This window comes from Salicibibacter cibi, from assembly GCF_016495865.1.
Lineage (GTDB): Bacteria > Bacillota > Bacilli > Bacillales > Marinococcaceae > Salicibibacter > Salicibibacter cibi.
This window is the reverse complement of the sequence record NZ_CP054706.1, coordinates 57,672-115,342: the sequence shown is the minus strand read 5'-3', so window position 1 is coordinate 115,342 and position 57,671 is coordinate 57,672. Positions and strand designations below refer to the sequence as shown.

Sequence of the window (57,671 nt, the reverse complement as noted above, 5' to 3'; positions counted from 1 at the left end):
TCTTCTTCTTGTGAGCCAATGTTAACCTTCACGTTTTCATCATCTACAGGATCAACATCTCCCGAATTCTTAAGCGCATCTTCTTGTGTCTGATTGGAATGATGACCCTCAGGCAACTTTCCTTCTTCGACAAGAGAATAAATTTGCTCGGCATCCAATGTCTCTAATTCAAGCAAATTTTGCGCAACGAGTTCAAGTTTATCTTTGTTCTCTGTCAAGATTTGACGACAACGTTCGTAACTGTCTTTAATAATCTTTTGCACTTCTTTATCAATCTCGTGGGCGATTGCATCGGAATAATTTTGCTCATTTTGAATATCGCGGCCGAGGAATACTTGCCCTCCACCGGTAGATCCAAATTGCAACGGCCCTAATTTTTCGCTCATGCCGTACTCCATGACCATTTTTCGCGCGATTGCGGTAGCGCGTTGGAAGTCATTGTGTGCACCTGTGCTTGCTTCTCCAAAAATGATATCTTCCGATACGCGTCCGCCTAGCAAACCGACGATTTTATCAAGCAACTCCGGTTTTGTCATAAAGTAGCGATCTTCTTTCGGGAGCATCATGGCATAGCCGCCCGCTTGCCCGCGCGGAACGATCGTCACTTTATGCACGGCATCCGCATTCTGCAGCTTCACACCAACGACCGTATGGCCAGCTTCGTGGTGAGCTACAATATTTTTCTCTTTCTCGGAGATCACTCTCGTTTTCTTCGCAGGACCCGCAATAACACGGTCAATCGCTTCTTCAATATGCACCATTTTAATCTTGACGCTATTGGATCTCGCGGCAACTAACGCAGCTTCATTAAGAAGGTTTTCCAATTCGGCACCTGAGAAGCCGGGTGTTCGTTGCGCGATGGCACCAAGCTCAACGTCATCATCGATTGGCTTTTCGCGAACGTGAACTTTCAGTACGTCTTCACGGCCCCTTACATCCGGCAATCCGACAGTGATTTGACGGTCAAAACGTCCCGGGCGCAATAGTGCCGGGTCAAGAACGTCAGAGCGGTTGGTTGCGGCAATGATAATAATGCCTTCATTTCCTTCAAATCCATCCATCTCAACGAGCAACTGGTTTAATGTTTGTTCACGCTCATCGTGGCCACCGCCGACGCCTGCGCCACGTTGACGGCCAACAGCATCCAATTCGTCGATGAAAATAATACAAGGAGCGTTGTTTTTTGCATTGTTAAACAGGTCACGCACCCTGGATGCACCGACACCAACGAACATTTCCACGAAATCGGAACCGCTGATGGAGAAGAAAGGAACGCCTGCTTCACCGGCAACTGCCCGACCGAGCAATGTTTTACCCGTTCCCGGAGGCCCAACAAGGAGCACCCCTTTTGGAATACGCGCGCCAATGTTTGCAAACTTGCGCGGATCCTTCAAAAAGTCCACGATTTCCACAAGTTCCTGCTTTTCTTCTTCAGCACCGGCGACGTCTTTAAAACGGGCTTTTTTCTTGTCTGATTCCTGCTGCATTTTCGCTTTGCTTTTCCCGAAATTCATCATCTTGTTTCCGCCGCCTTGCATCTGGCTCAGCAAGAAGAAGAAAAGGATGAAAATGATGATGAACGGAATCACCGCTACGAGAAATTGCAACCAGCCTCCCGGTTCCTCGCCGGGTTCTGTATCAACAGCCGTTAATGACTCATTGGTTTCCATTGCATCCAGCAACATGTCCGTAACTTCCGGAGAGCGTAAAATATGCGCGGTAAATTCATTCGCTTCGTCTTCTTCGCCCCCATTCACCATTTCACCCTCAATGAGGTAAACTTCCATCTCAGGCTGAACGGTCATCGAGGCAATCTCATCTTGTTCAAGCGCTTGCATAAATTCATCCGTATTCATCATTTCATCTTCAACCGGATCATCTGTAAACAGTTGAACAATCCCGATAAGTATTAGAAGAACAAATAACCAAAAAAATGTATATCTCACTGTTCGATTCATTCCTGACCTCCTCCCGCGGGTAACACAACAAAAGTAATCTTATCACATTTGCGCTTTCTATCCAATCAAGAACCTCGGTAAATCTCCGGCTTTAAAATGCCGATGTACGGGAGGTTTCGGTACCGTTCCGCATAGTCAAGCCCGTAGCCGACAACAAACTCATCCGGCACTGTAAAACCGACAATATCCGGTACAATGTCAGCTTTTCGCCCTTCCGGTTTATCTAATAACGTTACAATCTTTACGGAGTTCGCTTGGCGATGATGGAATAAGCTGACGAGATAGCTTAATGTCAAACCGCTATCAATGATATCCTCCACGATAATAATATCTCTGTCCTTCACGGAAGCGTCCAGGTCTTTCTCAATTTTAACTTCTCCGGAAGAGACCATTTTGTTTCCATAGCTGGAAACATCCATAAAATCAATTTCAAGATGGGCGTGAATCGCCCGGGTCAGATCCGCCATAAAAGGCATGGCACCTTTCAGCACCCCGATAACGAGCGGAAAACTGTCTTTATATTCGTGTGTCATACGTTTGCCGATCGCTTTCGTTTTCTCCTTGATTTCATCTTCTTTGATCAAAATTTTTTCAATATCTTCCTTCATTCTTTTTCGGCACCCTCATTTTACATCTTATTTATGAATTTGACTTCATCCCTGTAAATATCTACGTATGTGCTTCCTTTTTGACAAGTTGCATCCGAACATAATTATCTTGTTCACCGGCACGGCCTGCAACTTCACTTTTTTTCAATAAAGGTGCCCAGAGCACCACCCCTGTTGCATCGGTAATGACCGGCCACCATTCACGTTCCGGGCGAGGAACCTTGGCATCAATCATTACTTGTTTTAATTTTTGGGTGCCGTCAAGACCAAGCGGCCGGATCGCATCTCCAGGATGCCTCGCACGCACCGAAAGCGGCAAATGCAGCTTCGATAACGGGCAATAAAACGACGTATCATCATGGGAAGGAACCGTCCCTTTGAAAGGTTCAAATACAAGCGTCCCAAGCCCGGTTTCAACCTTTGCCGGAAGATCGGACACTACCTGCATGGGTCTCTGTCCATCATCATAAGAGGCGCGCTCAGCATCCGTGAAACATAATTGTTCATAATTGCGATATACCTTTATACGATTCGGCAATGATCGTTGTGCTGACGGATGCGTACCCGAGATTAATTCAAAACATTCCTCAATATGTATGCGAGAAAACTGTCCATGCTTTTGATGGTAAAGATAAGTCAATAGTAAGTGAATCGTGCGCCGTTGTAAAGCAATAGGGGCTTTACGAAATCGAGGCAATTGTAAAACATAACCACCTTCCGTTTGCACGACTGTCTCCGAAAGCACTTTTTCCGCCTGTTGTGTTAAATAGGCCGCATCGCCCCTGAAATCCTCGGCTAATTTTTGAAAATGCGCATGGACTTCATGGTTTTCTTGTTTCAATGTCGGAAGCAGTTGCTTACGCACGCGGTTTCTCGTATAGTCATCCTTTCGATTGCTTTCATCTTCCCCCCAGGGGACTGCGTGCGTTTGTGCATACGCCATGATTTCTTGCTTCGTCACCGGTAAAAACGGACGAAGAAGCTTCCCTCGCGAAAACGAACGTTCAACAGGGATGCCCATCTGCCCCCCATAATAGTCAAAACCTCGCATCTGTTGCATGAGAATCGTTTCGATTTGGTCATCCCCATGGTGCGCAGTCGCTAGTATGTCCGATTTTTCCCTTTTCATGATTACGGAAAAAAAATCGTAGCGCATCTCTCGGCTGATCGATTGGATCGATTTGCCCTCGTCTTTCGGCAAATCAAGGTATTTTGTAAAAAAAGGAATGTCGCGTTCTGCACAAAAACGTTTTACAAGTTTTTCATCTTCTTCAGCTTCTTTGCGCAGTCCATGATTACAATGGACCGCCATCAGCGTAATGCCGTATTCATCCCTTCTTGAAAAGAGATAGTGGAGCAATGCCATGGAGTCAACACCTCCGGATACGGCAACCAATACAGAAGACCCTTGCGGGAACATCCCATGACGAGCAGCAAACGCCTCGATTTTACGTTTCATATCTTTGATCAACTCCTCTGCCAATGGAAAATATCGACAGCGCAAACACGAGGCCGCCCGCGATGGCCCCGGCATGCAATAGTGTTGCCGCTCCTTGCGTCAGTCCTTCTATGTAATTCTCGTCGACAAACGCCAGCATCGTTTCATATGCTTTCCCACCGGGCACGAGCGGGATAATCCCGGGAATCGCAAATGTGGTCACGGGAACACGATGGCGCCGCGATAACCCGTAACTCATGAGGGTTGCAGAAAAAGCAGCCAACGCGGCAGCGGCAATGAAGGAAACGTTAATGTCTTGAATGGAACTATAAATGGTCCAGGCAAGGCCACCAATCAAACCGATCCTCCATAACAACCGGGCGGGAGTGTTAAAGATAATCGCAAATGCTACCGTCGCCATAAAGCAAATCAAAAGTTCCCACATCTTGTGGCCTCCTACGGCAAAAACAATGATACAGCTGTAGCAACGCCAGCCGCAATCGAGAGCGCGGTTAATGCAGCTTCTGCCCCGCGGGCGAGTCCGGAAATCAAATCCCCGTTCATAAGATCCCTAACTGAATTTGTTAGCGGAATGCCGGGCACAAGCGGGATGATCGTTCCGATGATCACTTGATCGACACTCGTTCCGTACCCACTGTGCACCAACGTTAACGCTGTAATACTGCCAAAAAATGAAGCGAGATATTCCGAGAAAAATTTTGCGTGTAAATAATGTTGAAACAAAACGAGGAATAACGTGGACATTAACCCGCCCATGGCTGCCGGGATCATATCAAACTTCGTATTGCCGACTAAATAGGAAAATGCCCCGCCCGCTACACCGGAGGCAATATAAATGAGCCAAAGCGGATAATTCATCCGTGCCGCCGATATTTTTAACAGTTGTTGATTGGCCTCTTGTTCGTCGATGCGACCTATCACAAAATCCAGGGAAAGTTGGTTCACTTCCGCCACTTTATTTAAATCTTGAAAACGATCCACGATCCGGATCATCTGCATTAAATTATCGCCATCTTCTTGAACCCCCGATAAAAAAATACCGGTCGTTGTCACGAAACTGTGGACATTCTTCAAGCCCCCCGCAACCGCCATGCGATTCATGATATCTTCTGCCCGGTAGGTTTCCGCCCCGTAAGTAACCATCAATTCCCCGGCAAAAAGACATAAATCCACCAAGCGTCCCTTTTCTGCCATGATTTCTGTCCCCTATAAGGGAATCACTTACAGATTGCGCGTTTTTCTGCTTTAAATCACTTGTCCTATCCAGTATAAAGCAGATGCAAGCAATAGAAAAGAAATGACTAAAACGACGTCCACGGTTTCGAACCTGCGTTTTTTTCTGCTTCTGTTTTGTTTTTTTCTTTTCCTGTGGTGATTCCCGATTTTTTGCTCCTGTCGAGGCGAAGCATTCTTATTTACAGTTTTTTCTTCTTTGGAAATAATATTCATCAGCCCTTGCCGCATTTTTTCCGCATCAGAATATTGACCAAACAATGCCTTTTTCAGCCATTGCCGGTAGGGGGCAAGCACGCGGGAACGCTCAATATAAGCCATTAATGTTTCCTTACCATCGCGTCCTTTTTCAAATCGCCGTTTATACGTTATATTCAATAAAACCATCCCGGCAGCAAACAAATCATAGGTGGGTTCAGCCTTACGGTCGCCCAGCCCCCAATAGCCGCGATCGAAAAATTCCGTATACTCTTTTACTGCTCGTCCAAGTACTGTCGTTCCTCCGACATCGAGCCACCGGATTCGATAGGGGGGACCGCCGACAACGATTAAGTTTTCCGGTTTCAGGTCACCAAAAACCCAGCCGGCGCGATGCAAACGATTCAAATCCCCCAAGAGTTGCACAAGAAGAACCGGCCCCCACTCTTTCCCGTGACGGTCGATATGCTGAAATAGTGTCTCCCCTTCTAAATATTCCATTACATAAAAAGGATACTTATCCCCTCCAACCATGACATCGTCGGCATCGATGAAAGAAGGTCCAAGTATTTGGCCTTGGACCTTGGCAAAATGCTTTAATACATTTACCTCGGAAGTGATCGACACATTATTATGCCCGACTTTAAGTGCGACAGGTCCGGTACGCGCATCCGCCAAATATACGATACCCGTTGCACCTCTTCCTAATGTTTTTCGAATGTCGTAAGGATTGCGGTGCCACTTTCCGAGGATCCTCGTACCGGCTGGGAGATCAGGAGCCTCGTTCTTCAAGATAGGATTCTTCTTCTCCACGGGAGATCAAGCTCCTTTTTTTCTTCCTGTCAAATTGGTTAAGTGCGGTTTTTAATGCCGGGGCGGTTGGGGTTATTCCACCGGTCGTTATTTTTTGGAACATGCCGGTTAATTGATCCATCCCGCGCGTCCATTCCCGTACAACGTCTGCATCGTGTTTCTTGCCCGGAAAAGCAAGTACTTTAAATTCATTGTCTCCACCCCGTGAGGCCATGCTAATCGATAAATCTTCCAATGCTTCTCGGACTGTTGGCAATTTGGTACGCATGCTGGCACTCGTATCCACAAGAATCACCACTTCCAAATGAACGATCTCTCCTATCTCATCGACAACTTCCATCACTTCGCCTCGTTTATCCGGCGGTAGTTCGTCCCATTCCCGATCTTTTCCCAAAATTTGTGACAACTCTTGATTGACCACCCCTTGCAGCGTTTGCGTCATTGCCTGCGTTGTCACCATTTGTACCGTTTGCGCCAATTGTTTCTTATAAACAATTTGATGGATACCGGCGCCGGCTAAAGCAATATTTTCAATTTCTATTTGTGCCTGTTGATTCATCGCTCCTTCTTCAAGCACACCAATGACGTTAACGGTTACCTGTTGCTCTCTTGCCAGCGCCGCAACTGCCGAAGGATCCCCACCTTCATTGGAATATCCGTCCGTGATGAGCAGTATTTGCCTTAATGTTCCTGTCCCCATACGTCATATCCTCCCTCGTTAGAACACTTGGCTTTTCGCCAAGGCTTTATGGAGAAAAGCCTTACCTGCCAAGTCAATTTGGTTATCACCATCATTGACGAATACGAGGGGAGTTATACTACGCTACGCATTTTTTGCAAACGGTTGTGCCCACCTCCCCATTGGAATCGTTGCCCATTTCGGGGTGTTACGACGTACCTTTGCAACGACAACGGTCATATCATCCGCGATGCTCCCTTCACTCATGCGCATCACCTCTTCGAGCAACACGTCCGCAATGATTTGCGGATCAACTGATTCAATTTCACGAATTAACCGTTTCATCCACCATTCTTTATTTTCAATCCAACGCGCACCATCGAATAAGCCGTCACTCATCATAACAAGAATATCTTCATCTTGAAGGCGTTCTTGTTTCATTTCAAAATTTGCTTCCGAAACGATTCCCATCGGTAGATTTCCGGCTTCAATCGAAAAGACCCGCTCTTTTCGTTTAACAAAACTCGGCATTGAACCAATTTTAAGAAAGTTGCTATCCGCCGTCTGCAAATCAATGATCGTTAGATCAAGGGTGGAGAACATTTCATCATCTGCCCGTAAAGATAATAAGGAATTCATGGATTGGATCGCCACCCCTTCGTCAATGCCCGATTTCAATATATTTTGCAACAACTGCAACGTTTCCGAACTTTCCCGATGCGCACGGCGGCCGTTTCCCATGCCGTCACTGATAGCTACTGCAAATTTTCCAAATCCCAGTTGCATGGCGGCATAATTATCTCCGGATATCCAAGCACCCCCCTGCGCTACCGTTGCCGATCCTGTATCAACCACGTAGGTCTTCGCTGACGCGAATGTAACCCGATTTTCAAATGCTGTTTCATCTATAACCTCCACAATAATATGGTCAGACAAGATTCCCGAAAGCATCGGAGCAATTAGCTTCTCCGCTTCTTCATGATTCATCCCATTCCCAAGTTCAATTTCAATATGAACATCCCTGGGGCTGAGATTAAAAATATCAACTTGTTCAATATTAAGCCCGGCATCAAACAGCGCAGCATAAATTTGTTCCTCCTGATAATGATGAGTTTCTTTTTCCTTTTGGATCTCCTTGGCAAATGCACCCATGACTTTAGAGACGCCTTGAAGTTGGTCAGCCACGAGGTTTCTGCTTTCTTCCATTTGCCGCGTATATAGCCGCCTTATTTCATGTGGCTCCCATTGCTCTTTCATCGTCCGAACAATGCGATCCGGATAAATGCAATGCCGTTTTAGCCGTTCATACGTCCGCGTCTCTACCTTGTCGGTCTGTTCAATGTCGGTCATAATGTTGCCCATGACATCATAAGTTGCATCAAAACGCTCCACCCAGCACTTTTCTTTCCGAAAGCATTTCTGGCAAGTATTCGCAGTAATATCAGCCAAAAAGCGATCTCCCTCCTCCTCCTCGTCATCCATCTGTTGATTTCGATCGCCCGGCGATGAAAAACTGGCGGATAACGTTTGAAATAAATCCGAGAATTTCTCCACACGCGAAGCAGTGACATCGCGAATTTTTCGGAGATATCGTTGTTGCTCGTTGGAATGTTCCATCGTTCCGGGGATATATTTCCCCATATAATCTGTTAGCCCTTTCGGTGTAAGTAAAAACAGCAAGACAGCGAGTCCGGACTCCATCACCGTAATGGCCGGATTGTTCATGCCGTTTCCGTACAAAGCAATTAAAGCTGTTCCAATCAGGATCCCCATGCTTACGCCAAGTTTCTTCCCTTCTTTTAACAACCCGCCGAGCAAACCGGCAAACGCGAGTAAACTCATATAGTACAAATTGGCTACCGCCGCCAAACTAAGCACAAGTCCCGTAACAACCCCAACGGTTGAACCAATGGCCGCCCCGCCGACAAGGGCAAACAGCAACACGAGGTAACGGGCGAGCACATGCTCTGCGCCAAGGCCGTAAACGACCCATCCGATCGCTCCGGTCATCACGGAAGCCAACAAGATGATAAAACAAATGATTTCCTCATTCTTTAACGCACGCTGTTTCTTGCGGACACCTAATAACGGCAAACTTTGCAAAAATATCATCGTCAACATGAGTGCAAGTCCCGCCTCAATCGTGGCCATAAACCAATGATATTGTGTCATGGACGCCTCTCCTACGCCTGTGACGGTAACCCTTGATGTTAGTGAAGCGAGGAAAACAGCCGCGGGTAGTGTCCATTTTCGATTTGCGCCTATATATTGTGCCACACGGTAGAAAAGAAGAAATAGCAATAAGCCGGCAAGAACATATGGAATGTTAAAGGTGAGCCCCCAGGCTGTTCCGGCAATCACCGCCACTGCTGCCAATACGGCTCTTTCTTTCTTCCAGGCAAAAATCGCGGCAAAAAAAGGAAGCGCAAAAGGGTAAAGATCCGATAAAATAGCGGCTCGTCCCAACATCACGCCCACCAGGAACAACAGCATGCCCCATTTTAGAAACACGACTGCCGAGCCTTTTCTTAAGGACTCTACTCCTTTTTTCCAAAGACTTTTTATGCGAGCCATCCAATCAGCCGCCCCCAGGGTTTTTCCTAGCTGATCTTGCACCGTTTCTTTTTGCAACATCTGCACCACCACCGTTTTTGTTTTCTTGGTAGTCGAGTATAGAGGCTTGATAGCGCAACGTTTGTCACAATACAGTTTTTATGATGAAAATCGTTCGACGACTTTCACAGATTGAGAAATTGGCTGTTCCTATCGGCGTTTTTGGATTGAAAATTAGCTTGGAGGAATTGGTTTTAGAACACGCGAGGCTGCGAACGAGGAAAGAATTCGCACATATTGTATCGATAAAACATGGATAAATGGAACTTCCGACAACGAAAATTTGGAATGCTGAAGCGTTCGACATTTCGATGGGGTCGTCCGAAATTAAATATTTTCCATAAGGCGGATGAAATGGGTACGGACCATCCTATTTTGGCTTCACACATATGCCCTCGGTCGATTTTGCATTTTGCATTAAAAAAAAGAGACCATCACATCGGGTCTCTGTACAATTCGCATTTATTCATTTGATGGTAGCGGCGGAGGGAATCGAACCCCCGACCTTACGGGTATGAACCGTACGCTCTAGCCAGCTGAGCTACACCGCCATAAAGCCAAGACCAATTATAACCATTGTTTTTTTTTAAGTCAATGGGATCCGCATAGTTTTTACGTTTTTTGCGCTGGACCGATTTTTTCGCCTTCGGCACAAAAACGTGACCGGGTTCACGCTGTGTTTTTTGCTCCTCCTCAACATTCCCCTTCACGAACCAACATCGCTTCTATCCGCAAATCATTCGTTTTTATGTCAAACAACCATTACGCGTTGCGCCCCCACGGAAAGAGGAAAAAGATGGTGAACTTATCGTGTTTTATTGCATTTGCGAATTCATTTGGCGCTCGTGCAGGGCTTTGAGTCCACCAAACCAAGTACTGAGGACTCATTTGGCTCCCCGGCAACGATTTGAGTCCGCCAAAATCAATCTCAAGGGCTAACCTGATATTGAATATCGGTGTTCCCTTTTCAAAGCGGAAGGCTTTTGAACAGTTCATGATACCACTAAAAGGAAAAATAAACCAATCACTGGTAGGCCGGCATCGATGTTGTGTCGGCCGCCGCTAAATCTGCGCGTGTGTCGTAAACAGGATCAATTCTGACAGTTAGAAAAACTTATCTTTTATCCTTTCCTAGAGGTAAACATGAATAAAATGCAAAAAGAGAGGCGGCCCTCTCTTTTCCATCTTTCTATACAGTTGAACACTTCTAGCGCCGCATTCTCCTTCAAAATCTACGATTTAGTGGGCGTTAGGCGCGCTTTTTATTTTTTATTCGTAATAAAAAATATTTCTAAAAGGACTAGTATCAGGAACAAATGTTTGCTATAATGTATCTATCGTATAAAGTACCGCCCAATGAAGAGGTACGGACTTTATATTCGTTCATTGATAATTGGATATATGGGGTTGTGTCGAAAAAGCGTTCGACACGTAAAATATCCGGCGTTTAAAACCCTTGTTAGAAATAATAAGGTTCGCATTGTAGACAAAAGTTTCTATGCTGCGAATAAGAACATTCCGGAACTTGTCTTCATTCATTAGCCTAAATCTGGCGCAAAACTTCCCGAAGGGAATGACAATGCGAGATAATGAGCTGTATTTAAGACAAGGGAGGCTCCATCAAAATCTTTGATTTAGGTGGAGAGGTTCACACAGTGTAAGTTATCGTCTCGACCCGCCTTTTTTGTCGGATTGTTTTCGGAGGGTTGCCAGATTCTCTTCGCTATCTTTAAGAAAACGGTTCATCTTATCTTCAAACGACACCTTTGGCTCCCGTTTTCTTCCTTGCTTGCTTTCTTGTGCCTTGCGGATCGATAGGCCGATTTTCCCGTCATCCCCGACTTTAAGCACCTTTACCGTAACATCATCCCCAACCTTTATGAATTCATTGATGTCCTTCACATATTGATCGGCGACTTCACTTATATGCACTAATCCCGTTTTTCCCTCCGGTAAATCTACAAACGCACCAAAGTGGGTGATGCCAGATACCTTACCCTGATACTTACTGCCTGTTTCAATCGACATTTTGCGAAATGCTCCTCCTTCATTATTTTTAAGCTTAAGGGTTCTTTTCCCCTAAAGTAGTTTAAGCATACACGATGATTATGTGACGGGTTGGAAAATCAGGGGCCGGTTAGTCATCGTCGCCTTCATCTTCATCCTCATCCTCAGGTAACTGGAAAAGCGTTTCCCCCGGTTTGGACATATAATAATCCTTGCGAGCGACTTCGGTAATGTATTCCTCATCGTTATAGTTCATGATTTCCCGTTCCAGATCGTTTTCATTCGCCTCGAGCTCTTCCAATTGCTCTTGCAGTTCGATTTTTTCGGCATTATTCGCTTGGATCATCCCGTATTGCGAAATAAGCCCGACGCCAGCGAAAACAACAACCATACTGGCCACAATCCCAATGACGATTAGTCGCCGTCTTAAACCGCGTTTGCGTCTTTGTTCTCTCATCGCAAGCCGTTCTCGTTCTTTGTCGCTCATTTTTTCCCTTTTTAATGGTGTAACCTTGCGGTTTGGGGGTGTCCCGGACATTTGCCTTACCTCCTCCTACGATTGCAAGCAAAACGATTGCTCATCTCCCGGAAAACCAATTCCTCAGACGCTTCCACCAACGAGTCACCAGCGAAACAACGCGGGGACCACCCACAAGTCGATACAAAGGCTGTAATAGCCAAAGGCCGGGTTGATAGAGAAGCCATCTTATGCTGCGGTAGACAATAATAAGCAATTGTTTCATTCCTTTGTATAACCATACCACAGGAGTCCATAAGAACAAATAGAAGATTTTCAAAATCATCGAATAAATTGTCTCTACGATTCTAATCAACACTTCCAGCACGCGTAAAAACAATGGACGGACAGTCTGCCAATATATTAAAAAACCTAGCAAGATTGATAGAAAAACATAGATTCGCAAATCTCCAAGATTCATTTGAAACAAAACATAGAAAACGAGGATAGCCTGTACGACCCAAAAGAGAAGATCGAATAACGCTTGTGGCCATTTTTTTTTGGCTTTACGCGGCAAACAGCGGTGATAAACATCAAGTTGGGCAGCAATAACAGCACCGGTCATCATCATGGCGAAAAACGTTTGGAACTGAACGTCAAGGGTCACTTGAACAACTTCCCGATGAAGCCTTTTGGTTTCCCTTGGCTCTGTTCATCGACGTAGATCAGGTCATCGATTCTGCCTTCGATCGAAACAAGACCTTCCTCCACGTTCAAGTTTTTCATATACAAGTCGTTCCCCCGCACCGATAAATAACCCATGACGGTTTCAAGTAAGAATTCCCGGCTGTCAAAGCTCTCCACTTCTTTGACACCGCTGATTTCCAACGTCTTTCGCCCTTTTATTACGATATCATGTTCAGGATTTGTGTTTTTATAGCGTTGGCTCGGCACATATTCGCTCATGATAATCCCCCCAAGATGGCATTCATTGCCGTTAGTTTATGCACCACGAAGGGAAAAAAGAACAAGCGTGAAAAAGCGCTTGTTCAGAGCGTTAAGAGCAGTCCCGGTTAATCATCTACTTTCGTTTCTTCCAGCGTCGTGTACAGGGATTCGGCTTTTCCTTTTTGCGCCGCGTTTTCCAGGCTTTCCACCCGTACTTTCACCGTTTTTCTTCCATAGCGAATCGTCACTTCATCGCCGGGTTTTACCTCCGTACCGGCCTTGACAACTTGTCCGTTCACTTGCAGGCGCCCTGCACCGGCCACTTCTTTTGCGACCGTCCGCCTTTTTATCAGGCGCGAGACTTTTAAAAATTTATCAATCCGCATGTCATCACCTTAGATTCCTTTCTTTTTTGCTTCGTCCCAATAGCGGTCCATTTCCGTTAAGTCCGAGGTTTCCGGTTTTTTGCCGTTTGCTTTTAATTGCGTTTCGATGTATTGAAAACGCCGGATGAACTTTCGATTTGTCATCAGCAATGCTTCCTCAGGTTGAATCTTGAAGAAACGGGCAAGGTTAGCGAGAACGAAAAGGACGTCGCCAAATTCTTTTTTCGCTTCTTCATCATTGTGTTCCGTCAAAGCTTCCTTCCACTCCGCGAGCTCTTCTTCGAGTTTTTCCCACATCGGCGCTTCTTCGTGCCATTGAAATCCAGCCTTTGCCGCTTTTTTCTGGAGTTCAAATGCTGACATCAGCGCCGGCATTGAACGGGGAATGTTATCAAGAAGCGAAGCCGGCGTTTGGTCTTTTTTCTCCATTTCCTTTATTTTGTCCCAACGTAATTCAACATCTTCGGCGCGATCTCCTTCTATCTTTTCATGAAAAACATGTGGATGGCGACGGATCATTTTTTCCGTTAAACCGGCAACGACATCTGCAATGTTAAAATAGCCTTCATCCTCACCAATTTGCGCATGCAGGAGCACTTGCAAAAGCACATCGCCGAGCTCTTCAATCAGATGGTCGTCATCTTCCTCATCAATCGCATCAAGTACCTCGTACGCTTCTTCAAGCAAAAATCGTTTCAATGTAAAATGTGTCTGTTTACGATCCCAGGGGCAGCCGTCAGGGCTTCGCAAAATACGAATGACTTCCCGAAGCCGCTTGAACGTATGGCTCAAATAGCTTTCATCCGGCACCGGCGGGACGTAAAGCACCGTAAGATTGCTAACGTTCATCTCCCGATCAAGCGCATAAAGCGGGAGTCTCGTCACTTCCTCCCCGGGGCTTCCCGCTGCTTCCACCAGTATCACCTCGTAGTCATCGGGAAAGTGCTCCATTAACGTCAGCTTCACTTCCGAAGCAATGAAGCCATCGTACAGTTGCGACAAAAACAAGTGCTGGGTTAACGAGAGATCATCCGCTGTAAAATTAGTCGCGTCAAGCAGTTGAAATCCATCATTCGGATCGATGCGAAGGGCGGAGAAGACAGGGTCCAAAAAACTGGCCCCACCGATAATGTTCACGCTCACCCTGCCCTCGGCTTCAGCAGCCAGCAAAAGCTGAACTGTCTCTTCCGCGACGAGCGGATGGCCGGGGACGACGTAACGGACGCCTTCCCCGGAGGACCCCGCGGCCGCGCCGAGCAACGTCTCCGCGATTTCCTCGTAAATCGGCGAAAATGATTCATGCGCCTCGTAGATGCCATCAAAAGCCTCAAATTCCAACCCCTCGGATTGCAATTGAGCAATTACAGGATGGTGAGTTGTGCGTGCGTATACCATTCCCCCGTCTTTTAAACGATTGTACACATCCAACGTCAGTTGTCCAAGGCTTCCCGGACCCAATCCAATAATTTCAATTTCAGGTTTTATCGTATCATTCACGAAGTAACGCCCCTCTTTCAATCTCTAACTTCCTGACGAACAGTATAGCACATCCGGAAACAGCGGTTAAAAAATAGCGCAACATCGGGAAGCTCGATGGTGACAAACAATACGGCCGGAATAAGCAGTCACGCTCAAGGGGAATGCAATGCTTTCTGAGCATAAAAAACCCCGATAGAAACGCAACAGCAATCCTATCGGGGGGCACGAAAGTTGCCGATATGGGTTATTTTTCGTTTTGTTTATCTTTATTTCTCGCCTCTCCGACCGCATTTTGCGCATCGCCCTTCATTTTATCTTTCTTTCCTTCCGCTTGCATTTTTGTATTATCCATCGCGTTCCCTATTTGATCTTTTGTTTCACCTTTGGCTTTACTGACAACGCTTTTCATCTTTTCACTAATACTCATCGTGGATCCCTCCTTATTTATGCCATAACACATGCTGATATTTTTTAAACAGACATTTTTGACATTAGGAAGCCTTTAGCGACATTATGAAGGAAGGAGCATATCTGAGGAGGCAAAAAATGAGCATTTATACAAGAACCGGCGATGATGGGGGTACGGGCATTGTCGGGGGACGTACCTCAAAATCAAGTGTACAAGTCGAGGCTTACGGAACCATCGAGGAAGCCAACAGCTTCATCGGAGTGGCGGCCGCATTATTAACGGAAAAAGAAGCCGATATCAAAACAGCACTCGTAAAAATACAACATGAACTTTTTGATTGCGGAAGCGATTTAAGTTTTAAGGATGACATTAAAAAAACGATCGCTTACAAAGTAAAAGAAGACACTGTAAAGGCCCTCGAGGAACACATTGATTTCTATAATGAAGGAGCGCCCGCGTTGGAACGTTTTATTTTACCCGGGGGCACACCGGCTGCGGCCTATCTTCACACGGCACGTACGGTTATCCGACGGGCGGAACGACGGGTGGTTCAGCTAGCAAATGAAGCGTACATTAACCCGTGTGTACGCCAATATCTAAACCGTTTATCCGACTATTTATTTGTCATTTGCCGCGTCGTAAATGCCCGCGCCGGGCAAAAAGATATCGAATACGAACGCGGAGAAAAAGTATTTAGGAACGTTGGCCGTGGAGAAGAATGATAGGCAGACTGCAAGAATGATTTAGGATGCATAGTGGGGGTTTTAGGCTTCATGAGCGTTCCATGCCGACCGAATCGAGCGATTGATGAAGAATTCGGGTTGCATGGGCGCTCCACGCCTGTCATCGTCTTACACCCTTGGATTTACATTCGTTGAAAACTTCTGTGTTTTATCTAAAAATAAAGCCACCCGCTCGGGAGTGGCTTTTGCTAGATTACGTCGTCACTTTCTCTTTCTCAAAGGTAAGCTGCGGTTCAATAGGTTTGATCCCTTCCCGATTTGCGAGGAATTCCGGACGCTTTGACGCATTGCCGAACGGTTCTTCCAGCTGGTTATGGATGGAATTAAACACGAAGAAAGCATTGCTTCTCGGTAATGGGGAGATATTGCCGGCGGAACCGTGCATGGTATTGCTTTCGAAAAAAAGGACCATGCCCGCTTTCCCGGTGGCCGTTTCAATGCGCTTTCCTGCTTTTTCAAACAGTTGCGTCAAACTATTCTGATCAGGAATGCCTAGCTCTTGTTTTTGCAAGGATTGTTCATAATTATTCTCCGGCGTTTCACCCGAACAGGACACAAACCATTGATGGGATCCGGGAATTAGCATTAAAGGTCCATTGTATTCATAATTATCGGTTAATATGATTGAGCAACTTACCGCTCTCGGCTTCGGCATCCCATCTTCTACGTGCCAAGTTTCAAAATCCGAATGCCAATAAAATTCTTTGCCGCTAAAACCCGGCTTGAAGTTAATCCGAGATTGATTGATATATACTTCACTGCCAAGCAGTTGACGTGCAGCTTTTACAATGTGCTCATTGGAAGCCAGTCTGCTAAAGAAGTCATTGTTTTTATGCACTTCGAAAATGGATCGGACTTCATCGCCTTCCGGTTCGGTAACGACGGCATCCGACTTTTCTCCTTTGGCATTTTCCAGTGTTTGTTTCAGTTGTTCAGCCATAATTCCTACTTCATCTTCCGAAAACACATCGTTTAGCATGAGAAAACCGTTTTTTTCATAAGCGTCGAGATCAGAAGCGTTAAGCGGTCCATCAAACTGCCCTCGATTATGAATGACCGGATCTTCGCGCTTCATCAGCTTAGCTTCACTTCCTACCCTGGATGGATAAAAATCTGTACGCATCTGAAACACTCCTTCATTCATTCGTTCGTTTCGTTTGATTACCTTTCAATATCCATGTTAACGACTAAGATCTATAGGCGCAAACGACTTATAAACGATGTCCCGCTTCCTATCAAAATCAGAGAAACTGTGAAATTTTGTGATCAAAATCACCGCATTTTTTCAGCTTATTGCTTTTTCTAGCACTAGCTCATGCCCCTCTTTTTTATCTTCATCGTTGTGTAATTATTTTTTATCATATATAATCCATATATACTAGGTTTAAAGAATTATTCGGAGAGGGAATGAAATGAAACATATTACAAATGAACTTTTATTAAAGTCATACGAGTTAGCGAAAGACAATAATTTCGATCAAAATTTTATATTGTTGCTTGAAACGGAAATTCGCAAACGTGCGGAACATACACAAACGATTTTGGCCAAGCAATAATAAAGCGCCCAGCAAGGCGCTTATTTTTCATGCTCGGATACTTCTACCGAGATGACGTGCTCCTTATAAAAAGAAACACCGTTTTTGTTGTACGTACCGCTTTCTCCCATAAATTCGTTCTTGACTTCATTTTCATTTTCGCCTTCTTCTTCCACATGAATCACATGCCCATTTTTCAGCGAAACTCTAACATCAAAGGTTGGCAACTTTCTCATCCTTTCCATTTTAGAAAACTGGGCTTTTCGCCAAGCTTTTATGGCGAAAGCCTTCGTTGCACTTATGTAGGTAAGAAAGTTGATTTTTACTTTCTTACCTACCAAGATATCATTATTTACCCATATATAGCATTCGTCAAACGCTTCATGATCCACTCGTCCGCTGGAAAACTTTTGATTTCCTCACATTCCCTCTTCCCAAAATGAATAATGGTATGATATTATCGCATTGTATCATGAAAGTAAATCAATCGCGCTAAACCTTATAAAAAAAGAAAGGGGATTAAAAAAAGAAATAAGTACGATCTTCTGTTTCTTTGTATATAAATAGTAAGAATAATTAAAGAAATGAAGGGGGATTAAAATGCTCATTTATACAAAGGGTCGCGAGCTTATCGAGAAGGACCTGATTGAACAGGAAAAGACAAAAGCAGATGAGAACAACCAGGTAGAAGAAACGCATGAAATAAAAACGGCGGAACCTAAACGCCAGAAAAAGACATTCAGACGCTTTTTCCGCAAAATGTAAAATAAGCATGATGAGGTGGACTCAGTAACTCTAATAAGCTGACCCATACGCAGAACATTTCCTTCACAGGCACACTGGTTCTACCTCATCACCCATATGATTTTTTATTATTTAAATGTCTTAATATTTTTAAAATAAATGCCGAAAGTGAAGCAGGCTCCAAGGCGAGCCTGCTTCACGTATGATATTTGGGTTCAATCATTATGTCATGATGCTGGAACAGCCGGCGTCTTATAACGAGTCTCCGGCTGCTTTTTTTGCCTATAAAATATAAGAAGCCAAGTTTGAACAGGGCTCATAGCGACATTTATTGCTCCATCTGTCTCGCGAGAAATCCGGCAGCAGTCTCAATGAGTGTCCGGGCAACTTGTTCATCCGGAGCTTTGTCTTTAGCCACCATGACAACCGCTCCAATCGGGTCACCATTTGCAATGATCGGAGCAACCACGTACCCTTGCATTGCATCACGATGGTCGCTGACAAGGTTATATTCTCCATGTTCAAATTCTGCCATCGTTTGTCTTTTGTTTACTGCTGACTCCACGACATCACCAATACTTTTGTGGGCGTAATCTTTCTTGGATCCTCCGGATACGGCAATGTAAGAGTCACGGTCGGCAACGAGAATCGGATGCCCCAAACTATCATACAACGCTTCAGCATATTCCTTCGCAAAATCACCGAGTTCGGAGATCGGAGAGTATTTCTTTAAAATTACTTCCCCATCCCTGTCGACAAAAATCTCCAATGGATCACCTTCACGTATTCGAAGCGTTCGCCTTATTTCTTTTGGGATTACCACACGGCCCAAATCATCAATTCGACGGACAATACCTGTAGCTTTCATGCTGATGCCTCTCTTTCCTAGATGAATTTTCTTTTAATGACCAAACTTGCCTGCTTTACGTGATTACTGGTAGTATCCGTCATCCAAAAAAGAACTATTCACCCATCATCAAAGAAATTTAACATACGGGCACCACCACTGGCAAAATCAACATTTATCTGTATGGCAAAGGAAAGGTGACGAACCCGGAGCAGATTGATGTGATGGAAAAAGTGCAGGAAACGTCGAATGGATGAATGGCCGGTCCCTTGCAGCGTGGCTTGCACTCTTTTTGAGGGACGACAACGGAATTCCCGCCCCTCTCAAAAGAATTCGCATCGATTTCACAATCGTGTAACGTACAATGGGGCTTTTGGCATTCATTATGCGATTACACGGCTCCATTCACGAAGATACCGACTCTGACATATAATCTTTCCGTACTTCCGGAATCCTGGCAAGAATTCGTTCAAGCAAAGAGACGTACACCGCTGAGGATAAACGCTTGGCATGGATGATCAGCTTAATTTTCTTTCCTTCAGTTCCGACAACGACATCTCTGCCCAACTCATTGGCGAATTTAAAGAGCAAGGCTCCGTCGATGACGTTGGATGTTTCCTCCGAGAGCATGATCGTGCATTTGCCGCTGTTTTCCGATATAGCCTCTACCCCTTCCTGTTGGGCAAACAGCTTTATTCTCGAAATGGAGAACAAGGAACGAACTTCATCCGGATATTCACCGAAACGATCGATCATTTCATCGTGTAAATCGTTTAAGTCATCAAACGTCTCTACGCCGCGAAAACGTTTGTACATTTCGATTTTTTGTTTGGCGTCTTTAATATAGTCTTCCGGAATATAAGCTTCCACTTTCACATCCAGTTCAATATCGGGATGTTTCGCTTCCGCTTTTTCCGGTATACCTTTACGATTATCAATCGCTTCTTTCAGCATTTGCGAATACATGTCAAAACCTACGGAGTCAATATAGCCATGTTGCTCGGCTCCCAACAAGTTTCCGGCTCCCCGAATCGATAAGTCCCGCATGGCGATTTTAAAACCGGACCCAAGCTCTGTAAATTCTTTAATTGCTTGCAAGCGCTGCTCCGCAACTTCTGTAAGCACTTTATCCCGCTGATAAGAGAAATAGGCGTAAGCGACTCGATTCGAACGACCGACCCGTCCACGGATTTGATACAATTGGGAAAGACCCATACGATCCGCATGATTGATAATTAAGGTGTTAACGTTCGGGATATCCACACCGGATTCAATGATCGTTGTCGTTACCAATACATCTTTATGCCCCTCGAGAAAATCAATCATGACCGCTTCCAATTCTTGCTCCTGCATTTGGCCATGGGCATAGGAAACTTCGGCCTCGGGAACGAGCATGGAAATCTGCTCGGTCATTCGCTCAATATTATCTACACGATTGTGCAAAAAGAACACTTGCCCACCACGGCTTAATTCACGTTCAACTGCTTCCTTGACGAGCGACGGATTATATTCCAACACATACGTTTGCACAGGAAAACGATTTTCCGGCGGAGTTTCGATAAGAGATAAATCACGTACCCCGAGCATAGACATATGAAGAGTTCGCGGAATTGGTGTCGCAGTTAGTGTAAGCACATCAATATTGGCGCGCAATTGTTTGATTTTTTCTTTGTGCGTCACACCAAAACGTTGCTCTTCATCGACGATCAGCAAGCCGAGATCCTTAAATTGAACGTCTTTGGACAGCAGACGATGGGTCCCAATCACCAAATCGAGTCCGCCGGTTTTTAAAGAACGGAGGGCTTCCGTTTGCTGTTTGCGCGTGCGAAAACGATTAAGAAGCCCGATATTGAGAGGATAATCGGAAAAACGTTCGGAAATTGTGTCAAAATGCTGTTGGGCAAGAATCGTCGTCGGGACGAGCAACGCCACTTGTTTCCCATCCATGATTGCCTTGAAAGCGGCGCGGATGGCAACTTCCGTTTTCCCATAACCGACATCTCCACATAAAAGTCGATCCATCGGACGTTCCCGCTCCATGTCTTCTTTTATTTCGTTAATGGCTTTTAACTGATCTTCTGTTTCCTGGTAAGGAAAGGATGCTTCAAAATCCCGTTGCTCTTGGGTCTCCGTCGAGAAAGCATATCCTTGTGAAGCCTCACGCTCCGAGTACAGCTTGACGAGATCGTCCGCAATATCCTCAACGGACGACTGCACTTTCCGCTTGACTTTTTTCCAACTTTGCCCGCCTAGTTTATAAATCTTCGGGTCTTTATCTTCAGAACCGACATATTTTTGCACTTGGTCAATTTGTTCGACTGGAACGTACAGTTTGTCATTTCCCGCATAAGAAATATGGATATAATCTTGATTCAATCCATTCACAGCCAGTGTCTCCACACCTAAGTACTTGCCGATTCCATGATCAACATGAACGACAAGGTCTCCGACGTGTAGCTCGGAATAGCTCTTAATCCGTTCTGCATTCGATAATTTTTGTTGTCGACGTTTACGAGTCACTTTCTTCGTAAACGTCTCCCGTTCAGTTACGATGGCAAGTTGATCGAAGGGCAGTTCAAAACCATTGTGTAAATCCCCTTCCATGATATATGCACGCCTACTTTGCAATTCCGTATCACGCGACACCCATTCCGCGTCAATCTCATAGTCGCTTAGGATATGTTGCAAACGGCGGCCACGCTCTTCATCGGCAGCAACAAAAACAACCGTAAAATCCCCTCGCATCCATCGTTCCATCTCTCCCTGCAATACAGGCATCTGTCCGTGAAATTGTTGCATAGCTTTACAATTTACATTAACGATGTTTTGCGGTTGAGTAGCCGGAACACTTCGCAAAAACAATGAAAAATAAACGATTTGCCGTTGAATCGCCTGCAGTACATCTTGGAAAGATTCGGACACACGTATGCCGTGCGGAGCATCCCCTTGTTCTAATAACGCCATTTGCCAATTCGCTTCTTCTTGATCCAATTGTTCTGCCATTTCTTGAACACGGCTAATCTCATCGATCAATACGAGCGCATTCTCCGGCAAATAGTCCACAAGCGTGTTTGCTTCCGTATAAAAATATGTCATGTATTTGTACAAGCCTTGAAAGCGGATCTGTTCGTTTAACAGATCGCGCTCCCGTGACAATTTTTGTTGTAATAGATCCTTTGTTTCCGCTTCTTTTACCTGTTTAATGGTCTCGTCCAAATTTGCATCCAATTTCTCATACGCTCGTTGCCAGTGTTCATCAAATAAAACGACCTCATCTGCCGGGCCGATCTGAACGTGGCTTATTCTTTCCAACGAACGTTGATCTTCCGCATCAAAGTAACGAATGGATTCAATTTCGGTATCGAACAAGTCAATGCGGAGCGGATGCTTTTCGGTTAACGGATAGACATCAATGATTCCGCCGCGCACACTAAACTCCCCCGGAGCGGAAACCATGTCTGCGCGTGCATACCCCATTGAGGCAAAGCGCTTTAACAAATCATTCACGTCCAGGTCATCTTGCTCATGAAGGGATAGTTGGCTTTTTCCCCAAACCGTTTTTGGCGGCAACAATCGTCTAAGTCCCGCCATTGGTACGATAATCACCCCTTGAAAATCAGTAAAAAGCGCATTCATGACTTCCAGGCGTTGTGCCCTCATCTCCGGGCTGGCAACTGCAATTTCCGCGGATATCAACTCGTTCACGGGGTATAAATATACATTGTCCTCTCCAAGCAAATCGTTTAAGTCCTCTTGCCATTTTTGCGCTTGCAATAAATTATAGGTGACAAGCACTTGCGGCTTTCGCCCCAAATGATAAAGCGCAGATGACAATATCGTTTTTGCCGAACCGCTTAATCCCGTCAACAGTTGTTCGTGTAAACCGTTTTCCAAGCCTTCCTCTATGCTTTGAATATGCTTATTTTCCATCAACTTCTGTGTAATCGCCTTCATGAGCACGACTCCTCCCCTGCTACAACTCATTTCTTTTCAGTATGGCGAGATCGAAACCACATGATGATTCACTCATCTATTTTTCAAACTATTCTTAAACGTATCTTCCCGTGAATATCCCGGCGAACAGCCGAAAAAGCTCTGGAGAACGTCCAAAGCCTTTCGTTCGCGTCATCTAATGAACCCAACGTTTCTGTTCATGAAGCTCGGGGTTTAAAGCTGTTGCTTCGTGGCAGGATTCACAAAGAATGTCCATATGAACATGCCCTGCTTGATCCACATGTATCATTTCTTCTTGTTCTTGCCGAGAGAGGACATCAAACCCGAGATCCCTGTGTTTTGCTTCAGATGTTGAAATTGTGCCCATCTCTGTTCCGCATTGCCTGCATTGATAATAAATGGCCATCACCAACCGCTCTCCTTTCCGTTCACACTTACGCATAGTGTCAACGATTGAAAACGGAGATATACTATTTAGAAGTGGGAAGTGAGAGGTTGGAGATGAGGAAAAGAAAACCCTCAACTTAATTAAATTGATTCATGACGAAATCGAAATCTTGTTCCAACCAAGTTTTGCAAGCTTTTGTGGCATGCCGACGCACCTGCTCGATTTCGGAAAGCTCTTCTTTGTTAAAACGATCAAGCACATGCGCCGTTACCGACTTTCCTTCGGACGGGCGTCCGATGCCGATTCGCGCGCGATTAAACGTTTTCGTGCCCATATGCTCGATAATGGAACGAAGGCCATTGTGTCCTCCATGTCCACCTGTTTTTCGAAACTTCACCGTTCCGACAGGTAAATCAAGTTCATCATAGATGATGAGGATATTCGCGGGATCAATGTCAAAATAATTGGTAACTGCTTGAACCGATTGACCCGAGCGGTTCATATACGTTAATGGTTTCAATAACGAAATACGCTCGCCATTAATGGTCACTTCATTATATTCCCCGTGAAACGTCTTATGTTTTTTTAGCTTGATGTTCAATTCTTTCGCGAGATCATCCATCACCATAAACCCAATGTTATGACGGGTCTTCGTATATTTTAACCCGGGATTGCCGAGTCCAACAAGTACTTTCAAATGTAAACCTCCTTTAAAGGAGCAACAGGAAAAGGTTAGAAGAAATAGTGTTCGAAGACTTGGCTTTTCGCCAAGCTTTTATGTGAAAGCCTTCGGCGCACTTATGCAGATAAGCAAGTTGTTTTATACTTGTTTACCTGCTTAAAAAAGGCATAACCTTTAGGCTATGCCCTTCCAATCCGCACATCTTATTCTTCCTTTTCGCCTTTACTGTCTACGAGCTCAGGTTCTTGTTCTTCGTCGTCTTCGGAAGTTTCAGGCTCTTCATCTGTCGGCGGAAGCACGGAAACGATCGTTTCCTCCGCTTCATTGCTAAATGCAAAGTTTTGGCCTGCTGTTAAATCGCCAACTAATATGGAGTCATTAATGCCGAGCTCGCTGATGTCGACGTCAATTTGTTCCGGAATCTCCCTCGGTAGCGCGCGAACTGAGACTGTATAGAGCATATGGGAAAGCACTCCGCCTTCGGATTCACCTGGTGCCTCCCCAACGAGGTTGACAGCAACATCGGCATCCATCTCGGAAGTCATGTCCACTTCAAAAAAATCAATGTGTGTGTTATGCCCTTTAATCACATCTTGTTGCAAATCATGCACCATCACTTGATGTTTGCTGCCATCATCGACCATCAAATCGATAATGCCATTCCATCCTACCTGGCGCAATGTCTTGGTGAATGCAATGCTTGGAACATAGACAGGGGTACTATCTGTTTTCTTTCCGTACAAAACCGCCGGGACGTACCCTTCGGTCCTTAACTTACGCGTTTCGGAACGACGCAAATCTTCTCTTTTATTCGCTTCTAATGTTGCCATACTTTCACCTCATCTATTTTTCAAAGTCCTATTGTTTGCTTTCACGCATACAAATTGATCTTTTTCGCTCCCTCGATTGAAGCACACGCACTCTAATACGATATCATAGCATTAGATGGGGCTCAATGCAACATTTTTTAATTGAATAGCGAACTCACCGATGTTTGTTCATGCACCCGAATGATCGCGTCTGCGATAAGTGAACCGACAGAGAGCTGGGTAATCTGCGGGATTTGTTTTTCCTCCGGGAGGGCAATCGTATTGGTTACCACCAGTTCCTCAAGTTTCGACTCTTCAATACGTGATATCGCCGGCCCTGACAGGACCGGATGCGTGCAAGAGGCATACACTCGGTTAGCCCCTTTCTCAATGAGCGCTTCGGCTGCCAATTGAAGCGTGCCGGCTGTATCAATAATATCATCGACAATAATGGCGGTTTTGCCTTCAATTTCACCAACGATATTCATGACTTCCGCGACGTTCGGACGCGGGCGGCGTTTGTCAATGATAGCAATCGGCGCATCCAAGCGGTCGGCCATCTGTCTGGCTCGCACAACCCCTCCGTGGTCCGGGGAAACAACCACAATATCATCCAGATTTTTTTCTTTAAAATAAGAGGCAAAGCGTGGAGTTGCCAATAGCTGATCAACCGGAACATCAAAAAAGCCTTGGATTTGTGAAGCGTGTAAATCGAGGGTTAATATTCTCGTTGCTCCTGCGTTCTCCAACAAATTGGCAATAAGCTTAGATGTAATCGGTTCTCTGGAACGTGCTTTTCGGTCTTGACGTGCATACCCGTAATAAGGAATGACGACGTTTACCGTTTTTGCAGATGCCCGTTTACAAGCATCGATCATAATAAGCAATTCCATGAGGTGCTCGTTAGCCGGTTCGGATGTGGATTGAACGAGGTAAACATCGCACCCGCGAATGCTCTCTTCAATGTTCACTTGCACTTCGCCGTCACTGAACCGCTTGACGGACATTTCGCTCAGTTCAACACCGATATGCTTGACGATTTCCTCAGCAAGTTTCGGGTTTGAGTTAAGCGTAAAGATTTTCAACGTTGGATCATTATACATGGACATGCTGCCATTCTCCTTCGTTCTGTGGATATGGTTAACCGGTCGTTTTATTTTCCTTTCATGTAGCCTTCTTTATTTGATTGCCGAGAGCGTGCAATAGACAATGCTTCCCCGGGGACATTTTCAGTAATCGTTGATCCGGCGGCGATAAATGAGTTTTTCCCAACCGTTACCGGCGCAACAAGATTCGCGTTGCAACCGATGAAAGCCCCATCTTCAATAGTCGTTAAATGTTTTTCCCTCCCATCGTAATTGACCGTAATCGCACCGCAACCAAGATTAACGTCGTCACCAACCTTGGCATCTCCAATATAACTCAAATGGTTTGCTTTTGAATCTTTTCCGATGCTCGATTGTTTTATTTCGACGAAGTTGCCTACTTTTGCCCCAGCGGCAATATTCGTTTCCGGACGAATGTGCGCAAATGGACCAATTTGAACCTGCTCCCCAATTGCGCTTGATGAAATCGTCGATTGCTTAATCGTCGTGAAGGCTGCAATGGCACTGTTGCTGATATCTGAGTGGGGTCCGATGAGACAACCTTCCCCAACCACGGTTCGCCCGCGCAGCATCGTACCCGGATAAAGCGTCGTATCAGGACTCAATTCAGTATCGGCCGATACATATGTATGGGCAGGATCCACAAAGGTAACGCCTTGTTTCATCCAATATTCATTGATCCGCTTTTGCATGGCTTGTTCGGCATCTGACAATGCCACACGGTCATTGACCCCCAACGCCTCGGAAGCATCGGGTGTTTCCCAAGCCGAAACCTTTTCTCCCCGTGCTTTGAGAATTTCAATGACATCCGGCAAGTAATATTCTTGCTGAGCATTATCGTTCGACACTTCTTCAAGCGCAGAAAAAAGTGCTTCGTTATCAATGCAATAGGTGGCCGTATTGATTTCGGATATCCCTCGTTCTTTGGCGGTTGCATCTTTATGTTCAACAATTTTTTCCACATCGCCCGTCCGGGTATCGCGAATCACGCGTCCAAGCCCAGTAGGATCATCCACACGCGCCGTTAAAACGGTTACCGCTGCACCGCTATATTCATGGTGGTCACTTAACGCTTGCATGGTAACGGATGAAATCAGCGGGGTATCCGCGCTAATCACTAGCGTCACGCCCTTTTTATTTCCGAGCAGGGGTTCCGCTTGCTGAACGGCATGTCCCGTTCCCAGACGTTCTGTTTGCCAGACAACGTCGACGTCATTTCCAAGAACCTGTTGCACTTGCTCACCTTCGTGGCCAATCACCACGGCGATTTGTTCAAATCCGGCAGTCTGAACCTGCTCCACGACGTGTGAAACCATCGGCTTGCCGCCTACGGTATGTAAAACCTTCGGTTTTTTTGATTTCATCCGTGTTCCTTTGCCCGCTGCAAGAACGATTGCATATCGATTGTCCATCCGATGCCCTCCCATGCTAGAAGTGGAAAGTTAGAGGTTAGAGGTTAGAGGTTAGAAAATGCGAAAACCTATTGCTTCCACTTCTATTGCTACTGTTTACATTCGATAAATGTTTTTTTTCATACTACGAATATATCGTGAACCTCTCGTCATTTCAAGGACGAACATCTGAAAAAAATCAGATACATCTTTTGATGTTTCTCGTTTCATAGAGCCGAGCAACCTCGTGCTCTCCACGAAGGCACGTTCCGCACCTGTTATTTTGTTATGGGATTTCTTTTGGTTCTTCCATCAAGCCAAGGCGTAATATGTTTTTTGCAGCGTTGATATCCCGATGTTCTTCATATCCACAAGAACAGCGGTGTGTCCTTTCGGATAATGATTTTTTCACAAATGCACCGCAACCAGAACACATTTGACTTGTGTTATAGGGATTGATCAGTCGCACTTCTCAGCTTTGTAAGTCGTGAACTTGATCAACTGTCGCCAAGCAGCGTCTGTTATACTTTTTGCCAAGCGGTGATTTTTCACCATCCCTTGAATATTCAAGTCTTCAAATACAATGGTGTGATAGTGGTTAACCAACTGTCGTGAGGTTTTATGAGCGGCATCCCTTCGTTTGTTGGCCACTCGTTCATGCTGTTTTGCGAGGAGCTGTACAGCCTTTTTGCGCCTGCTGGATCCCTTCTTTTTCTTTGATACCAATCGTTGAAGGTGTTTCAATTTTCGTTCTTCATATTGCTAGTGTTTCGAATTGTCAAAAAAAGTATCCATCTGATGTAATCGCTAAGTGAGAAATACCAAGATCAATACCTATGGCTTTTGGTTTTTTTGCTTTATCGGTCATAGGGTTTTCTTGTGGTTCGATTTCACACAATAAAGACACATGGAATTTTCCATTCTTATGGATGACTGTACAGGCCTTTACGTCCCCTCGCACTTCTCGATGTTTTTTGATTCGTACATCGCCAATTTTGGAGAGAAAAATATACTTTCCCTTTAAAGAAAAACCACTTTGAGGATAGACAAACGAATGATAACGTTTTTTTCCTTTGAAGCGGGGAAAACCCGCCTTTTCTTCCTTCTTTAACCGATTGAAAAAGGATTGATAGGCTTTATCCAATCGTTCAATTACATTTTGCAGTACCTGGGAATGAACGCTCTTATAAACAGGAAAAGCTTGCTTGAGTTGCGGAAGTTCCTTTTTCTGCGTGTAGAGGGACAGGGCCTGTTTATGTGTCTTGTATTCATAAATACGTTGTTCCAAAGCAGTGTTGTAGAGCCATCGACACAGGGAAAGGGTTTGAAGAATTGTTTCTTTTTGCATTTCATCCGGTTCAATTTTGAACTTATAGGCGATGTGGCTCATAGGTATCCCCCCATTTTAAAGTATACCATACTTTGATCTACATTTTACCTTTGTAATTTTTGAGCAAACACGTTTAGAGATAAAGTGAAACTTCAATCAGATTGAAAAAAGTAATGCGGCATTTAAAACATTCCTGCGTACCGATGTCGAAGCGATTTTTTCGTGTGTGAATTTCATTGAAAAAGACCTTGTACATTACGCGTACAAGGCCCTTTCCTCTTTAAGAAACCCCTGCTTCTTCATATTTCCCATATTCCCCTTGCCGTTCATACTCTTTCAGCACAGCAGTTTGGATTTTCTCGCGCGTCCGGGAAGAAATCGGGTGGGCGATGTCTCTAAATTCTCCGTCAGGGGTTCGCTTACTCGGCATCGCAACGAATAAACCGTTGTTTCCATCGATCACACGAATGTCATGAACAACAAACTCCTGATCGAAAGTAATGGAAGAAATGGCTCGCATACGACCGGATGTGTTTACCCTGCGAAGTCTGACATCTGTAACTTCCATTTTTTCTTCTTCACCACCTTTTTAATGTAGCGCTTAAAAGAACTCTAGGCTACAATGTTCCACACGAGACAGACAAATTCCTTTTTCAAAAGGTAAAAAAAAATAAAATTTCTAATTCTCTTAATTCTGCTTCCCTCTATGGCACCGTGCCGGGCTATTCTTGCGTGATGATAGCAGTATGCCAATGATAAGCATTTAAAAAACCACCTACAAAGGGTGGTTTACTTGGTCTCTCCTTTATTCATTCACCAATGCGATCACTTCAATTTCAATTTGGACATCCTTTGGCAACCTCGCCACTTCAACACAAGAACGAGCCGGTTGATGTTCATCGAAGTAACGGCCGTAAATTTCATTAATAACGGGGAAGTCATCCATATTTTTAATAAAAATCGTCGTTTTAACAACCGATTCAAGGGATGCTCCCGCTTCTTTGAGCACGGCTTGCACATTTTTGAGCACTTGTTCCGTCTGTTCATGAATGCCATCCCCGACAATTTCCATTTCCGGGGTTAGCGGGATTTGACCTGAGCTGTAAAAAAGATTGTTCACAATAATCCCTTGGGAATAAGGGCCGATCGCTTCAGGGGCTTGATTCGTATAAACGGTTTTCATACTAACACTCCTCGTTATAAATATGTCGTATAATTTCCTGGACATGCCTTAATTTTTTTCTCTTTTTCATCCACCTCATCAAGGCGGACCAATGAAATGTAATCGTCGATAAGCCTTTCGCTGTGACGCGCTTCCACGAGCACGGCAATGCCAACGAGATGCGCATTGACCTCTGTTAATAATTCGCTCATCCCTCTTGCCGTTCCTCCCCCTTCATGAAATCATCAACGATTAATACATCACTGCCTTCGGGAATGCTTCGGCGTGCCAGGGACATTGTTTGAATCCGCTTGGCCGAACCGGATACGTAATTGATGCTTACGACTGACCCCTCCGTGACACGATGATCGCGGCGGGCAATGCAAATCGGCACATCAAGATAAGCAGCAACTGCATAAGCCATCGGAATGCCTTTCGTAGCCATGGTCATGACGACATCAATGTTTGCTTCCCGATAAATACCCGCAAACAAACGGCCAATCTCGTTCATCCACCGCGGTTGCCCAAGGATATCCATCATGTATAAATAACCGCCCGGGAGCAAACGGTCAGGCTCTTCCAACTTTCGGCAAAGCCTTTCAACCAAAATTTCGGCTTCCCGGGCAGAAACCGCCGGTTCATATCGCACCCCACCGCTCACACCCGGTACTGTCGTTAAATATCCCATTTGCTCGCTTTCAAAAATTTCTTTTACGATTCCCAAATCCTCGCTAATCGATGATCTCGCCGCCGCATAACGTTCAGAGAAACGGTGGAGGGAGATCAACTGATTCGGATGCTTGAGTAAAAAATTCGTCATATCTACGAGACGACCGCTTCGCTTTAATTTTTTCATATCCCGCCACCTCTTGCTAAAACACGAATATTTATAGAAAATATATCATTATCATTCGGTTTTAGCAAGTTTCTGTTAGGAGACGGACAGCATATACATGTTCACAAAAGCCCCGAAGAGCGTTATACACACGATTCACTTGATTTTCATGCTTGACGAGGCCGAATACGGTCGGACCGCTTCCACTCATTAATGCTGCATCCACGCCGGATTCAATCATACGCTTCTTAATGCGACGAACTTCCGGATACAGGGCGAGCGTCACTGTTTCCAAATCATTATGGAGATGGTTGCAAATCCGGGCGTAATCATTGCCATAAATAGCATCTTCCATTTCGGAGGCCGGAGAATAAGAGCGGTTAGGAACGGAGATTTGTCTGTAAATGTCTCCCGTCGAAACGCCGATCGGCGGCTTTGCCAATATCACCCAACAAGAGGGCAGCGCCGGCAGTTTTTCTATTTTTTCCCCACGTCCGGTTGCCTTTGCCGTACCGCCATGAACACAAAAAGCGACATCAGATCCTAGGTTTGCGCCCAACTCTGCAAGCTCTCCCTTGGAGAGGGAAAGCCCCCAGATCTCATTAAGCGCCCGTAAAACCGTCGCCGCATCACTGCTTCCTCCTGCCAGTCCCGCTGCTACCGGAATATTTTTTTGAATGTATATATGTACACCTTCGCGCGTCTGAAATTTGGATTTCAGTAATTGTGCTGCTTGATGGGCAAGGTTGCGTGCATCGTGGGGAATAAATCCTTCTGACATTTCCACAACGATTTTCCCGTCATCTCGAGTCACAAAGTCCAGGCGATCGGCCAAGTCCACTTCTGTCATAATCATTTCAACTTCATGATAGCCATCCGGGCGCTTGGCGATCACATCCAACGATAAATTTATTTTAGCGGGGGCTTTCAGAGAACACTTCAACGTCTATTGCTCCTTTTTTCGTTCAACTATCCGGAACTTCACTGGCGTAGGCGTCGCCAATAGTGAAATGCACTTTCTCACGATCATCACTTAAAATCATTTTAGTGGAAAAATCCATCGCTGTACAGCAACAACCACGCTTCACACGTAAAAACTCCGGGGCGTTATGTTACCCCGGAGTGCACGACATTTTTACTGATGCTTTTTTGCCAAATCCCTTTCAGCCATCTCCACGGCGTGTTTAACCATGTTGCCGGCATCTCTTGATTTTATGCCACCCCAACCTTCTTGTTGGACCGTATCATAAATCCCTATTTCTTTGGCGATCTCTTCTTTTAAAGCATCTGACATTATTCCGCGCTTCCGGCTCAAAAGAACCATCCCCCCGCAATTTTAATATGCCGTACGTTTATAGTGTAAATAGTTGGCCATAAAAGTATAGCTGTCATTTTCTAACAGAAATGACAGCTATCGTTCTCGCCTATTTTTATGCTTGCATTTCTTCATCTGCGCAAACCGTAAGTTGGACGGTTTGCGTCAAAATATCCGTGTAACTATAGGATACACGTTCAATTTTGTGTTTATCCTGATCCAATTTCACAATAAAAACCGAGGGGTATGTTCCTTCCAACAGCCCTGAGCGCTCAACGATTTTTCGGCGCCCGCCGTTGGCTTTCAGCGTAATCCGTTTTCCGACGTTTTCTTCAAGAGATTCCTTAATCTCAACTAACGTTTCACCCATCTCTTCACCCCACCTCACGTATATGATGATATCATATATTTACACTCGTGTCAAATCATACAAAACAGTAAATTGTATCAAGTTCAATTCTTTCCTGTCAATACCTAATTGCTAAGCGGCAAGATTTCCCTTATTTTGTGCATTCATACACACTATTATACGGATTCGCAGGAAAAGATCTTACGTCAACAGGACAGCACGATTACATTTCTGTTTCGTCACGCAAAGGCATCCCACGTCGCAAAACCCCTTTTGTGTCAATGCCGCCCAGGCCATCATCACCAGAAAGGGTATTGCGCAAAATTTCATGCAATTGCACACGATTCATAAAAGGTGTCATGCTCACTTTTGCAGCAATATAAACGGGATCAAGCGCGTGAATGTTCACACGCGCCGGAGAGCTTGCAAAATTCGACCCTGCCCGGATAAGGGTTTCGAAATAGGATTGGCAAGCTCCGGCGAAAATGATGAGATTATCCAACTGCGGAACAACTTTCCGCGCTTCCCTTACTGCCTGTGCGAAAGCATAAGAATGACGATAGGCTTTTTTATCTTTTTGTCCCCCCAGTGCCGATGAATATGCATCATGACCAGTGATAATAAGGATTTCCGGTTGCACCATTTCAAGAAGTGAAGCCACTTGATTTTGCATTTCCGTTTCTTTCATATGAGCACCGTACACCGGTATTCCCAACCGTTCGTACATGAGCGTACATTTTTGTAAATAAGCTGGATCGCCATCCAAATGCAAAACACGACCCCTCATTTCAAAGTAGAGGGGGCTGGAAGTGGCATAGTTTGATGACATTTCATAATCATTTTTTTCTCTAAGCAAACGGAAATCTTGCCGAAAAAGATGATAACATTGCTCTTCTTTTTTTTGTTGTTCTTTTTCCCTTTTGGCCCGTTCATCGTCATCAATCTTATGCAAATCTTCATATGGCGCATCCGCAACCAATCGTAAATCCTCACCTTTCAATTCGTACGTGCCATCCTCATGCATGCGCGTAATCCGAAATAAAACATCTTCGTTATAGGAATAACGGGTAACGAGATCACCGATTTCTAATGACATCGCAACTCCTCCTTCATGCATTAGCCTATGCAGAGGATGTGGGCAGGGTGAATAATGTCGGGGCGGGACGGCGTTTTAGGGCTTCATGACTCGCTCATGGTGACCGAAGCTCGGAGGTGTGACAATGGCTACCAATAAAAATATTCCTGAACAAAGCACCCTGTCTCTTGTTCAGGAAGTATTCAAGACGTATTGTTCGTAAACCTACACACACTAGAACCCCTTTTTTGACAAAGCATCTGTCAGCCCGGCAAATTCAGCCAGTGTAAGCGTTTCGGCCCTTCGTTTGCCATCAATGTCTGCAAGGTGAAACGCTTCATGCAAATCCGTGTGTGCACCCTTTTTCCCCAGCCAATGCCGCAAGTTGTTCGCCAGCGTTTTGCGCCGCTGGGCAAACGAAGCCCTGATTACGTCGAAAAATAAACGCTCATCATCCACATGGACAGCAGGTTGGTTTCGAAGCCGAAAACGGATTATCGTCGAGTCTACGTTTGGGCGCGGCATAAACACAGTAGCAGAAACCGTCATGATTTCTTCCGCTTCCGCATAATATTGCGCAGCGATGGATAAGGAACCATACGATTTTGTGCCCGGTACAGCAGCCAAACGTTCGCTAACTTCTTTTTGTATCATCACCGTTAGCGATTCAATCGGCAGTTTTTGCTCCAAAAATGCCATTAAGATCGGTGTCGTGACATAATACGGCAAATTACCGGCCGCAACAATATGCCGCGTATCTTTCAATGTCGTCTCGCAAAGTTCCCGCAAATCCGCTTTCAAGATGTCTTGATGACGAATGTCTATATTATCGTAAGGCGCAAGCGTATCCGTCAGTACGGGGAGGAGGCGTTGATCGATCTCAAAAGCGACGACTTTTTTCGCGCGTTTTGCAAATTTCTCCGTCAGCGCGCCAATGCCTGCCCCAACCTCAATCACACCGTCTTCGGCAGTTACTTCTGTAGCGTCCACCATTTTATTCAAAATGTTCCCGTCAAGCATGAAATTTTGCCCAAGGCTTTTTTTAAAAGAAAGATGGTGTTGATCCATGATTTCCCTTGTTCTTGACGGAGTAGCGATTTCTTTTGTCATTGTGATGACTCCTCATTTTGTTGCTTCACTTTAGCTACGGCTTCGTGAAACTCCTGACGGCCGATACGAAAAACATGCAACCGTTTCAAAAACTGCTTGCCGTTGGCATACCCGATATTAAGGTGTTCGCCAACGAGGGAGCGCCTCGCGCGCGCATCCGGACCGGCCAGCAGGCCGGCTGCCCGCACTTCTTCGATGGTTATTAGTTCCGAGTTTTTTTGGCGTTGGAGAACAGGCTCCCGTACGCTTTCAAGTGCACGTCGGATCGTTTGCGGATGAGCGTGTTCGACCCCGATGCTTTTCCCATCAGCGGCCATTGCCTCCTTTTTACTTACAAATGCATGTTTACAAGCGGGAACGGCTTCCGAGATGATCCGGCGGATCCGTTCGCCAGGATAATCCGGATCCGTGAAAACAATGACGCCACGGCGGCTTGAAGCGAGTTTGACCTTTCCAATCACATGAGGGGGTACTGACGAACCGATTGTTTCAATCGTATCTGCATGAACGGCACGTTGGACCGCAACCGTATCATCCCTTCCTTCGACGACGATGCATTCTTCCACCACCGGCTTGGCTTTTTCCATTCGAGCACTCCTTCGATGCATAGGACTCTTCAATACACCTCTATCACTTATTCTGGCCTTTGCCCTAAGTGATGTTAAATAAAGCCTTTGCATTCGTCATGGTTATCCCAGCTAATTGTTCGGACGTAAGGCCATGAAGTTCCGACAGTTTTTCCGCAACTTTTACCACATATGCCGGCTCATTGCGCTTCCCGCGATAGGGATGCGGTGCCAGAAAAGGGCAGTCCGTTTCAATCAACAATCGGTCCAGCGGCACTTCTTTGGCAACATCTTTCGGCATTTGCGCATTTTTAAACGTAACGGGGCCGCCAAAAGATAGATGAAAACCAAGCGCCAAAAAGCGTTTTGCCGTTTCGACGTCCCCGCTATAACAGTGCATGATCCCTCCGGCTGGGCCCAATCCTTCTTCTTCCATGATTTCGGCAATGTCCTCCTGCGATTCACGGGCGTGAATGACAAGGGGGAGATTGACGTTTTTCGCCAATGCAATTTGTTTGCGAAACACATCTTTTTGAATGGACACCGGGGATTTATCCCAGTGATAATCCAAGCCGGTTTCTCCGATCGCCACAACCTTGTTGTGACTCGCCAAAGATTCGATCCAGTCCAAATCTTCCGATGCCATATCAACAGCATCCACAGGATGCCAACCGACCGTTGCATAGATAAAAGGATATGTTTCAGCGAGATCAATCGCCCCTTTGATCGTCTCGCGATCAAAGCCGACGACATTCATCATCGTAACGCCGGTCTCACGGGCGCGATCGATCACCGCTTCTTTATCTTCGTCAAACTGTTCCACATTCAAATGGACATGTGTGTCGAATAATTGAACCATATGCTTTTCCTTCTTTCCCCGGAGATTAAGAAATGACCGTGCCGTTTGGCAGATCGCCATCAACGGTGACGACACGTAAATCCCCATCCGCTTTACCGGCTAGGATCATTCCTTGCGACGCTTCCCCTTTTAATTTTGCCGGCTTAAGATTGCTCACACAAATAAGTTTTTTGCCAAGGAGCGTGGCTTCATCATAGTGTTCGGCGATGCCGGATACGACTTGACGTTTTTCTGTGCCCAAATCCAATTGGATTTTCAGCAAACGGTCGGTTTTTTTCACAGGCTCTACCTCGATAACTTCCGCTACCCGCAATTCAACGTTTTTAAAATCTTCAATGGCAATGAGCCCTTCTGTTCCTTCGGCGTCATCGCCGGGGGATGAAGCGCCTCCGGTCATTTGCTTCGTGATGTAGGCAACCTCCTCTTCCACGTCGATGCGCGGAAATACCGGGGTTCCTTTTTCAACCACTTTTGTGCCCGCCGGCAGTTGGGCAAACTTTTGAAGTGAACCCCACGTCAATAAATACTCCTGATTTTCAAACCCAAGTTGTTTTGCAATTGAAAGCGGAGCCCTTGTTAAAAACGGCTGGATCAAAACGGCGATATAACGGAGAGATTCCGCCAAATGATACATTACTGTCTGCAATGGTTCTCTATCATCGTCTTTTGCAAGCATCCATGGCTGCGTTTCATCAATATATTTATTGGCGCGATTGATAAATTGCCAGATTGCCGTCAATGCGACGGAGTATTCCATTTCTTCCATATGGTTCTCCACCTTCGTCACCGTCGCATAGGCAAGTTCCACAAGTTCACTGTCATATGGCGTTCCGTCGCGAATATATTCCGGCAATTCGCCGTCAAAATATTTATTCAGCATCGCGATCGTCCGATTCAACAAGTTGCCAAGGTCGTTCGCAAGGTCGAAATTAATACGGTCAACGAACGCTTCCGGAGTAAAAAGACCATCGGCACCGAACGGCACTTCACGAAGCAAGTAGTAACGAACCGCATCCAGGCCATATCGTTCCACCAATGTTTCCGGGTACACGACATTTCCTTTCGACTTCGACATTTTTTCATCTTTCATAAGCACAAAGCCATGGCCAAACACTTTTTTCGGAAGCGGGAGATCCAATGCCATCAGCATGATCGGCCAATAAATCGTGTGAAAACGGACGATTTCTTTCCCTACGACATGAACATCTGCCGGCCAGTAATGTTGGTATTTCTCGTCATTCGCAGTCCCATATCCAAGCGCGGTAATGTAATTTAACAATGCGTCAATCCATACATACACCACATGATCAGGATCGCTTTTGACAGGGACGCCCCAGGAAAATGCCGTACGGGAAACAGCAAGATCTTCAAGCCCCGGTTTGATGAAGTTGTTGATCATTTCATTTTTACGCGTTTCCGGTTGGATAAAATCAGGATTGTCTTCATAGAAAGCAAGCAAGCGGTCCGCGTATTTCGACATCCGGAAAAAATAGGACGTTTCCCGCACCCATTCAACGGGGTGCCCGCTGTCCGGGCTTTTTCCACCCACCACTTTTCCGTTTTCCTTAACGGGGTCATCAAGTTGCAGTTCCGTATAGTACGTTTCGTCAGAAACGGAATACCATCCTTCATACTCGCTTAAATAAATATCCCCTTGCTCTTTCAGTTGTTCAACGACTTGTTGAACGGATCGTATATGTCGCTCTTCCGTTGTACGAATAAAATCATCATAGGAAATATCCAGTTTGTCCCAAAGGGAACGGATACTTTCGACAATGCCATCCACAAATGCTTGTGGGCTCGTGCCCGCTTCTGCCGCTTTTCGTTCAATTTTTTGGCCATGTTCGTCTGTACCCGTCAAAAACATGACGTCATAGCCTTTCAGACGTTTGTAACGGGCCAATGCATCACTGGCCACCGTCGTATAGGCGTGGCCGATATGCAACTTTCCACTCGGGTAATAGATCGGCGTTGTTAAATAAAACGTTGGCTTGGCCATAAGAACCTCCTTGTTTTCATCATGAACTTTTTTCTCGATAATTAATAAACTCCCACCCCATGCAGGGGCGAGAGTTCACTCACGCGGTACCACCCTTTTTCCTCCTGATTGTGACCAAGAGCTTAGGAGCGCCGGTTATTTCCACCGGCGACTGTCAATAACGCAGACAGACGTCCTCCCCTTACTGCAACACAGCTCGAGGAAAAAAACCTCCCGGACCATCTTCAATACCTCGTTTGCCGCCGGTTCTCATCAGCCTCGGCTCTCTGTAGACACGTGAGCATTTACTCATCCGTTCGCAGGACATATTGTTATTCGTATACTTACTGAAAAGGATAGAAAAGTCGAAGCCATCTGTCAAGGCGGGCGACTCTTATGACGTGTGCCACCGGGTATTTTGCCTTTATCCAACATTGACACGATCGCTAAATACAGATCGTACACCAATATGTAAATGGTATGATATGTTTTTTATTGACTTGTATTTACATTCCTAGTATTCTATTTGTAATAGAGAGAGAAAGTGTTGAAATAGACACTCACACGCACCTATTCAAATTCAAGGAGGTTGAAAAATGAAATCTACCGGTATTGTTCGAAAAGTAGATGAACTCGGACGCATCGTCATTCCTATGGAGTTGCGGAAATCAATGGAAATCGCAAACCGCGATCCGATGGAAATCTACGTCAGTGAAGACCAAATTATTTTAAAAAAATACCAGCCGTCCCAGACGTGCCAAGTGACAGGAGAAGTATCCAACAATAATCTATCGCTTGCCGATGGGAATATCGTCTTAAGCCCTGAAGGTGCCGAGCAGATTATCGGACAGCTTCAGAAGTATGTGGAAAATTCAAAATCAACAATATCTTAATTGTTTCAGTTGACGGATCGTCCGGTGCGATCCGTCTTTGTTATTCCAGTCCGTGATAAATGGCATACACATCGTTCTTACTCATTTTTCGATCGGCAGCACACTGTTTAAGCGCAGCCTTTCGATCCCATCCGTTATCTTCATAAGCTTTCACATGTTGGATAACTGCCATCCCCGTCCACCAAAGGGACGTTTGATCTTCCTCCAATTCTTTATCGGAGACTCCCGCTACAATCAAACAACATTCGCCTCTCCAACCGTTTTCACGCCCGATCCTTGCCAATTCTTCCAAACGGCCGCGGTGAAATTCCTCGTAATGCTTCGTTACCTCGCGAGCGACCACTGCTTCACGATTCGCCCAAGTTTCAGCAAGTTGCTCGATTGTCGAAGTAAGCCGATACGGGGATTCATAAAAAACAATCGGCGCCTGAATACGACGAAGCCGCTCGAACATTTCTTTTCGATCTTTTTTCTTGCGAGGAAGAAAGCCTTGAAAATGAAAAGGACCGCCACCGAATCCTGAGGCAACCAACGCGGTGACGGCAGCGTTTGCCCCCGGCAAAGAAACGACCGGTACACCGGCATAAATGCACGTGCGAACCAATCGTTCACCCGGGTCGGAAACGAGGGGCGTTCCGGCATCACTGACGAGCGCACATTGTTCGCCGTCCTGAAGGGTTGCGAGTAATTCGCTCGTCCTTTTCTCTTCATTATGTTCATGCATGCTTCTCATCGGCGTATGGATACCGTAGTGAGAAAGCAATTTCCGCGTTTGCCGCGTATCTTCAGCAAGGATCAAATCCGCTTCACCGAGAATACGAACGGCGCGATAAGTAATATCTTCAAGATTTCCAATCGGTGTCGGAACGAGATAAAGCATGCCGTGCCCCAAAATTGCTCCGCCTCCTTTCATCAATCAATTGTTTCTTCTCTGCTTTCGATAACTGTTTAATCCGCCATTCTTCCCGCATCGCTTCTTCTTTACTCGGAAACGCCTGTAAATGGATCAACGTAACCGGACCGCGCCCACGTGTATATTTGGCCGCCGTACCTTCATTATGCTTTTCAAGCCGTGCATACGGCTCACGGGAATAACCAGTATAATACGAGCCATCCCGGCACTCAAGCATATACACGTAATGGTCGGAAACGTTATTGCAAGGCCCCGCAGCCAGACGCTGTTCCTTCTCCACTTCTTTTCCACCGTAAGCTTGTAAAAACTGCCTCGTATACTTTCCCTCCCGGTCATAAACAACGATCGGTGGCAATGTTTTCACTCCGGGATTTCCGCCTTTAATCGTTTCAACTAAAACCATGTTCGCTTCCTTAGTTGCTTTCGGATGTACAAACTGGAGCCGCTTCGGCGTAAGTTGGACGCGCTCGCAGGCACTGAATAACTCCGTTAAACGATCGGGCCGGTAAACGAACGCCGCTTTCCCTTTATATTTTACAAGCCTGGCCGCTATTCGGGCTATGTCATCGAACGAAACGCCCCCTTCATGCCGAGCGATTGCCACAGCTTTTTGCTTATTCGTTTCTTTTTCCTGAAAATATGGCGGATTACACGTGACAACATCGAATGCTTCCGTTCCCAGCCACTCGCTTGCCCGTCTTATATCCCCGCAAATAAAAGCCAATTGCTCCTTAGACCCATTCAATTTTGCGCTCCTTCGGGCCATATCACACAACCTGGGCTGCACCTCCACGCCGGTTATTTTCACATTGCTGCGCATGGCCATCACAAGGGCGATCGAACCGTTTCCGGAGCATAAATCAACCATTTTTCCCTTCGTTTTTGCAACCGAAGCAAACTGCCCAAGCAGTACCGAATCTTTGGAAAAAGGAAACGTATCTATGCTTTGAATAATCCGCAAACGATTTTTATAAATATAATCGATCCGTTCCTTCGGATGCAATCGCATATTCTCACCTCGAAAAAAGCCCGTGCTACCAAGGTGCACGGGCTACCTACACACTTATTTATTTTGAAAAAATGAAAGGCAGAAGAGACAATCTCCTTCCGTCCGTAAACCTCCATAGTTTAAATTACAGATATGAAAACCTTCTTGATAAAGACGGGCAAGATTATCGTAGCCTTCTCCCGGGAGCCCGGTACTTGCATCTGTCTTTTTGTCCGGTGTCTCCTCCGTCGCCGCATCCGAGAAACCGCCCACGTTTTCCAAGCGTTCCCGTAACATTCGATTTTCAATGACGAGACCTTGATTTTCCTCAATCAAAGATGCCAGCTGTTCTTTCAGTTCACGTATTTCTTCATGAACTGTGAGCAGCTTCTTTTCCATATGAATGACTTGTGAAAACATTTCCTGCTTTGCCACGTTTCCCCCACCTTCTCGTGGAACGTCAGCCGGTTAAAGCGCCTTGCCCGATGAGCTCTTCCAAAGAAAACTCCAAGGTTCGTTCAGGGTCTGCAAGTTCCACTTGGACGATGCGTTCCAACATATTTAAGCCGGTAACTTTCCCTCTGCCCTCTTCAACATGTATTTTTTCTCCGATGTCGGGAAGTTCTTTCTTCGCTTGCTCATATTCATCATTCTCATATTTAAGGCAACACATTAAACGTCCACACAAACCGGAGATCTTTGCAGGGTTAAGGGACAAATTCTGATCCTTTGCCATTTTAATGGAAACAGGTTCAAAATCACCGAGAAAAGTCGAGCAACAAAGAACGAGTCCGCACGGACCGATGCCGCCCAATATTTTCGCTTCATCTCGCACACCGATCTGCCGAAGCTCAATGCGGGTCCGAAAAATCGACGCTAAATCTTTTACCAGTACTCGAAAATCAACCCTACCATCAGCGGTAAAATAAAACAGGATTTTGTTACGGTCAAATGTATATTCAGCACTGACTAATTTCATATCCAATTTATGTTCCGTGATCTTCTCTTTACAAACGCTTTGAGCCTCTTTTGCAAATTCGAGGTTTTCCGCTATACGGGTTTTATCCTCTTGCGTTGCGATCCGAACGACTTTTTTAAGCGGAAGCACAACGTCATCATCGTCTACCGTTCTCTCTTCCAACACGACGTATCCATATTCCACACCGCGGGCCGTTTCAACAACTACGGAATGACCCACTTGCACATCAAATCCGGCAGGAGAAAAATAATAAATTTTCCCCGTCTCTCTAAAGCGAATGCCTATCACTTGATGCAACGTTATTTTCCCTCCTGGAGGCGAAGCAGCAACCGCTCCATCAACAGCTGCGGATTCACATTGGCCGCCAGATATCTTTTCGCTTCCATCACCGCTCTCATATTAGCGGCCAACATGGATTCCGAGCGATTGAAAGCTTCTGTTTTCAATCGCTCTAACTGATCAGGATAAGCTAGATCCTCCCTGCCCCACTTCGTATATAATGCATCCCGATACCAAAAAAGGAAGAGGTCAAGACCTACATCCACTGATTCTCTATCTTTAAAATGCGTATGCCATTTCTCCTGCAACAATAACTTGGCTTGCGGAGGTCTTTTTAATACCTCTTCCGCTAATTGTATCACTACCTGACGCCCCTGTACAATCCAACTTGTCCGTTCCTTTACGTCTAAATCCGTCGGCTCATCTCCGATTCGCGCTTTAATCGCCGCCAATTCATCTGTTTCACCTTTCTCTTTCAAAAGTGTCTGCCGTTTTTCTTCCGACAACGGCATAAAAGAGATCACTTGTGACCGCGACACAATCGTCGGCAGTAAAAAATGCAAGTTTTTCGTCACTAAAATAGCCAATGTTTCCCCATTCGGCTCTTCCAACGAAGTCAATAAACTATTAGCCGCACTCGTTGTCATTTTATCGGCTTCTTCAACGATATATGCTTTTTTTGCAGACTCCATCCCTTTGTAAGCAAACTCTTTTTGCAATAACGCCACTTGCTCTTTTTTTATGGAAAGGCCATCCGGTCGGATCACGGTTACATCCGGATGGTTGCCTGCACGTACACGTTTGCATTCGCTGCATTGATTGCAAGGTTTCGTCCCGGGATTTTTGCCGCTGCATAAAAAAGCACGACAAAGAAGCGCCCCCGCCCGGAATTGTTCGTCAAGCGCTTCCCCTTCAAAAATATATGCGTGTGGAAGGCGCTCCCGCCAAACAGCATGTTGCAACAAACGCGCAACGACCGGCTGTTCCTTATGCAAGGTATCCCATTCCATGCACGAGCTCCCTCCATTTTAAAATTGTTCAAATTGCTCCACATCAACAACAAATACAGTCGCTCCCCCTACCTGCACTTCAACAGGGTAAGGAACATAAGAATCTGCGTTCCCGCCCATCGGGGAGACAGGGGCGACCAATTGTTCACGGCTTTCACAGTTCTCTTTAATGATATCCAACACATCAGCGACTTGTTCATTCTCGACACCGATTAAAAACGTCGTGTTTCCTGCCCTTAAAAAACCACCGGTAGACGCCAATTTCGTCGCACGGTAATCATTCTCCACAAGAGCCGTCGATAGACGATTACTATCTTTATCTTGAACAACAGCAATAATTAATTTCATGGCAACAACCTCCCTTTGGGATATGAATCAAATTTTCTTTTATCATACGATATGCAAAGTCAAAACTCCAGTTCGACACTCCCACCTGAAGAAATGGGATACTGAAGTATGCAATCGTTCGCAATCCATTTCTGTTTTGAACGCATCTTCAGGTTGGGGCTGTGCCATCAGCCCATCCCGCTTCGTTCGATGCATCGTAGATACACCTTTACCGAAGCAGGCAGTGTCGCTATAACCACGACACTAGTTGCTATGCAGTTTGGTCATTTCTTTTCTCCGCCATGCCACTAATCGCATGGGCGATATTAATCGCTGCATTAAGGTCGGCATGAGCCGTATAGCCACAAGACATACAGAAAAAGTCGTGACGGCTACGGTTTTTCTTGTGTGTATATCCGCACCGACACTGCTTTGAAGTGTTTCTTGGGTCAACGTATTCGACCTCCATGCCTGCCATTTTGGCTTTATATGCAATAAATTGTTGAAGCTGATAGTGGGACCAGCTATGGAGGTTTCGTCCAGCTTCTTTCTTAGAACGAGTCGTTTTTTGAATGCCAGTCAAATCTTCCAATCGCACACAGCGAACACCGTTCGCGATGGCGAAATCCACTAATTGACGGCTGATTTGGTGATTTTTTTCCTTCATCCAACGGCTTTCTCTGCTTTTTGAAGAGCGAATGGCTTGAAGCTTTCGCTTTTGTCCAAGTTTCTTGCGGTAGGAAGCGAATTTTCGCCGACGATAAGCGACCTCATCACCTTTAAAAAAGAGCGATTTCGTACCAACCGAGGCCACAGCAAGATTGTTCAGACCCACATCCACACCCATGACTTTCGCGGCAGCAGAATCCACTTCAACGGGTTCACAGGAAATGGAAATCGCAAAATACCAACGGTTATTCTTCTGGTAGAGAGTCGTTGTACCTTGCTTTGTCGTCCCCTCGAGTAACCGTTCAATCCAATATTGTTGATAAGGCTTCACAACTAAAGGAACAGGCTACACGTTTCTCCATGGTTGGAAATGAGGCTTTGTATAAACCATTTTCCTTCTCTAGATTTAAATTTTGATTGTTAAACCCACACCAGAAACGACGAAAGGTTTTAGCTTTTTGATACCGCTTTTTCGATTTGACGTCTCGAATCATTTGGTTCACGATCGCGGAAGGCAATTTTTCCGTAGAAGTAAATGTATGATAGATTTTAGATGCGGCCTTATTTAGCGCTTCACAATCTAATAGAAAATTTGAAAATGCCGTATTCAAAGCTGTCATATAGGCATATAGCTGTTCCTTTGCCTTCGTCGGCTTCAACAGTTCAACCTTTAAAGTGATTGTTTCCATTCATTCACCTCCTACCCTTAGTATACGCTTTTTGGGGCTGAAAAGTAACGATTTCACCTCTAGGGGGTAGGAATACTTTAGTTCGATTCGGGCTAATACAACATCTCCCGAATCGACGCATAAATTTCCTCTTCGACATGAGCGCTACTCGCAGCTGCGTTAATCATCCGAAACCGCTCCGCTGCCTCTTCGGCAAGGAAATGATACCCGTGGCGCACCTGTTCATGAAACGCTCGCCCCTTTTGGTCCAGTCGGTTCTCTTCGCGAGCATTTTTCGCAATTCGCGCTAAACCAACATCAATTGGAATATCTAAGAAAAACGTACGATCCGGCAACCAGTTTTGAACCGCGAATAAGTTAATTTCCCGTACTTGTTCTATCCCGACACCGCTCGCATATCCTTGATAAACTAAGCTGCTATCAAGATACCGATCACAGAGAACGATTTTTCCGCCTGCTAACGCAGGAATAATTTTTTCCACCAAATGTTGGCGACGAGCAGCCGCAAACAACAGCACTTCCGTGTAATGGTCGAGCTCCTCTTCCTCATCACTCAACAACAAGGTACGTATTTTCTCGGCACTCGGTACGCCCCCCGGCTCCCTGGTCACGAGTGTTTCAAACCCATCCGCCTCCAGCCGGGCAGCGATTCGCGGAATAACCGTTGTTTTCCCTGAACCTTCCCCGCCTTCAAAAGTGATAAACGTCCCACTACCCATATTAATTGACCTCTTTTCTAACGAGCAAAAACCCATCATGTATATGAGGCATTGCCTGCACGTGTCCCCCGGATGACAACCAATGTTGAAGAAACTGTAAACGGGGCCGATCAATCATCTCTCCCGCCATCCAAAGCGGAATTCCGGGCGGATAGGGAACAACATCCTCAGCTATTATTCTTCCTTCCGCTTCTTGGGTGGGTATGGACTCCGACGATTCTTGCTCTCCCCGCCAGTCCGCGAAAGAATGCACCGCAACCTTTGGATACGGCGGGTATGCAAGCGCGTATGCCCGACTGATTTTTTTCCCTTTGTAAAAAGAAACCAGTTTAGGAAGGAGCGCCCGTTCCCAGTTTTCAGGATGATCCAAAGGAAGAACGAGCAAGACGTGGTTCCTATCGCTTAATTCAGCATAAATACGTTCCGTATGTAAATGTTTCTCCCATTCCCACCCGTTCCATCCGTCTGGCACCCGTAAAATCAGTTTTAAAGGATCGTTGTTTTTCACACGGATCCCCGGACATAATTCCTCCAATTTTTGATGAAAAGCATGCAATTTCCCGGCAATGTTTTCTCCGATCAAGGATTCGTTATAGGCGCGTGCCACATCAAGAGAAGCAAGAATCGGATAAGAAGGGCTACTCGTTTGCAATCGTTGCAACCAATAACGGCAACGTGCTTCATCAGCCGCGGAACGCAAATGCAAAAAAGCGCCCATCGTAAGAGCAGGCAACGTTTTGTGCGCCGATTGCACAACCGCATCGGCCCCCGCTTTCAATGCCGAAGCGGGGAAATGCGGATCGATATGAAGATGTGCCCCATGCGCTTCATCCACGAGCACATCCGCATCATATCTTTTAGCAACGTCAATGGCCCCTTCCAATTCCCCTACATAACCGTAATAACTCGGGGAAGACAACACCAACCCGTTCGCCTCCGGATAACACGCAAATCCATAAGCAACCGTTGCTTCAGAAACCCCTGTAGTCAACCCCGATTCGGCGTCAACATCCGGAGCAATAAAAACCGCCTCTACGCCTGCCAATTCCAGACCATGAATCACCGAATGATGAACATCCCGTTGCACCAACACTTTTTCCCCTTTTTGATAAAAAGAAAGAATCATCGCTAGATTACCGACCGTTGAACCTCCGACGAGAAACAAAGTGCGTGCACAACCATATTGGCTCGCTGCCAACTGCTCTGCTTCCAATATTGCCCCGGACGATGCATGCAAATCGTCAAGCCCAGGCAATTCCGTTTGGTCGAAGCGCATCAGCTGCTCAAAAAAAGCAGCATACGGCGCCGGCATTAAGTTTCCGTTCTTGTGCCCGGGCACATGCATCGAGATAGGAGCACATTGAGCATGGGCGTACAGCCGCTCAAAAAGCGGGCAATTCCCGTTCATATTTTTCTCCATTTCTTTTTTCTTTCATTATAACAAGGATTTAATGAGACAGCATGCGATTATTGATTTTGCTTCCGCGTAACCGGTCAATATACCAAGCATAGCTCGGGTCCTCAACTTCCAATTCTACCATTTTTCGCTCGCATGAGAGACAGATCCAAATGGACAGTAAAAAGAATCCTTTTTCGCTTTCCTCATTGCATATCCCGCAACTCTCCATTCTTACTACTTGATTATACATTCCGTTTCCCCCTACACATGATCATTTTCTTCTTAGTGTTTCCTATTTTGATAGATACTATTCAATATAGAGGCCGAATAAAATGAAGTGTCAAATTATCATATGGGGAAAATGCCCAAATCGTGCCTGACTTAAAAAAATACAATAAAAAACTGACCCGAGTACATATCCAACAGCGACTTTGCTTCGCAGTTGTACTTATGCGAAAAATAATGATCATAAGCTATAGCCACACGATCGGTGCGATTGCCGCCAGCGCTATAAACTGTGCCTGATGTAAGTGTAAATTGGAAGCTCTTCCCTATTTATCGCAGTATTTATTGGACTTTCCCTTCGGTTTATTATTACTTTAGAAGAGTTCGAACTCGAACAATTAATGTTATTAGTTCTATTTCCAATTGGTTCCATGCTTGTATATGTCATTATGAAATGGCAATATAATAAGGACAAAAATTTTGAATCTGGATTGAATGAGAACTATTATGCAACTCGCTTGGGAGATCGTGTATCCTCAACCCCTAAGCAAATGTATAATGGCAAGTTTCACAATAATTGGAGGAATTGTCCAGCATGCTAACTAGAGAAGACATTTTTAAGCACGTCAAAGAAATCTATGGCACATCGCCTGATTACCCGTTTAAGAAATTTCCAAACTATGCTGTTTTGAGACATACATCCAACCGAAAATGGTATGGTCTTGTAATGAATGTCCGCCCAGAGAAATTAAGATTAGATGGAAAAGAAGAAATCGATATTCTAAATCTAAAATGTCCTCCTGAATTAATCGGTGCTTTAAGGGATGGACAAGATATTTTGCCTGGATATCATATGGACAAGGAACATTGGATTTCGTTTGTTCTAGATCGTGCCGATCCAGAAGGAGAAATTTATAACTTAATTGAGCAAAGCTTTAATTTAACCAAGTGAATAAAATTTTCATATTTCACATGATCGAAGCGCGATTGCGGCAGATCCCGGCAGAAAATGAGCAAACTTTTACACAACATTAAAAGAAAATCGCTTTTTTCTGGCGGGGTCTTCCCGCTGTGCTTTTCCTCCGCTGGCTAGTCCATATCCTAAGTGTTGAAGAGCCTTTTCTTCGAAACGAAATTTTTGCGCGCCTACTTTGATCAAACCTTATCTCAAAATAAAAAACACCTGCCAATTCCTGAATGAGGAATCGACAGGTGTTTTTCCATCCAATGCCAGGCGACGTCCTACGCTCACGGGGCGTTACCGCCCGATTACCATCGGCGCTGAAGAGCTTAACTTCCGTGTTCGGCATGGGAACGGGTGGGGCCTCTTCGCTATCGCCACCTGACCGTGGGAGACATTCTCCCAAAACTGAATAACGCTTATGCATGAATGCCGGATGTGCATGACCCATTCGTGGATAAACCATTGGACCGATTAGTATCTGTCAGCTTCACGTGTCGCCACGCGTCCACCTCAGACCTATCTACCTTATCGTCTTTAAGGGGTCTCACGGGAAATCTCATCTTGAGGTCGGCTTCGTGCTTAGATGCTTTCAGCACTTATCCGATCCACACGTAGCTACCCAGCGATGCTCCTGGCGGAACAACTGGTACACCAGCGGTGTGTCCATCCCGGTCCTCTCGTACTAAGGACAGCTCCTCTCAAATTTCCTGCGCCCGCGACGGATAGGGACCGAACTGTCTCACGACGTTCTGAACCCAGCTCGCGTACCGCTTTAATGGGCGAACAGCCCAACCCTTGGGACCGACTTCAGCCCCAGGATGCGATGAGCCGACATCGAGGTGCCAAACCTCCCCGTCGATGTGGACTCTTGGGGGAGATTAGCCTGTTATCCCCAGGGTAGCTTTTATCCGTTGAGCGACGGCCCTTCCATGCGGTGCCGCCGGATCACTAAGCCCGACTTTCGTCCCTGCTCGACCAGTACGTCTCGCAGTCAAGCTCCCTTCTGCCTTTGCACACTTCGAATGATTTCCAACCATTCTGAGGGAACCTTGGGGCGCCTCCGTTACCATTTAGGAGGCGACCGCCCCAGTCAAACTGCCCACCAGACACTGTCCCTGAACCGGCTCACGGTTCGAGGTTAGGATTTTCATATCGCAAGGGCAGTATCCCACCGGCGCCTCCACCGAAGCTAGCGCTCCGGTTTCCCTGGCTCCTGCCTATCCTGTACAAGCCATATCAAAACCCAATATCAAGCTACAGTAAAGCTCCATGGGGTCTTTCCGTCCAGTCGCGGGGGACCTGCATCTTCACAGGTCATATAATTTCACCGGGTCTCTCGTTGAGACAGTGCCCAAGTCGTTGCACCTTTCGTGCGGGTCGGAACTTACCCGACAAGGAATTTCGCTACCTTAGGACCGTTATAGTTACGGCCGCCGTTTACTGGGGCTTCAATTCCGCGCTTCGCCCGCTAGGGCTAACGCGTCCTCTTAACCTTCCAGCACCGGGCAGGTGTCAGCCCCTATACTTCGTCTTTCGACTTCGCAGAGACCTGTGTTTTTGGTAAACAGTCGCTTGGGCCTTGTCACTGCGGCTCCCGCAGGCTTGCACCCGCAAGAGCACCCCTTCTCCCGAAGTTACGGGGTCATTTTGCCGAGTTCCTTAACGAGAGTTCTCCCGCGCGTCTTAGAATTCTCATCCCACCTACCTGTGTCGGTTTGCGGTACGGGCACCGTCGGCCTTCCTAGAGGCTTTTCTCGGCAGCGGAGGTGCGGGGACTTCGGTACTTCATTTCCCTCGCGGTCACGCCTCAGCCTTTGCGTTGGGCGGATTTGCCTGCCCAACAGCCTCGGTCGCTTCGACGCGCCTATCCATCGGCGCGCTCGCCCTTCCTTTCTGCGTCCCCCCTTCGGTCAAACAGCCTTCGGTGGTACTGGAATTTCCACCAGTTATCCATCGCCTACGCCTTTCGGCCTCGGCTTAGGCCCCGACTAACCCTGAGCGGACGAACCTTCCTCAGGAAACCTTAGGTTTTCGACGGAAGGGATTCTCACCCTTCTTTTCGCTACTCATACCGGCATTCTCACTTCTGTGCGCTCCAGCTGTCCTCACGGTCAACCTTCCCGGCACACAGAACGCTCCCCTACCCAACTCTTCGAGTTGCCACGGCTTCGGTGATGGGTTTAGCCCCGTTACATTTTCGGCGCAGCGTCACTCGACCAGTGAGCTATTACGCACTCTTTCAATGATGGCTGCTTCTAAGCCAACATCCTGGTTGTCTAAGCAACGCCACATCCTTTCCCACTTAACCCATACTTGGGGACCTTAGCCGGTGGTCCGGGTTGTTTCCCTCTTGACGACGGATCTTAGCACTCGCCGTCTGACTCCCGGAGAACAAGTCGCTGGCATTCGGAGTTTGACTGAACTCGGTAATCCTGTGGGGACCCCTCATCCAATCCGTGCTCTACCTCCAGGACTCTTCCCTCCGAGGCTAGCCCTAAAGCTATTTCGGGGAGAACCAGCTATCTCCGTGTTCGATTGGCATTTCACCCCTACCCACCCCTCATCCCCGTCATTTTCAACTGACGTGGGTTCGGGCCTCCAGTCGGTGTTACCCGACCTTCACCCTGGACATGGGTAGATCACACGGTTTCGGGTCGACGTCGACATACTCATGCGCCCGTTTCAGACTCGCTTTCGCTGCGGCTCCGTCTCTTCAACTTAACCTCGCACGTCATCGTCACTCGCCGGTTCATTCTACAAAAGGCACGCCATCACCCATGAATGGGCTTTGACCACCTGTAGGCACACGGTTTCAGGTTCTCTTTCACTCCCCTCCCGGGGTGCTTTTCACCTTTCCCTCACGGTACTGGTTCACTATCGGTCACTAGGTCGTATTTAGCCTTGGGAGATGGGCCTCCCTGCTTCCGACGGGGTTGCTCGTGTCCCGCCGTACTCAGGATCCACGCCGGAGAGGGCGATGTTTCGCGTACAGGGCGCTTACCTTCTGTGGCGGACCGTTCCAAGTCGCTTCCGCTACATCGCCCCTTTGTCACTCCGTATGGCGTGTCCTTCAACCCCGGGCGGACTTGCCGCCCGGTTTGGGCTCGCTTCCGTTTCGCTCGCCGCTACTCAGGAAATCGCATTTGCTTTCTCTTCCTCCGGTTACTAAGATGTTTCAGTTCGCCGGGTTTGCCTTCATCTGCTTATGGTTTCGGCAGATGATCTTCTCCCATGACGGAGAAGGGGTTCCCCCATTCGGACATCTTCGGATCCACGCATACTTACAGCTCCCCGAAGCATATCGGTGTTCGTCCCGTCCTTCATCGGCGCCTAGTGCCAAGGCATCCACCGTGTGCCCTTCCTCGTTTAACCACTTGAGGCATGGGCCTTTCCAAAAAACGCTCGTTTCTTTTCGACACCCGGTGTGTGTCCATTCAAGCTTTATCGCGTTATTCAGTTTTCAAAGAACGTCTCTTGAGCAGTTGCCCGCTCAAAACTGAATGAAAGCCCAAGCGTTTGCCTCCGGTCCCTTCACCGAGGGACCGGTATAGCTCCTTAGAAAGGAGGTGATCCATCCCCACCTTCCGGTAGGGATACCTTGTTACGACTTCACCCCAATCACCAGCCCCACCTTCGGCGGCTGCGTCCCTAAGGTTCGCTCACCGACTTCGGGTGTTGCCGGCTCTCGTGGTGTGACGGGCGGTGTGTACAAGGCCCGGGAACGTATTCACCGCGGCATGCTGATCCGCGATTACTAGCGATTCCAGCTTCATGCAGGCGGGTTGCAGCCTGCAATCCGAACTGAGAACGGCTTTTCCGGGGATTCGCTCCACCTCGCGGCTTCGCTGCCCGTTGTACCGTCCATTGTAGCACGTGTGTCGCCCAGGCCATAAGGGGCATGATGATTTGACGTCATCCCCGCCTTCCTCCGGTTTGTCACCGGCAGTCAATGTCGAGTGCCCAACTTAATGCTGGCAACGACATTCAAGGGTTGCGCTCGTTACGGGACTTAACCCAACATCTCACGACACGAGCTGACGACAACCATGCACCACCTGTCTCTCTGCCCAAAAGGGAAACCTTGTCTCCAAGGCGATCAGAGGATGTCAAGGCCTGGTAAGGTCCTTCGCGTTGCTTCGAATTAAACCACATGCTCCACCGCTTGTGCGGGCCCCCGTCAATTCCTTTGAGTTTCAACCTTGCGGTCGTACTCCCCAGGCGGAGTGCTTATTGCGTTTGCTTCGGCACTACGGGTATCGAAACCCCTAACACCTAGCACTCATCGTTTACGGCGTGGACTACCAGGGTATCTAATCCTGTTCGCTCCCCACGCTTTCGCACCTCAGCGTCAGGTACAGACCAGAGAGTCGCCTTCGCCACTGGTGTTCCTCCACATCTCTACGCATTTCACCGCTACACGTGGAATTCCACTCTCCTCTTCTGTCCTCAAGTCAGGCAGTTTCCAATGCCATTCCGGCGTTAAGCGCCGGCCTTTCACATCAGACTTGCCTCACCGCCTGCGTGCCCTTTACGCCCAATAATTCCGGACAACGCTTGCCACCTACGTATTACCGCGGCTGCTGGCACGTAGTTAGCCGTGGCTTTCTGGTGAGGTACCGGCATACTCTCGGCATTTCCTCCAAAAGCTGTTCTTCCCTCACAACAGAGCTTTACGATCCGAAAACCTTCCTCACTCACGCGGCGTTGCACCGTCAGGCTTGCGCCCATTGCGGATGATTCCCTACTGCTGCCTCCCGCAGGAGTCTGGGCCGTGTCTCAGTCCCAGTGTGGCCGATCACCCTCTCAGGTCGGCTACGCATCGTCGCCTTGGTAAGCCCTTATCCCACCAACTAGCTAATGCGCCGCGGGCCCCTCGTTGAGCGACGGCCTTCCTAAAGACCGCCTTTCTCCTCCTTCGCAGGTGCGAAAAAGGACTTATTCGGTATTAGCACCGGTTTCCCGGTGTTATCCCCAGCTCAACGGCAGGTTGCCCACGTGGTACTCACCCGTCCGCCACTGGCCTCCCGAAGGTGCAAGCACCTTCGGGGGCCCGTTCGACTTGCATGTATTAGGCACGCCGCCAGCGTTCGTCCTGAGCCAGGATCAAACTCTCCATAAAAGTAGTTCCGCTTCCCACACGGGGGGTGCCGGAAGCGCTGGCTTCATTTCTTCATTCGTTCGCTTGGCTTTCATTCAGTTTTCAATGGGCAATTGATGTCGTCGCGTTTCAAAGCGACTCTATTATCATATCACCGCGCAACCTTGATGTCAATACCGATGATTGCTTTTTTTTGCTTCCGAATCAAGGAATCAACCAGGCTGATTGCGCCGACTGTTCAAATGCTATCACCTCATATAGGAAGTGTCAACCGTTCACAAGCCTGCGTTTTTTTTACTTTTTTATTCCATTTTTATAACGCAAAAAAGACGGCGAGTCACCGTCTACATTGTGCCGGGCAGTACAAGGAAATGTACGGCAATTATCATGAGGACACCGGGAATCCCTAAAATTCCGGTAACCGCGGAAGTAAAGAGGTTAATCGGCATATGCAATCCTATAAAGTTGCCGAATAAATTAATTAAAAACAGCGCGAGGGCGCCTATCATAATCCGAACAACGCCGTTCCCCACCCATTTAAACGGCTTTTTAAGCGGAAGACCGAGAAACATCAATATAAAAATCCCAAGTCCAATTGCTGCCACAATGAGAACCGGATCCATACCTATCACCTCCTACGGGTGCCGCGTCGTACCTTTTCCCGTTGTCACGAGGAACACCCTGCACTGGATCAGAACCTCCTGATAGATCCATATGCTTGGACATGAAAAGACTTGCCTAAAACATGGCAAGTCTTTCTATGATTTCGTATGTTTTTTTAACAAGCGCGCTTCTCTCAGTAAAAAGCGATACTTCGCTTCTTCCACTTTCAACTGGATTCGGGCATCTTCTCCGGGATCGATGCTTTGTTCCAATAAATTTTTTCGACGGAAATACTTTTGTTTTTGGCGATCGATAAGTTGATACAGACGGGTTTCTTCTTTTTTTCTTATTTTTTGTTTTTTTGCCATCTTACAGCTCACGCCTTCCTTCCACTGCGCGGGAAAGCGTGACTTCGTCGGCGTATTCCAAGTCTCCGCCGACCGGAAGCCCGTGGGCAAGGCGCGTAACGCGTATCCCTGTAGGTTTTATCATACGAGATAAATACATGGCAGTTGCTTCCCCTTCAATGGAGGGATTTGAAGCGATAATCACTTCTTGGACCGTTTCATCTTGCAGCCGTTTAATTAATTCCGGGATACGAATATCTTCCGGACCGATCCCGTCCATCGGGGAAATAGCCCCGTGCAAAACATGATACAGCCCGTTGTATTCCTGCATTTTTTCCATCGCCATGACGTCCTTGGAATCTTCGACGACACAAATGACGGAACGATCACGATGGCTATCGTCACAAATTATGCACGGATCTTGATCCGTGATATAAAAACAAGAAGAACAATGCGTCAAATCGCGTTTCGCGTTAACGAGCGCTTTTGCGAAATCAAGCACATCGTCCTCCTTCATATTGAGTACATAAAAAGCAAGACGGCTCGCGGTTTTCGGACCAATGCCCGGCAACTTCATGAAGCCGTCGATCAGTTTTGATATCGGAGCAGGATATTGCACGCGTCAATCCTCCTAAAACATTCCGGGTGGCAAGTTCATCCCTTTCGTGAACTTACCCATATCTTGTTCCACAAGCTCATCCACCTTGCCCATAACCTCATTAATGGCGGCTAAAACCAAGTCTTGAAGCATATCAACATCTTCAGGATCAACGACCTCTTCGTCGATTTCAACATCTAAGATGCGTTTATCGCCTGAGGCAACGATTTTTACCGCGCCGCCGCCCGCAGTCGCTTCTACCGTTTTTTCCTTCAATTCCTCTTGTGCCTGTTGCATTTGTTTTTGCATTTTCTGCATTTGCTTCATCATGTTACCCATGTTTTTCATTGGTCTTCCTCCTCGATATTCGAATCGTCCACGACTTCAACCAATTCAGGTCCGACGAGTTTCTTCGCCTCCGCGATCAAAGGGTCCTCCTCGCTTGATTCCGTTGGTGTTTCCTTCGTAGCCGCTTGCTGAGATTTTCCTCGATAAGCTTCTTTTAGTTGATCCCAGTCTTGCTTAAGAAGCGTCATTATATGATAGCTATGGTCATTATTAGCCGCAATGGCGTGCTCTGTCAATGCTTTGAATTTATCAGCAACCATGCCGCGGTGCATTTCATTGCGAAAAACGAGGAGTACTGCGTCCGTCGTCGCCGCTACCGGCTGCGCGTCATTCAACCATGCATGCGCGGGCACGCTTTCTTTTTTCAGCGTTTGCAACGTTTCCGCCCACCGTGATTCAATTTTCATCCGCTCTTCCTTCGAAGCTTGCTCCAGCAACTGTTGGGCTTGTCTTACCCCTGCGCCGTTTGAGGAACTTGGAGAAGGCCTCGGTTTTTCTCGCGGGGCGGCCTGACGGGGAGCATCTTCTTCCCGAGGTGAAGCTTGTGCCGCTTGCCCTTCTTCCAAGGTACGGATTTTTGCTTCAAGGTTTTGTACTTGCTCCACCAACCGTTGCACCTGTTGATTGTCCGCCGAAACATTTTCCTGCGACCCGGCATCTCCCTGGCAAATGTGAATAAAGGCCATTTCCAGAAAAATTTTCGGATGCGGCGACCCTTTCATCTCCCGCAATTCGTCATGAAGCGCATCAATTGTTTGATAGGCCCAGTCCGGTTCTATTTTAGCCGCGAGCGAACGAAACGTATCATCGACCTGTACACGGTCCAGGAGCTCCTCCACATCGGGAGCGGTCTGAAAAAGCAATAAATCACGCAAATAATGGATGACATCCTCCATAAAACGCAACGGATCTTTGCCTTCCCGTATCAACGTATCCGCTGATTGTACAGCTTCTCGCGCATCCTGTTCGATCAATGACGTTATTGCGGAAGCGAGAAACGACTGGGAAGCCGCCCCCGTTATCGCTTGGACATCAGAAACGGTAACTTTCGCTTCTGCAAAAGAAATCGCCTGATCTAGCAGGCTCAATGCATCCCGCATTCCACCTTCAGCCGCACGGGAGATAAAATGAAGGGCATCATCCTCTACCTCGATCTCTCCCTCAGCGACAACCTCTTTCATCCGCGCCACAAGGGTCTCTCCACTGATCCGCTTGAAATCAAAACGTTGGCAACGAGAGATGATCGTGAGCGGAATTTTGTGAGCTTCTGTCGTCGCTAAAATAAAAACAGCGTGGGCAGGAGGTTCTTCCAATGTTTTCAACAAGGCGTTAAAAGCACCGGTCGAGAGCATATGCACTTCATCGATAATGTACACTTTATAACGTACATCGCGCGGTGCGGCAATGACGTTATCGCGTATGTAACGAATTTCGTCGACCCCGTTGTTAGAGGCCGCATCAATTTCGATCACATCAACGACGGAACCTGTCTGTATCCCAAGGCATGCGTCACATTCATTGCACGGCTCAGCCACCGGGGCATGCACACAGTTCACGGCCTTCGCGACAATCTTGGCAGCACTCGTCTTCCCCGTGCCCCGCGGACCGCTGAATAAATAGGCATGGGCGAATTTTTGCTGGCGAAGCGCATTTTGCAGTGTTTGTGTAATGTGATTTTGACCGGCAACGTCCTCCAGACGCTGCGGGCGCCAGACACGATAAAGCGCTTGATAACTCAACAAAAACCCTCCTTGTTTTATTCATGCGGATGTAAAAAAAGCGATGATCACTTCTTTTATTATACGTTTTTCGCGGCTTTTTTTCAAAAGCGAACTTTTCGATCACGTTCTTCTGACAAAAAAAGTACCTTAATAGGTACCGATAGATTTATACATCTATATCTTCTTTTTTTAACGCCATTAATCAACAATTCATTATATCGCTTAACAGGTTCAAGTCCTGATTTATTACGCTTCATTTTTGTGAACAAAACCAAATAATGGTGGGATTTGATGTTCATTCACGCTTTCACTTGGAAGTATGAATAATTCAGGCTTATATTCATTTTACCATAAAAAGCTGATGAAGGCGGATTTTGCCCAAAATAAGAATCCCAAGCTCGCGCCTGGGACTCCTCTCAAATATGTACGCCGTGCACCTTCCTTCGATAAGCATATCATAAGCGGTACCTAAGCAGTTAGCTCGATCCAGGCGCCTCCGCGGCACACGAAAGGTCACGCTTACTGCTGCTTCCTTCCGGACCTGACAGGGTTCACGAGTTTCCGTTGCGCGGAACCCGGACGTCAACACCACTTACAAAGGGCAGTCCCTACAATATGCAAACCTGGGGAAGGGATTCAGCCTCGCTCTAGCGGATTGCGAGCAGAGGGCACCGCTACCTCCCCGCCTAGCACGGCAAATTACAGTATAAATCATAGCGAACAAGAAATCAACGGGATAAGTTTATTTCTTCTTTCCGGCACGTAATTTTTGAAAAAAAACCGATAAACGCTCGCTACATTCGTCTTCCAACACTCCTCCGACAACTTCGCTCACATGATTAAAACGCCCGTCATCGAGCAAGTTCATCAACGTGCC

Annotated in this window: 57 protein-coding genes, 1 tRNA gene, 3 rRNA genes, 1 other RNA gene, 2 pseudogenes and 1 other annotated feature (2 of these 65 cut by a window edge); of the genes and pseudogenes, 5 read left to right on the top strand and 59 right to left on the bottom strand. The window is 46.5% G+C overall.

Going from position 1 to position 57,671, the window contains the following annotated elements:
* The 16 genes from ftsH to HUG20_RS00450 form a co-directional block, all read right to left on the bottom strand.
* Positions 1–1,958: the 5' portion of an ATP-dependent zinc metalloprotease FtsH gene (gene ftsH, locus HUG20_RS00525; RefSeq protein ID WP_200086834.1), read on the bottom strand. It extends 115 nt beyond the left edge of the window; only the first 1,958 of its 2,073 coding nucleotides appear in the window; its start codon is at positions 1,956–1,958; the stop codon falls past the left edge of the window.
* 65 nt (positions 1,959–2,023) lie between these two features.
* On the bottom strand, positions 2,024–2,566 hold the full coding sequence (gene hpt / locus HUG20_RS00520; RefSeq protein ID WP_200086827.1) for a hypoxanthine phosphoribosyltransferase: 543 nt from the start codon (positions 2,564–2,566) through the stop codon (positions 2,024–2,026).
* Positions 2,567–2,627: 61 nt separating this feature from the next.
* Positions 2,628–4,025, bottom strand: a complete 1,398-nt coding sequence (gene tilS, locus HUG20_RS00515; protein ID WP_200086825.1) for a tRNA lysidine(34) synthetase TilS — start codon at positions 4,023–4,025, stop codon at positions 2,628–2,630.
* On the bottom strand, positions 4,015–4,449 hold the full coding sequence (locus HUG20_RS00510; RefSeq protein ID WP_200086817.1) for a threonine/serine exporter family protein: 435 nt from the start codon (positions 4,447–4,449) through the stop codon (positions 4,015–4,017). The genes tilS and HUG20_RS00510 overlap by 11 nt, the downstream gene beginning before the upstream one ends.
* An 11-nt stretch (positions 4,450–4,460) precedes the next feature.
* Complete coding sequence (locus tag HUG20_RS00505) at positions 4,461–5,219, bottom strand: threonine/serine exporter family protein (protein WP_200086815.1); 759 nt, start codon at positions 5,217–5,219, stop codon at positions 4,461–4,463.
* 51 nt (positions 5,220–5,270) lie between these two features.
* The gene (locus tag HUG20_RS00500; RefSeq protein WP_200086813.1) at positions 5,271–6,248 is read right to left on the bottom strand and encodes a serine/threonine protein kinase; all 978 of its coding nucleotides are present in this window, start codon (positions 6,246–6,248) and stop codon (positions 5,271–5,273) included.
* Positions 6,229–6,969 carry a VWA domain-containing protein gene (locus HUG20_RS00495; protein ID WP_200086811.1) on the bottom strand — a complete coding sequence of 247 codons (741 nt, stop codon included), beginning with the start codon at positions 6,967–6,969 and terminating at the stop codon, positions 6,229–6,231. Before HUG20_RS00495 ends, HUG20_RS00500 begins: the two co-directional genes overlap by 20 nt.
* 123 nt (positions 6,970–7,092) lie before the next feature.
* Complete coding sequence (spoIIE, locus tag HUG20_RS00490) at positions 7,093–9,582, bottom strand: stage II sporulation protein E (protein ID WP_246476481.1); 2,490 nt, start codon at positions 9,580–9,582, stop codon at positions 7,093–7,095.
* Positions 9,583–10,035: 453 nt separating this feature from the next.
* Positions 10,036–10,112: transfer RNA gene (locus HUG20_RS00485), tRNA-Met, on the bottom strand.
* 1,111 nt (positions 10,113–11,223) lie between these two features.
* Complete coding sequence (locus HUG20_RS00480) at positions 11,224–11,589, bottom strand: S1 RNA-binding domain-containing protein (RefSeq protein ID WP_200086809.1); 366 nt, start codon at positions 11,587–11,589, stop codon at positions 11,224–11,226.
* A 109-nt stretch (positions 11,590–11,698) separates the two neighbouring features.
* Positions 11,699–12,106 carry a septum formation initiator family protein gene (locus tag HUG20_RS00475; protein ID WP_246476480.1) on the bottom strand — a complete coding sequence of 136 codons (408 nt, stop codon included), beginning with the start codon at positions 12,104–12,106 and terminating at the stop codon, positions 11,699–11,701.
* 40 nt (positions 12,107–12,146) lie between these two features.
* The gene (gene yabQ, locus HUG20_RS00470; RefSeq protein WP_200086807.1) at positions 12,147–12,692 is read right to left on the bottom strand and encodes a spore cortex biosynthesis protein YabQ; all 546 of its coding nucleotides are present in this window, start codon (positions 12,690–12,692) and stop codon (positions 12,147–12,149) included.
* A complete protein-coding gene (yabP, locus tag HUG20_RS00465) occupies positions 12,689–12,991 on the bottom strand; it encodes a sporulation protein YabP (protein ID WP_200086805.1) in 303 nt (100 codons plus the stop codon). The genes yabQ and yabP overlap by 4 nt, the downstream gene beginning before the upstream one ends.
* Positions 12,992–13,098: 107 nt before the next feature.
* Positions 13,099–13,359: an RNA-binding S4 domain-containing protein gene (locus HUG20_RS00460; protein ID WP_200086803.1), complete on the bottom strand. Its 261-nt coding sequence runs from the start codon at positions 13,357–13,359 to the stop codon at positions 13,099–13,101.
* Positions 13,360–13,368: 9 nt separating this feature from the next.
* The gene (gene yabN, locus HUG20_RS00455) at positions 13,369–14,856 is read right to left on the bottom strand and encodes a bifunctional methyltransferase/pyrophosphohydrolase YabN (RefSeq protein ID WP_246476479.1); all 1,488 of its coding nucleotides are present in this window, start codon (positions 14,854–14,856) and stop codon (positions 13,369–13,371) included.
* Positions 14,857–15,082: 226 nt separating this feature from the next.
* Positions 15,083–15,265 (bottom strand): CsbD family protein, encoded by a 183-nt coding sequence (locus HUG20_RS00450; protein ID WP_200086801.1) that lies wholly within the window; start codon positions 15,263–15,265, stop codon positions 15,083–15,085.
* A gap of 119 nt (positions 15,266–15,384) precedes the next feature.
* On the opposite strand from HUG20_RS00450, the gene HUG20_RS00445 reads away from it, so the two are divergent.
* Complete coding sequence (locus tag HUG20_RS00445) at positions 15,385–15,969, top strand: cob(I)yrinic acid a,c-diamide adenosyltransferase (protein WP_200086799.1); 585 nt, start codon at positions 15,385–15,387, stop codon at positions 15,967–15,969.
* A gap of 214 nt (positions 15,970–16,183) precedes the next feature.
* Here the strand turns inward: HUG20_RS00445 and thpD are convergent, their stop codons facing one another.
* Positions 16,184–17,113: an ectoine hydroxylase gene (gene thpD / locus HUG20_RS00440; protein ID WP_200086797.1), complete on the bottom strand. Its 930-nt coding sequence runs from the start codon at positions 17,111–17,113 to the stop codon at positions 16,184–16,186.
* Between the two features lie 289 nt (positions 17,114–17,402).
* On the opposite strand from thpD, the gene sda reads away from it, so the two are divergent.
* The gene (gene sda, locus HUG20_RS00435) at positions 17,403–17,546 is read left to right on the top strand and encodes a sporulation histidine kinase inhibitor Sda (protein WP_200086795.1); all 144 of its coding nucleotides are present in this window, start codon (positions 17,403–17,405) and stop codon (positions 17,544–17,546) included.
* A 20-nt stretch (positions 17,547–17,566) separates the two neighbouring features.
* Here sda and HUG20_RS00430 read toward each other — a convergent pair whose 3' ends face one another.
* Complete coding sequence (locus HUG20_RS00430) at positions 17,567–17,917, bottom strand: hypothetical protein (RefSeq protein ID WP_200086793.1); 351 nt, start codon at positions 17,915–17,917, stop codon at positions 17,567–17,569.
* Positions 17,918–18,125: 208 nt separating this feature from the next.
* Between HUG20_RS00430 and HUG20_RS00425 the strand changes: the two genes are divergently transcribed.
* Positions 18,126–18,290 carry a hypothetical protein gene (locus HUG20_RS00425; protein ID WP_200086791.1) on the top strand — a complete coding sequence of 55 codons (165 nt, stop codon included), beginning with the start codon at positions 18,126–18,128 and terminating at the stop codon, positions 18,288–18,290.
* A 307-nt stretch (positions 18,291–18,597) separates the two neighbouring features.
* Here the strand turns inward: HUG20_RS00425 and spoVT are convergent, their stop codons facing one another.
* The 21 genes and pseudogenes from spoVT to metG form a co-directional block, all read right to left on the bottom strand.
* On the bottom strand, positions 18,598–19,137 hold the full coding sequence (gene spoVT / locus HUG20_RS00420) for a stage V sporulation protein T (protein WP_281392478.1): 540 nt from the start codon (positions 19,135–19,137) through the stop codon (positions 18,598–18,600).
* A gap of 384 nt (positions 19,138–19,521) precedes the next feature.
* Positions 19,522–23,070, bottom strand: a complete 3,549-nt coding sequence (gene mfd / locus HUG20_RS00415) for a transcription-repair coupling factor (protein WP_200086789.1) — start codon at positions 23,068–23,070, stop codon at positions 19,522–19,524.
* Between the two features lie 175 nt (positions 23,071–23,245).
* Entirely contained in the window at positions 23,246–23,476 is a 231-nt protein-coding gene (locus HUG20_RS00410) for an anti-sigma-F factor Fin (protein ID WP_211199996.1), read from the bottom strand.
* A 118-nt stretch (positions 23,477–23,594) separates the two neighbouring features.
* The gene (pth, locus tag HUG20_RS00405; RefSeq protein ID WP_200086785.1) at positions 23,595–24,155 is read right to left on the bottom strand and encodes an aminoacyl-tRNA hydrolase; all 561 of its coding nucleotides are present in this window, start codon (positions 24,153–24,155) and stop codon (positions 23,595–23,597) included.
* Between the two features lie 188 nt (positions 24,156–24,343).
* On the bottom strand, positions 24,344–24,970 hold the full coding sequence (locus tag HUG20_RS00400) for a 50S ribosomal protein L25/general stress protein Ctc (RefSeq protein WP_200086782.1): 627 nt from the start codon (positions 24,968–24,970) through the stop codon (positions 24,344–24,346).
* 137 nt (positions 24,971–25,107) lie between these two features.
* Positions 25,108–26,058, bottom strand: a complete 951-nt coding sequence (locus HUG20_RS00395; RefSeq protein ID WP_200086779.1) for a ribose-phosphate diphosphokinase — start codon at positions 26,056–26,058, stop codon at positions 25,108–25,110.
* A 44-nt stretch (positions 26,059–26,102) separates the two neighbouring features.
* Positions 26,103–27,467, bottom strand: a complete 1,365-nt coding sequence (gene glmU, locus HUG20_RS00390; protein WP_200086777.1) for a bifunctional UDP-N-acetylglucosamine diphosphorylase/glucosamine-1-phosphate N-acetyltransferase GlmU — start codon at positions 27,465–27,467, stop codon at positions 26,103–26,105.
* A 265-nt stretch (positions 27,468–27,732) separates the two neighbouring features.
* Positions 27,733–27,882 carry a zinc ribbon domain-containing protein gene (locus tag HUG20_RS19850; RefSeq protein WP_200090322.1) on the bottom strand — a complete coding sequence of 50 codons (150 nt, stop codon included), beginning with the start codon at positions 27,880–27,882 and terminating at the stop codon, positions 27,733–27,735.
* A 23-nt stretch (positions 27,883–27,905) separates the two neighbouring features.
* A complete protein-coding gene (locus HUG20_RS19300) occupies positions 27,906–28,190 on the bottom strand; it encodes a transposase (protein ID WP_200086775.1) in 285 nt (94 codons plus the stop codon).
* Positions 28,191–28,224: 34 nt separating this feature from the next.
* Positions 28,225–28,836, bottom strand: a complete 612-nt coding sequence (locus tag HUG20_RS19295) for an RNA-guided endonuclease InsQ/TnpB family protein (RefSeq protein WP_200086773.1) — start codon at positions 28,834–28,836, stop codon at positions 28,225–28,227.
* Between the two features lie 220 nt (positions 28,837–29,056).
* Positions 29,057–29,344, bottom strand: a complete 288-nt coding sequence (spoVG, locus tag HUG20_RS00370; protein WP_200086771.1) for a septation regulator SpoVG — start codon at positions 29,342–29,344, stop codon at positions 29,057–29,059.
* Positions 29,345–29,581: 237 nt separating this feature from the next.
* Complete coding sequence (locus tag HUG20_RS00365) at positions 29,582–29,959, bottom strand: RidA family protein (RefSeq protein WP_200086763.1); 378 nt, start codon at positions 29,957–29,959, stop codon at positions 29,582–29,584.
* Between the two features lie 14 nt (positions 29,960–29,973).
* Positions 29,974–30,794 (bottom strand): annotated as a pseudogene (gene purR, locus HUG20_RS00360) (pur operon repressor).
* 61 nt (positions 30,795–30,855) lie between these two features.
* Positions 30,856–31,716, bottom strand: coding sequence for a 4-(cytidine 5'-diphospho)-2-C-methyl-D-erythritol kinase (gene ispE, locus HUG20_RS00355; RefSeq protein WP_200086761.1), 861 nt, complete (start codon positions 31,714–31,716; stop codon positions 30,856–30,858).
* A 192-nt stretch (positions 31,717–31,908) separates the two neighbouring features.
* Positions 31,909–32,088 carry a small, acid-soluble spore protein, alpha/beta type gene (locus HUG20_RS00350; RefSeq protein ID WP_200086759.1) on the bottom strand — a complete coding sequence of 60 codons (180 nt, stop codon included), beginning with the start codon at positions 32,086–32,088 and terminating at the stop codon, positions 31,909–31,911.
* A 115-nt stretch (positions 32,089–32,203) separates the two neighbouring features.
* On the bottom strand, positions 32,204–32,458 hold the full coding sequence (locus tag HUG20_RS00345) for a Veg family protein (RefSeq protein WP_200086757.1): 255 nt from the start codon (positions 32,456–32,458) through the stop codon (positions 32,204–32,206).
* A 202-nt stretch (positions 32,459–32,660) separates the two neighbouring features.
* Positions 32,661–33,533, bottom strand: a complete 873-nt coding sequence (gene yabG / locus HUG20_RS00340; RefSeq protein ID WP_200086741.1) for a sporulation peptidase YabG — start codon at positions 33,531–33,533, stop codon at positions 32,661–32,663.
* Between the two features lie 213 nt (positions 33,534–33,746).
* Positions 33,747–34,622, bottom strand: coding sequence for a 16S rRNA (adenine(1518)-N(6)/adenine(1519)-N(6))-dimethyltransferase RsmA (rsmA, locus tag HUG20_RS00335; protein ID WP_200086729.1), 876 nt, complete (start codon positions 34,620–34,622; stop codon positions 33,747–33,749).
* Positions 34,619–35,209 (bottom strand): ribonuclease M5, encoded by a 591-nt coding sequence (rnmV, locus tag HUG20_RS00330; RefSeq protein WP_200086727.1) that lies wholly within the window; start codon positions 35,207–35,209, stop codon positions 34,619–34,621. Before rnmV ends, rsmA begins: the two co-directional genes overlap by 4 nt.
* A gap of 64 nt (positions 35,210–35,273) precedes the next feature.
* Positions 35,274–36,047, bottom strand: coding sequence for a TatD family hydrolase (locus tag HUG20_RS00325; RefSeq protein WP_200086725.1), 774 nt, complete (start codon positions 36,045–36,047; stop codon positions 35,274–35,276).
* Positions 36,048–36,072: 25 nt separating this feature from the next.
* Positions 36,073–38,046, bottom strand: a complete 1,974-nt coding sequence (gene metG, locus HUG20_RS00320) for a methionine--tRNA ligase (RefSeq protein WP_200086723.1) — start codon at positions 38,044–38,046, stop codon at positions 36,073–36,075.
* Between the two features lie 60 nt (positions 38,047–38,106).
* Positions 38,107–38,355, bottom strand: a binding site (T-box leader).
* Positions 38,356–38,621: 266 nt separating this feature from the next.
* On the opposite strand from metG, the gene HUG20_RS00315 reads away from it, so the two are divergent.
* Positions 38,622–38,918, top strand: coding sequence for an AbrB/MazE/SpoVT family DNA-binding domain-containing protein (locus tag HUG20_RS00315; protein ID WP_200086721.1), 297 nt, complete (start codon positions 38,622–38,624; stop codon positions 38,916–38,918).
* A 40-nt stretch (positions 38,919–38,958) separates the two neighbouring features.
* Here HUG20_RS00315 and rsmI read toward each other — a convergent pair whose 3' ends face one another.
* The 10 genes and pseudogenes from rsmI to HUG20_RS00265 form a co-directional block, all read right to left on the bottom strand.
* Positions 38,959–39,831 carry a 16S rRNA (cytidine(1402)-2'-O)-methyltransferase gene (rsmI, locus tag HUG20_RS00310; protein ID WP_200086719.1) on the bottom strand — a complete coding sequence of 291 codons (873 nt, stop codon included), beginning with the start codon at positions 39,829–39,831 and terminating at the stop codon, positions 38,959–38,961.
* Positions 39,761–40,840 carry a GIY-YIG nuclease family protein gene (locus HUG20_RS00305; protein ID WP_200086717.1) on the bottom strand — a complete coding sequence of 360 codons (1,080 nt, stop codon included), beginning with the start codon at positions 40,838–40,840 and terminating at the stop codon, positions 39,761–39,763. Before HUG20_RS00305 ends, rsmI begins: the two co-directional genes overlap by 71 nt.
* A gap of 54 nt (positions 40,841–40,894) precedes the next feature.
* Positions 40,895–41,239 carry a DNA replication initiation control protein YabA gene (yabA, locus tag HUG20_RS00300; RefSeq protein WP_200090321.1) on the bottom strand — a complete coding sequence of 115 codons (345 nt, stop codon included), beginning with the start codon at positions 41,237–41,239 and terminating at the stop codon, positions 40,895–40,897.
* Positions 41,240–41,279: 40 nt separating this feature from the next.
* Positions 41,280–42,095 (bottom strand): PSP1 domain-containing protein, encoded by an 816-nt coding sequence (locus tag HUG20_RS00295; protein WP_200086715.1) that lies wholly within the window; start codon positions 42,093–42,095, stop codon positions 41,280–41,282.
* A gap of 2 nt (positions 42,096–42,097) precedes the next feature.
* On the bottom strand, positions 42,098–43,087 hold the full coding sequence (locus tag HUG20_RS00290) for a DNA polymerase III subunit delta' C-terminal domain-containing protein (RefSeq protein ID WP_200086713.1): 990 nt from the start codon (positions 43,085–43,087) through the stop codon (positions 42,098–42,100).
* Between the two features lie 18 nt (positions 43,088–43,105).
* Positions 43,106–43,435, bottom strand: a complete 330-nt coding sequence (locus HUG20_RS00285) for a cyclic-di-AMP receptor (RefSeq protein ID WP_200086711.1) — start codon at positions 43,433–43,435, stop codon at positions 43,106–43,108.
* 250 nt (positions 43,436–43,685) lie between these two features.
* Positions 43,686–44,772, bottom strand: a pseudogene (locus tag HUG20_RS00280) (RNA-guided endonuclease TnpB family protein).
* Positions 44,773–44,864: 92 nt separating this feature from the next.
* Positions 44,865–45,491: a dTMP kinase gene (gene tmk, locus HUG20_RS00275; RefSeq protein WP_200086707.1), complete on the bottom strand. Its 627-nt coding sequence runs from the start codon at positions 45,489–45,491 to the stop codon at positions 44,865–44,867.
* 1 nt (position 45,492) lies between these two features.
* A complete protein-coding gene (locus tag HUG20_RS19290) occupies positions 45,493–46,899 on the bottom strand; it encodes an aminotransferase class I/II-fold pyridoxal phosphate-dependent enzyme (RefSeq protein ID WP_281392477.1) in 1,407 nt (468 codons plus the stop codon).
* A 40-nt stretch (positions 46,900–46,939) separates the two neighbouring features.
* Entirely contained in the window at positions 46,940–47,140 is a 201-nt protein-coding gene (locus HUG20_RS00265) for a sigma factor G inhibitor Gin (protein WP_200086706.1), read from the bottom strand.
* A 570-nt stretch (positions 47,141–47,710) separates the two neighbouring features.
* Between HUG20_RS00265 and HUG20_RS00260 the strand changes: the two genes are divergently transcribed.
* The gene (locus HUG20_RS00260) at positions 47,711–48,067 is read left to right on the top strand and encodes an MmcQ/YjbR family DNA-binding protein (protein WP_200086704.1); all 357 of its coding nucleotides are present in this window, start codon (positions 47,711–47,713) and stop codon (positions 48,065–48,067) included.
* 277 nt (positions 48,068–48,344) lie between these two features.
* Here HUG20_RS00260 and rrf read toward each other — a convergent pair.
* The 10 genes from rrf to tadA form a co-directional block, all read right to left on the bottom strand.
* Positions 48,345–48,461 (bottom strand): 5S ribosomal RNA (gene rrf, locus HUG20_RS00255).
* A gap of 68 nt (positions 48,462–48,529) precedes the next feature.
* Positions 48,530–51,451: ribosomal RNA gene (locus tag HUG20_RS00250) — 23S ribosomal RNA — on the bottom strand.
* Positions 51,452–51,638: 187 nt separating this feature from the next.
* A 16S ribosomal RNA gene (locus tag HUG20_RS00245) occupies positions 51,639–53,198 on the bottom strand.
* The 16S, 23S and 5S rRNA genes sit together here, the layout of an rRNA operon.
* Before the next feature lie 323 nt (positions 53,199–53,521).
* Positions 53,522–53,800 carry a pro-sigmaK processing inhibitor BofA family protein gene (locus HUG20_RS00240; RefSeq protein WP_200086702.1) on the bottom strand — a complete coding sequence of 93 codons (279 nt, stop codon included), beginning with the start codon at positions 53,798–53,800 and terminating at the stop codon, positions 53,522–53,524.
* Positions 53,801–53,935: 135 nt separating this feature from the next.
* Entirely contained in the window at positions 53,936–54,148 is a 213-nt protein-coding gene (locus HUG20_RS00235) for a YaaL family protein (RefSeq protein ID WP_200086700.1), read from the bottom strand.
* Between the two features lies 1 nt (position 54,149).
* Entirely contained in the window at positions 54,150–54,746 is a 597-nt protein-coding gene (recR, locus tag HUG20_RS00230; protein WP_200086698.1) for a recombination mediator RecR, read from the bottom strand.
* Positions 54,747–54,758: 12 nt separating this feature from the next.
* On the bottom strand, positions 54,759–55,073 hold the full coding sequence (locus HUG20_RS00225; protein ID WP_200086696.1) for a YbaB/EbfC family nucleoid-associated protein: 315 nt from the start codon (positions 55,071–55,073) through the stop codon (positions 54,759–54,761).
* On the bottom strand, positions 55,070–56,812 hold the full coding sequence (dnaX, locus tag HUG20_RS00220; protein ID WP_200086694.1) for a DNA polymerase III subunit gamma/tau: 1,743 nt from the start codon (positions 56,810–56,812) through the stop codon (positions 55,070–55,072). The genes HUG20_RS00225 and dnaX overlap by 4 nt, the downstream gene beginning before the upstream one ends.
* A 411-nt stretch (positions 56,813–57,223) precedes the next feature.
* Positions 57,224–57,489: signal recognition particle sRNA large type (gene ffs, locus HUG20_RS00215), an RNA gene on the bottom strand.
* Between the two features lie 47 nt (positions 57,490–57,536).
* Positions 57,537–57,671: the 3' end of a tRNA adenosine(34) deaminase TadA gene (gene tadA / locus HUG20_RS00210; protein WP_200086692.1), read on the bottom strand. 333 nt of this gene lie beyond the right edge of the window; 135 of the gene's 468 nt are visible here — the last part of the coding sequence; the start codon falls outside the window, past its right edge; it ends in the stop codon at positions 57,537–57,539.

Bases quoted from the DNA above. Each gene is read 5' to 3' on its own strand.
- spoVT (WP_281392478.1), bottom strand. From the start codon at position 19,137: ATGAAAGCTACAGGTATTGTCCGTCGAATTGATGATTTGGGCCGTGTG.
- rsmA (WP_200086729.1), bottom strand. From the start codon at position 34,622: ATGACAAAAGAAATCGCTACTCCGTCAAGAACAAGGGAAATCATGGAT.
- HUG20_RS00410 (WP_211199996.1), bottom strand. From the start codon at position 23,476: ATGGCCATTTATTATCAATGCAGGCAATGCGGAACAGAGATGGGCACA.
- HUG20_RS00325 (WP_200086725.1), bottom strand. From the start codon at position 36,047: ATGGTTCAATTATTCGACACACATGTCCATTTGAATGTGGAACAGTTT.
- HUG20_RS00265 (WP_200086706.1), bottom strand. From the start codon at position 47,140: ATGTATAATCAAGTAGTAAGAATGGAGAGTTGCGGGATATGCAATGAG.
- rsmI (WP_200086719.1), bottom strand. From the start codon at position 39,831: ATGAAAGGAGGCGGAGCAATTTTGGGGCACGGCATGCTTTATCTCGTT.
- yabG (WP_200086741.1), bottom strand. From the start codon at position 33,533: ATGTCATTAGAAATCGGTGATCTCGTTACCCGTTATTCCTATAACGAA.
- HUG20_RS00290 (WP_200086713.1), bottom strand. From the start codon at position 43,087: ATGGAATGGGATACCTTGCATAAGGAACAGCCGGTCGTTGCGCGTTTG.
- HUG20_RS00315 (WP_200086721.1), top strand. From the start codon at position 38,622: ATGAAATCTACCGGTATTGTTCGAAAAGTAGATGAACTCGGACGCATC.
- HUG20_RS00450 (WP_200086801.1), bottom strand. From the start codon at position 15,265: ATGAGTATTAGTGAAAAGATGAAAAGCGTTGTCAGTAAAGCCAAAGGT.
- HUG20_RS00260 (WP_200086704.1), top strand. From the start codon at position 47,711: ATGCTAACTAGAGAAGACATTTTTAAGCACGTCAAAGAAATCTATGGC.
- HUG20_RS00480 (WP_200086809.1), bottom strand. From the start codon at position 11,589: ATGTCGATTGAAACAGGCAGTAAGTATCAGGGTAAGGTATCTGGCATC.
- rnmV (WP_200086727.1), bottom strand. From the start codon at position 35,209: ATGGAAAAAGCCAAGCCGGTGGTGGAAGAATGCATCGTCGTCGAAGGA.
- HUG20_RS00235 (WP_200086700.1), bottom strand. From the start codon at position 54,148: ATGGCAAAAAAACAAAAAATAAGAAAAAAAGAAGAAACCCGTCTGTAT.
- HUG20_RS00460 (WP_200086803.1), bottom strand. From the start codon at position 13,359: ATGCGGATTGATAAATTTTTAAAAGTCTCGCGCCTGATAAAAAGGCGG.
- HUG20_RS00425 (WP_200086791.1), top strand. From the start codon at position 18,126: ATGCTCATTTATACAAAGGGTCGCGAGCTTATCGAGAAGGACCTGATT.
- spoIIE (WP_246476481.1), bottom strand. From the start codon at position 9,582: ATGTTGCAAAAAGAAACGGTGCAAGATCAGCTAGGAAAAACCCTGGGG.
- HUG20_RS00345 (WP_200086757.1), bottom strand. From the start codon at position 32,458: ATGGGTGAAACGTTAGTTGAGATTAAGGAATCTCTTGAAGAAAACGTC.
- HUG20_RS19850 (WP_200090322.1), bottom strand. From the start codon at position 27,882: ATGTGTTCTGGTTGCGGTGCATTTGTGAAAAAATCATTATCCGAAAGG.
- HUG20_RS00240 (WP_200086702.1), bottom strand. From the start codon at position 53,800: ATGGATCCGGTTCTCATTGTGGCAGCAATTGGACTTGGGATTTTTATA.
- HUG20_RS00285 (WP_200086711.1), bottom strand. From the start codon at position 43,435: ATGAAATTAATTATTGCTGTTGTTCAAGATAAAGATAGTAATCGTCTA.
- HUG20_RS00445 (WP_200086799.1), top strand. From the start codon at position 15,385: ATGAGCATTTATACAAGAACCGGCGATGATGGGGGTACGGGCATTGTC.
- HUG20_RS00400 (WP_200086782.1), bottom strand. From the start codon at position 24,970: ATGGCAACATTAGAAGCGAATAAAAGAGAAGATTTGCGTCGTTCCGAA.
- HUG20_RS00510 (WP_200086817.1), bottom strand. From the start codon at position 4,449: ATGTGGGAACTTTTGATTTGCTTTATGGCGACGGTAGCATTTGCGATT.
- HUG20_RS19290 (WP_281392477.1), bottom strand. From the start codon at position 46,899: ATGAACGGGAATTGCCCGCTTTTTGAGCGGCTGTACGCCCATGCTCAA.
- tilS (WP_200086825.1), bottom strand. From the start codon at position 4,025: ATGAAACGTAAAATCGAGGCGTTTGCTGCTCGTCATGGGATGTTCCCG.
- HUG20_RS19295 (WP_200086773.1), bottom strand. From the start codon at position 28,836: ATGAGCCACATCGCCTATAAGTTCAAAATTGAACCGGATGAAATGCAA.
- thpD (WP_200086797.1), bottom strand. From the start codon at position 17,113: ATGCGTACAGATTTTTATCCATCCAGGGTAGGAAGTGAAGCTAAGCTG.
- sda (WP_200086795.1), top strand. From the start codon at position 17,403: ATGAAACATATTACAAATGAACTTTTATTAAAGTCATACGAGTTAGCG.
- spoVG (WP_200086771.1), bottom strand. From the start codon at position 29,344: ATGGAAGTTACAGATGTCAGACTTCGCAGGGTAAACACATCCGGTCGT.
- mfd (WP_200086789.1), bottom strand. From the start codon at position 23,070: ATGAAGGCGATTACACAGAAGTTGATGGAAAATAAGCATATTCAAAGC.
- glmU (WP_200086777.1), bottom strand. From the start codon at position 27,467: ATGGACAATCGATATGCAATCGTTCTTGCAGCGGGCAAAGGAACACGG.
- HUG20_RS00475 (WP_246476480.1), bottom strand. From the start codon at position 12,106: ATGTCCGGGACACCCCCAAACCGCAAGGTTACACCATTAAAAAGGGAA.
- HUG20_RS00395 (WP_200086779.1), bottom strand. From the start codon at position 26,058: ATGTCCATGTATAATGATCCAACGTTGAAAATCTTTACGCTTAACTCA.
- hpt (WP_200086827.1), bottom strand. From the start codon at position 2,566: ATGAAGGAAGATATTGAAAAAATTTTGATCAAAGAAGATGAAATCAAG.
- HUG20_RS00225 (WP_200086696.1), bottom strand. From the start codon at position 55,073: ATGAAAAACATGGGTAACATGATGAAGCAAATGCAGAAAATGCAAAAA.
- tmk (WP_200086707.1), bottom strand. From the start codon at position 45,491: ATGGGTAGTGGGACGTTTATCACTTTTGAAGGCGGGGAAGGTTCAGGG.
- metG (WP_200086723.1), bottom strand. From the start codon at position 38,046: ATGGCCAAGCCAACGTTTTATTTAACAACGCCGATCTATTACCCGAGT.
- HUG20_RS00365 (WP_200086763.1), bottom strand. From the start codon at position 29,959: ATGAAAACCGTTTATACGAATCAAGCCCCTGAAGCGATCGGCCCTTAT.
- HUG20_RS00305 (WP_200086717.1), bottom strand. From the start codon at position 40,840: ATGCGATTGCATCCGAAGGAACGGATCGATTATATTTATAAAAATCGT.
- HUG20_RS00505 (WP_200086815.1), bottom strand. From the start codon at position 5,219: ATGGCAGAAAAGGGACGCTTGGTGGATTTATGTCTTTTTGCCGGGGAA.
- yabA (WP_200090321.1), bottom strand. From the start codon at position 41,239: ATGTTTTCACAAGTCATTCATATGGAAAAGAAGCTGCTCACAGTTCAT.
- HUG20_RS00495 (WP_200086811.1), bottom strand. From the start codon at position 6,969: ATGGGGACAGGAACATTAAGGCAAATACTGCTCATCACGGACGGATAT.
- yabP (WP_200086805.1), bottom strand. From the start codon at position 12,991: ATGAGCGAATATGTGCCGAGCCAACGCTATAAAAACACAAATCCTGAA.